This is a genomic window from Holtiella tumoricola (assembly GCF_027857615.1).
Classification (GTDB): Bacteria; Bacillota; Clostridia; order Lachnospirales; family Cellulosilyticaceae; genus Holtiella; species Holtiella tumoricola.
Genome location: NZ_JAQIFT010000033.1, coordinates 1 through 57,671, shown reverse-complemented (window position 1 = coordinate 57,671; position 57,671 = coordinate 1). Strand labels below are relative to the sequence as shown.

Annotated in this window: 54 protein-coding genes and 4 pseudogenes (1 of these 58 running past the window's edge); 45 read left to right on the top strand and 13 right to left on the bottom strand. The window is 37.8% G+C overall.

Annotated elements, in window-relative coordinates; all coding sequences use genetic code 11:
- The 7 genes from PBV87_RS07865 to PBV87_RS07835 all read right to left on the bottom strand — a co-directional run.
- Nucleotides 1–466: the 5' portion of a hypothetical protein gene (locus tag PBV87_RS07865; RefSeq protein WP_271011777.1), read on the bottom strand. The gene continues 404 nt to the left of window position 1, outside the view; only the first 466 of its 870 coding nucleotides appear in the window; its start codon is at nucleotides 464–466; its stop codon lies beyond the left edge, outside the window.
- Between the two features lie 600 nt (nucleotides 467–1,066).
- Nucleotides 1,067–1,552 (bottom strand): hypothetical protein, encoded by a 486-nt coding sequence (locus tag PBV87_RS07860; RefSeq protein ID WP_271011776.1) that lies wholly within the window; start codon nucleotides 1,550–1,552, stop codon nucleotides 1,067–1,069.
- A 341-nt stretch (nucleotides 1,553–1,893) separates the two neighbouring features.
- Nucleotides 1,894–2,040, bottom strand: a complete 147-nt coding sequence (locus PBV87_RS07855; RefSeq protein WP_271011775.1) for a hypothetical protein — start codon at nucleotides 2,038–2,040, stop codon at nucleotides 1,894–1,896.
- Nucleotides 2,041–2,310: 270 nt separating this feature from the next.
- The gene (locus PBV87_RS07850) at nucleotides 2,311–2,874 is read right to left on the bottom strand and encodes a hypothetical protein (RefSeq protein ID WP_271011774.1); all 564 of its coding nucleotides are present in this window, start codon (nucleotides 2,872–2,874) and stop codon (nucleotides 2,311–2,313) included.
- Nucleotides 2,875–3,003: 129 nt separating this feature from the next.
- A complete protein-coding gene (locus PBV87_RS07845; RefSeq protein ID WP_271011773.1) occupies nucleotides 3,004–3,540 on the bottom strand; it encodes a DUF3841 domain-containing protein in 537 nt (178 codons plus the stop codon).
- Nucleotides 3,541–3,795: 255 nt separating this feature from the next.
- Nucleotides 3,796–4,812, bottom strand: a complete 1,017-nt coding sequence (locus PBV87_RS07840; protein ID WP_271011772.1) for a DUF3885 domain-containing protein — start codon at nucleotides 4,810–4,812, stop codon at nucleotides 3,796–3,798.
- 9 nt (nucleotides 4,813–4,821) lie between these two features.
- Entirely contained in the window at nucleotides 4,822–5,292 is a 471-nt protein-coding gene (locus tag PBV87_RS07835; protein ID WP_271011771.1) for a hypothetical protein, read from the bottom strand.
- A gap of 248 nt (nucleotides 5,293–5,540) precedes the next feature.
- Between PBV87_RS07835 and PBV87_RS07830 the strand changes: the two genes are divergently transcribed.
- Both PBV87_RS07830 and rbr read left to right on the top strand, forming a co-directional pair.
- Entirely contained in the window at nucleotides 5,541–5,768 is a 228-nt protein-coding gene (locus tag PBV87_RS07830) for a hypothetical protein (RefSeq protein ID WP_271011770.1), read from the top strand.
- 548 nt (nucleotides 5,769–6,316) lie between these two features.
- On the top strand, nucleotides 6,317–8,356 hold the full coding sequence (rbr, locus tag PBV87_RS07825; protein ID WP_271011769.1) for a rubrerythrin: 2,040 nt from the start codon (nucleotides 6,317–6,319) through the stop codon (nucleotides 8,354–8,356).
- Between the two features lie 614 nt (nucleotides 8,357–8,970).
- Here the strand turns inward: rbr and PBV87_RS07820 are convergent.
- The 4 genes from PBV87_RS07820 to PBV87_RS07805 form a co-directional block, all read right to left on the bottom strand.
- Entirely contained in the window at nucleotides 8,971–9,471 is a 501-nt protein-coding gene (locus PBV87_RS07820) for a CPBP family intramembrane glutamic endopeptidase (protein WP_271011768.1), read from the bottom strand.
- Between the two features lie 350 nt (nucleotides 9,472–9,821).
- The gene (locus PBV87_RS07815) at nucleotides 9,822–10,712 is read right to left on the bottom strand and encodes a TlpA family protein disulfide reductase (RefSeq protein WP_271011767.1); all 891 of its coding nucleotides are present in this window, start codon (nucleotides 10,710–10,712) and stop codon (nucleotides 9,822–9,824) included.
- On the bottom strand, nucleotides 10,699–11,628 hold the full coding sequence (locus tag PBV87_RS07810) for a 4Fe-4S binding protein (protein WP_465221119.1): 930 nt from the start codon (nucleotides 11,626–11,628) through the stop codon (nucleotides 10,699–10,701). The genes PBV87_RS07815 and PBV87_RS07810 overlap by 14 nt, the downstream gene beginning before the upstream one ends.
- A 7-nt stretch (nucleotides 11,629–11,635) precedes the next feature.
- Nucleotides 11,636–11,749: a CD1871A family CXXC motif-containing protein gene (locus tag PBV87_RS07805; RefSeq protein ID WP_465221118.1), complete on the bottom strand. Its 114-nt coding sequence runs from the start codon at nucleotides 11,747–11,749 to the stop codon at nucleotides 11,636–11,638.
- A gap of 297 nt (nucleotides 11,750–12,046) precedes the next feature.
- On the opposite strand from PBV87_RS07805, the gene PBV87_RS07800 reads away from it, so the two are divergent.
- A complete protein-coding gene (locus PBV87_RS07800) occupies nucleotides 12,047–12,724 on the top strand; it encodes a response regulator transcription factor (RefSeq protein ID WP_271011765.1) in 678 nt (225 codons plus the stop codon).
- A complete protein-coding gene (locus tag PBV87_RS07795) occupies nucleotides 12,721–13,938 on the top strand; it encodes a sensor histidine kinase (protein ID WP_271011764.1) in 1,218 nt (405 codons plus the stop codon). The genes PBV87_RS07800 and PBV87_RS07795 overlap by 4 nt, the downstream gene beginning before the upstream one ends.
- A 394-nt stretch (nucleotides 13,939–14,332) precedes the next feature.
- On the opposite strand, the gene PBV87_RS07790 is transcribed toward PBV87_RS07795, so the two are convergent.
- Nucleotides 14,333–15,235 carry an AraC family transcriptional regulator gene (locus PBV87_RS07790; protein ID WP_271011763.1) on the bottom strand — a complete coding sequence of 301 codons (903 nt, stop codon included), beginning with the start codon at nucleotides 15,233–15,235 and terminating at the stop codon, nucleotides 14,333–14,335.
- A gap of 291 nt (nucleotides 15,236–15,526) precedes the next feature.
- Here PBV87_RS07790 and PBV87_RS07785 point away from each other — a divergent pair, with 291 nt between their 5' ends.
- The 21 genes and pseudogenes from PBV87_RS07785 to PBV87_RS07690 all read left to right on the top strand — a co-directional run bounded on the left by PBV87_RS07785 (nucleotide 15,527) and on the right by PBV87_RS07690 (nucleotide 32,530).
- The gene (locus PBV87_RS07785) at nucleotides 15,527–15,838 is read left to right on the top strand and encodes a 4-oxalocrotonate tautomerase (protein WP_271011762.1); all 312 of its coding nucleotides are present in this window, start codon (nucleotides 15,527–15,529) and stop codon (nucleotides 15,836–15,838) included.
- 57 nt (nucleotides 15,839–15,895) lie between these two features.
- Entirely contained in the window at nucleotides 15,896–16,324 is a 429-nt protein-coding gene (locus PBV87_RS07780; protein ID WP_271011761.1) for a hypothetical protein, read from the top strand.
- Between the two features lie 114 nt (nucleotides 16,325–16,438).
- Nucleotides 16,439–16,714 (top strand): annotated as a pseudogene (locus PBV87_RS07775) (DUF6809 family protein); the annotation flags it as partial.
- 89 nt (nucleotides 16,715–16,803) lie between these two features.
- Entirely contained in the window at nucleotides 16,804–17,709 is a 906-nt protein-coding gene (locus tag PBV87_RS07770) for a conjugal transfer protein TrbL family protein (protein ID WP_271011808.1), read from the top strand.
- 20 nt (nucleotides 17,710–17,729) lie between these two features.
- Nucleotides 17,730–18,566 carry a DUF7768 domain-containing protein gene (locus tag PBV87_RS22855; RefSeq protein WP_330680359.1) on the top strand — a complete coding sequence of 279 codons (837 nt, stop codon included), beginning with the start codon at nucleotides 17,730–17,732 and terminating at the stop codon, nucleotides 18,564–18,566.
- 8 nt (nucleotides 18,567–18,574) lie between these two features.
- Nucleotides 18,575–19,409: pseudogene (locus tag PBV87_RS23045) on the top strand (DNA cytosine methyltransferase); the annotation flags it as partial.
- Nucleotides 19,410–19,418: 9 nt separating this feature from the next.
- Complete coding sequence (locus PBV87_RS23040) at nucleotides 19,419–20,648, top strand: DNA cytosine methyltransferase (protein ID WP_416388421.1); 1,230 nt, start codon at nucleotides 19,419–19,421, stop codon at nucleotides 20,646–20,648.
- A complete protein-coding gene (locus tag PBV87_RS07755; RefSeq protein WP_271011759.1) occupies nucleotides 20,649–20,918 on the top strand; it encodes a hypothetical protein in 270 nt (89 codons plus the stop codon). It begins immediately after the preceding gene.
- Nucleotides 20,911–21,489 carry a hypothetical protein gene (locus PBV87_RS07750; RefSeq protein ID WP_271011758.1) on the top strand — a complete coding sequence of 193 codons (579 nt, stop codon included), beginning with the start codon at nucleotides 20,911–20,913 and terminating at the stop codon, nucleotides 21,487–21,489. The genes PBV87_RS07755 and PBV87_RS07750 overlap by 8 nt, the downstream gene beginning before the upstream one ends.
- 140 nt (nucleotides 21,490–21,629) lie before the next feature.
- A complete protein-coding gene (locus tag PBV87_RS07745) occupies nucleotides 21,630–22,043 on the top strand; it encodes a DUF3795 domain-containing protein (protein ID WP_271011757.1) in 414 nt (137 codons plus the stop codon).
- A gap of 105 nt (nucleotides 22,044–22,148) precedes the next feature.
- Nucleotides 22,149–23,981, top strand: a complete 1,833-nt coding sequence (locus tag PBV87_RS07740; protein WP_271011756.1) for a VirB4 family type IV secretion system protein — start codon at nucleotides 22,149–22,151, stop codon at nucleotides 23,979–23,981.
- Between the two features lie 64 nt (nucleotides 23,982–24,045).
- On the top strand, nucleotides 24,046–24,489 hold the full coding sequence (locus PBV87_RS07735) for a helix-turn-helix domain-containing protein (RefSeq protein ID WP_271011755.1): 444 nt from the start codon (nucleotides 24,046–24,048) through the stop codon (nucleotides 24,487–24,489).
- Between the two features lie 4 nt (nucleotides 24,490–24,493).
- Nucleotides 24,494–25,399 carry a HipA domain-containing protein gene (locus tag PBV87_RS07730; RefSeq protein WP_271011754.1) on the top strand — a complete coding sequence of 302 codons (906 nt, stop codon included), beginning with the start codon at nucleotides 24,494–24,496 and terminating at the stop codon, nucleotides 25,397–25,399.
- Between the two features lie 97 nt (nucleotides 25,400–25,496).
- Nucleotides 25,497–26,600 (top strand): M23 family metallopeptidase, encoded by a 1,104-nt coding sequence (locus PBV87_RS07725; RefSeq protein ID WP_271011753.1) that lies wholly within the window; start codon nucleotides 25,497–25,499, stop codon nucleotides 26,598–26,600.
- A 13-nt stretch (nucleotides 26,601–26,613) separates the two neighbouring features.
- Nucleotides 26,614–27,180: a DUF6329 domain-containing protein gene (locus PBV87_RS07720; protein ID WP_271011752.1), complete on the top strand. Its 567-nt coding sequence runs from the start codon at nucleotides 26,614–26,616 to the stop codon at nucleotides 27,178–27,180.
- 14 nt (nucleotides 27,181–27,194) lie between these two features.
- Entirely contained in the window at nucleotides 27,195–27,569 is a 375-nt protein-coding gene (locus PBV87_RS07715; RefSeq protein WP_271011751.1) for a DUF3846 domain-containing protein, read from the top strand.
- A 14-nt stretch (nucleotides 27,570–27,583) separates the two neighbouring features.
- Nucleotides 27,584–27,829: a DUF6103 family protein gene (locus tag PBV87_RS07710; RefSeq protein WP_271011750.1), complete on the top strand. Its 246-nt coding sequence runs from the start codon at nucleotides 27,584–27,586 to the stop codon at nucleotides 27,827–27,829.
- Between the two features lie 445 nt (nucleotides 27,830–28,274).
- Nucleotides 28,275–28,697, top strand: a complete 423-nt coding sequence (locus PBV87_RS07705; protein ID WP_271011749.1) for a hypothetical protein — start codon at nucleotides 28,275–28,277, stop codon at nucleotides 28,695–28,697.
- Nucleotides 28,697–31,429 (top strand): MobP3 family relaxase, encoded by a 2,733-nt coding sequence (mobP3, locus tag PBV87_RS07700; RefSeq protein ID WP_271011748.1) that lies wholly within the window; start codon nucleotides 28,697–28,699, stop codon nucleotides 31,427–31,429. The genes PBV87_RS07705 and mobP3 overlap by 1 nt, the downstream gene beginning before the upstream one ends.
- 17 nt (nucleotides 31,430–31,446) lie before the next feature.
- Complete coding sequence (locus PBV87_RS07695; RefSeq protein ID WP_271011747.1) at nucleotides 31,447–31,572, top strand: hypothetical protein; 126 nt, start codon at nucleotides 31,447–31,449, stop codon at nucleotides 31,570–31,572.
- A gap of 10 nt (nucleotides 31,573–31,582) precedes the next feature.
- Nucleotides 31,583–32,530, top strand: coding sequence for a DUF3991 and toprim domain-containing protein (locus tag PBV87_RS07690; protein WP_271011746.1), 948 nt, complete (start codon nucleotides 31,583–31,585; stop codon nucleotides 32,528–32,530).
- A gap of 109 nt (nucleotides 32,531–32,639) precedes the next feature.
- Here PBV87_RS07690 and PBV87_RS07685 read toward each other — a convergent pair whose 3' ends face one another.
- Nucleotides 32,640–33,485 (bottom strand): metallophosphoesterase, encoded by an 846-nt coding sequence (locus tag PBV87_RS07685; protein ID WP_271011745.1) that lies wholly within the window; start codon nucleotides 33,483–33,485, stop codon nucleotides 32,640–32,642.
- A gap of 207 nt (nucleotides 33,486–33,692) precedes the next feature.
- Here PBV87_RS07685 and PBV87_RS07680 point away from each other — a divergent pair.
- The 20 genes and pseudogenes from PBV87_RS07680 to PBV87_RS07585 form a co-directional block, all read left to right on the top strand.
- Nucleotides 33,693–34,727, top strand: a pseudogene (locus PBV87_RS07680) (type IV secretory system conjugative DNA transfer family protein); the annotation flags it as partial.
- A 751-nt stretch (nucleotides 34,728–35,478) separates the two neighbouring features.
- Nucleotides 35,479–37,359, top strand: a complete 1,881-nt coding sequence (ltrA, locus tag PBV87_RS07675; protein ID WP_271011807.1) for a group II intron reverse transcriptase/maturase — start codon at nucleotides 35,479–35,481, stop codon at nucleotides 37,357–37,359.
- Nucleotides 37,360–37,490: 131 nt separating this feature from the next.
- Nucleotides 37,491–38,240 (top strand): annotated as a pseudogene (locus PBV87_RS07670) (type IV secretory system conjugative DNA transfer family protein); the annotation flags it as partial.
- A gap of 3 nt (nucleotides 38,241–38,243) precedes the next feature.
- Complete coding sequence (locus PBV87_RS07665; protein ID WP_330680354.1) at nucleotides 38,244–38,510, top strand: helix-turn-helix domain-containing protein; 267 nt, start codon at nucleotides 38,244–38,246, stop codon at nucleotides 38,508–38,510.
- Nucleotides 38,511–39,599: 1,089 nt separating this feature from the next.
- Nucleotides 39,600–40,298: a diguanylate cyclase domain-containing protein gene (locus tag PBV87_RS07660; RefSeq protein WP_271011743.1), complete on the top strand. Its 699-nt coding sequence runs from the start codon at nucleotides 39,600–39,602 to the stop codon at nucleotides 40,296–40,298.
- A gap of 220 nt (nucleotides 40,299–40,518) precedes the next feature.
- A complete protein-coding gene (locus PBV87_RS07655; RefSeq protein ID WP_271011742.1) occupies nucleotides 40,519–41,253 on the top strand; it encodes an EAL domain-containing protein in 735 nt (244 codons plus the stop codon).
- Between the two features lie 102 nt (nucleotides 41,254–41,355).
- On the top strand, nucleotides 41,356–42,441 hold the full coding sequence (locus PBV87_RS07650; RefSeq protein WP_271011741.1) for a GGDEF domain-containing protein: 1,086 nt from the start codon (nucleotides 41,356–41,358) through the stop codon (nucleotides 42,439–42,441).
- A gap of 375 nt (nucleotides 42,442–42,816) precedes the next feature.
- A complete protein-coding gene (locus PBV87_RS07645; RefSeq protein WP_271011740.1) occupies nucleotides 42,817–44,139 on the top strand; it encodes a phosphoadenosine phosphosulfate reductase in 1,323 nt (440 codons plus the stop codon).
- On the top strand, nucleotides 44,130–44,663 hold the full coding sequence (locus PBV87_RS07640) for an IbrB-like domain-containing protein (RefSeq protein ID WP_271011739.1): 534 nt from the start codon (nucleotides 44,130–44,132) through the stop codon (nucleotides 44,661–44,663). The genes PBV87_RS07645 and PBV87_RS07640 overlap by 10 nt, the downstream gene beginning before the upstream one ends.
- Nucleotides 44,653–45,345 carry a CPBP family glutamic-type intramembrane protease gene (locus PBV87_RS07635; RefSeq protein ID WP_271011738.1) on the top strand — a complete coding sequence of 231 codons (693 nt, stop codon included), beginning with the start codon at nucleotides 44,653–44,655 and terminating at the stop codon, nucleotides 45,343–45,345. Before PBV87_RS07640 ends, PBV87_RS07635 begins: the two co-directional genes overlap by 11 nt.
- 435 nt (nucleotides 45,346–45,780) lie before the next feature.
- Entirely contained in the window at nucleotides 45,781–47,484 is a 1,704-nt protein-coding gene (locus tag PBV87_RS07630) for a methyl-accepting chemotaxis protein (RefSeq protein ID WP_271011737.1), read from the top strand.
- 596 nt (nucleotides 47,485–48,080) lie between these two features.
- Nucleotides 48,081–49,796, top strand: a complete 1,716-nt coding sequence (locus tag PBV87_RS07625; RefSeq protein WP_271011736.1) for a transcriptional regulator — start codon at nucleotides 48,081–48,083, stop codon at nucleotides 49,794–49,796.
- 219 nt (nucleotides 49,797–50,015) lie between these two features.
- Entirely contained in the window at nucleotides 50,016–50,138 is a 123-nt protein-coding gene (locus tag PBV87_RS07620; RefSeq protein ID WP_271011735.1) for a hypothetical protein, read from the top strand.
- Between the two features lie 158 nt (nucleotides 50,139–50,296).
- Nucleotides 50,297–51,199 (top strand): chemotaxis protein, encoded by a 903-nt coding sequence (locus PBV87_RS07615; protein ID WP_271011734.1) that lies wholly within the window; start codon nucleotides 50,297–50,299, stop codon nucleotides 51,197–51,199.
- A 24-nt stretch (nucleotides 51,200–51,223) separates the two neighbouring features.
- Nucleotides 51,224–51,631 carry a bacteriohemerythrin gene (locus PBV87_RS07610; protein WP_271011733.1) on the top strand — a complete coding sequence of 136 codons (408 nt, stop codon included), beginning with the start codon at nucleotides 51,224–51,226 and terminating at the stop codon, nucleotides 51,629–51,631.
- 372 nt (nucleotides 51,632–52,003) lie between these two features.
- Nucleotides 52,004–52,513 carry an RNA polymerase sigma factor gene (locus PBV87_RS07605; RefSeq protein ID WP_271011732.1) on the top strand — a complete coding sequence of 170 codons (510 nt, stop codon included), beginning with the start codon at nucleotides 52,004–52,006 and terminating at the stop codon, nucleotides 52,511–52,513.
- Between the two features lie 693 nt (nucleotides 52,514–53,206).
- The gene (locus tag PBV87_RS07600) at nucleotides 53,207–53,404 is read left to right on the top strand and encodes an SHOCT domain-containing protein (RefSeq protein ID WP_271011731.1); all 198 of its coding nucleotides are present in this window, start codon (nucleotides 53,207–53,209) and stop codon (nucleotides 53,402–53,404) included.
- A 79-nt stretch (nucleotides 53,405–53,483) separates the two neighbouring features.
- Nucleotides 53,484–55,076, top strand: a complete 1,593-nt coding sequence (locus PBV87_RS07595) for a recombinase family protein (RefSeq protein ID WP_271011730.1) — start codon at nucleotides 53,484–53,486, stop codon at nucleotides 55,074–55,076.
- A gap of 5 nt (nucleotides 55,077–55,081) precedes the next feature.
- Complete coding sequence (locus tag PBV87_RS07590) at nucleotides 55,082–55,969, top strand: recombinase family protein (RefSeq protein ID WP_271011729.1); 888 nt, start codon at nucleotides 55,082–55,084, stop codon at nucleotides 55,967–55,969.
- 30 nt (nucleotides 55,970–55,999) lie between these two features.
- A complete protein-coding gene (locus tag PBV87_RS07585) occupies nucleotides 56,000–57,652 on the top strand; it encodes a recombinase family protein (RefSeq protein WP_271011728.1) in 1,653 nt (550 codons plus the stop codon).
- The last annotated feature ends 19 nt before the right edge of the window (nucleotides 57,653–57,671 follow it).

The following is a 57,671-nucleotide window of genomic DNA, read 5'->3' as shown; positions in this document are numbered from 1 at the left end:
AAAGATCTGTTAGTTTTTTAAAAAGAAGATTTAAGATATTATCCTCTTTAATAGATGTGCTTTCAACTTCATTTGAAACAAGATACTCCCTCAATGCCTGTTCACAAGTTGCATATAGCATTGAAAATTCAATTGTTTTTTGATACCACTCTAATGGGTCAATATTATCTGAGCTTAAACTTTTGAAAAGTTCTACAGAGATGCCCCTGTTTTCTTGGACTCTTCTCATCAAAGACGGATTCATCGTCATAGCGCCAATGGAGTAAACAGCAGCAGTTCGTTGATCTTCATTAAAATTATTTAAAGTTTCAACCAAGCTGGACTTACCATCCTGTGTAAGATTATCTTTTATAAATGATAGAAATATATCATTTATTTGAATAAAACAGTACTGGTTATAGAATTCATTGTAAAAATCTAAACTACTTTCAGTTGGAATTAAAGGGCTAAAAGTTGCTTCTAACATATAAGTATCCTCCTTTTAAAAGTATGAGATTATTAATTATACTACAAAAATCACCTTTTTTCAAAATGCTATCATAATGAAAGCGTTTGCCTTAACTATCCTAATGCAAGTATCTTTTGGCAGATACTCGGGGTATAGCAAGTAAAGGCACTGTACTAAATCAACATAGTACAGTGCCTTAATTTCATAATTAGTTAGATTTTGCCCAGTAGGTTTAAATAAGTGGTACAGAGGGGGTGCTCACAGCACTAAATCGCCTATAGCGGTGGTACTGACACAATTGAGATTATACTACTATCTAAACCACGTGATCTTTCAAAGAAAAATGGCTAGAACGATGTCGGTGAGGGATAGCTTTGCTGTACCCAAAATTAAAAATCTGCTTTTTCTTTTCTTTAAAAGCCCTTTATTCATATGGGTTTTACAAAAACATAATTCTCATATCTGAGGAAAGTGAAACTATGACTGTCCCTACACTTGGAGGTTAAGAGCAATGGTAGTTATCCAACGTCAGGCAGTCTGTACAGTGCGTGTAGGCTAGCTGTTTGCACGATTGGCCTCGGATAACCCTCTATTCATTTTATGAGTTTAACCATGCAATTATTTTGCAACTTTTCTTATAATCGGTTGCTTATCAGAGATGACTTCCAATATATGGTTTTGACTTATTATACGAAAATGTCTAGGTTTGTATGGATAGTATTCACCATCTTCATCAGCGGTGCAAACAGGAGCAAAAATTTCTAATTGATCAAGAAGATGAGAACGCTGTATTTCCACAAAATATTTCCCTTGTCCAATTTCGTACTCATCATGTAAACAATAGGACTCATTCAATGTCTGATATATTATGTACTTTTCAAAGATTATTTCAAAAATATTGTTATTATCAATTTCTATTGGGGAGCTTTCTTTCAGCATATCCAATAGAACCTTATTTTCTACTACATCGCTAAGGTTACTGTCTTTTTCTCCAAGAGTAGAAAGTGAAACTATAATGTAAAGTTCATTGTCAATATTATCATGAATGTCTAAAATAAATGGGGCGTGTGTATCAAGACCACTGTCATTACCAAACATTATCATAATCTATCTCCTAAAACTAATATAAATTCGTTCCATAAGCGTTTAATTTTTTTGTTACTGTTTCGTAAAAGCTTTCTTCGGTATTTATATAAAATAAGTTTACAATATTAAAGTGAGAGCTTCAACTCTTAAATTATTAATAGTGGAAAGGATCAACGTTATGAGTCCTTAAGTTAGACCACCATCCTTTGCAAGATTACTTTGGACTATACTTGGATATAACGAGATAAAGCACTGTACAAAAAAATAGTACAGTACTTTGATTTTATAATTAGTGAAATTTTATGTAGTAGTGGTTTTGAAAATGTCTCGAAATATTCATGTTGTGATATTAAGTCTACTTAAACAATAGTATGGCTGTTGTTGTTTAATAAAACCTCTATAGTTCTTAGCTTATTAAGCAATTTATTCACAAATTCTTCCTGTGAGCTTTTTTCAAATTCAAAAAAATAATTATCTTCTGTATACTTAGTAAAATCTCTTGCCATATCATTTAAAAACATATCTGCAAGTTTTTTATGTGTAATATTACATTTATATAGTTTGGTTTCTTCGGTATCATAAGAAATAATTGAAACTCTATCATAAATATCTAAAAGTAATGTAAACTCTGTACCTTCTGCATCAAACCCAATAGAAATAGGTAGTTTATAACTTAGAGCGCTGATAAATCCATCAGCTATATCTAATGGAAAATTTGTGATACCACTAACATCACTAGAAAAATCACCAAGCTTAAATTCAGACCACCCCGAAGTTTAATAAGTTAAAAAACCATCTAAATGCGGTTTTAGAAAATATGGTTTACCTTCTTCAAATTCTTTTTTACATCGAATAACAGCCTCGTCTTTTGATTCAACTTGTCCCATTTGAAAATCAAATTGCTCACCAAATAAGGTTATGGATAATTTTTGAAGCCATTTTATTATATTTTCCGGAGTAAGCGGTTCTGTTTCGTTTAAGCATATATGAGTATAGTGGGGAGTTGTTGGATTTTTTTGCTGAAAAATTGTTTTTGAACAAAAATCTTTCGGTTCATAAAATACCTCTGGCGTAGGAAAGTATGCACTACGAATAAAAAAATCTATTTCACCAGAATTTAGCTTTTCGCTCAAATGCTGAGGATTGGCTTCTTCTTTTAAATCCCCCTCATTTAATGCTCTTAAATTGAAAAAATCCATCCAAAAGTATTGTTCTTCACCCTTTTTGTCATCAGTAATAGAGAATTCTACGCCCATTAAGTCGCTGATACTATTACCCATAAGTTCGTATAATCCATCAAAATAATTAAGATTTTGTATTTGTATATACTTTGTTTTCATAGAACACTCCTGTCAATTATATAAATTCGCTCTCTGAGCGTTAAAAGTCCTTGCTACCGTTTAGCAAAAGCTTTCTTAGGCGGTTATATTGAACAAGTTTACCATAATTTCCTCCGCCAAATGGGGAATTCATCGAGATGTAAAATGCTCGGCTTTGATTACCCATTCCTTTTTGATTTCCCAGAGGGTTGCTTGTGTAGAGAGTTGGCTATGTTCCTCGCTATCAAAGGAACACGTAATATCAAATATATTTTTCCAACTGTTTCTTTTCTTCTCTTTGGAATAACAAGCTGTTTCGGAATAAGGGAAAATCAAATCCCCGTCACTTAAAACAATATGCCAGTAATCAAAGTCCGACAGCAGAACAAGATTCTCAGGAACATCGATTGTTAAAAGTACAATTGGTGTTCCTTTTTCGCCCCAACCACGACTATGAAATCTCATATCCGGTCTTTTTCGTTGTCCCTCCCATTGGTACCATGCCCACACAGGAAAAACAATGCCATTTGGTGCAGTTCCAATACGTTCTGTCATTTGCTCAGCCATCCAACGATAGGCTTCCGTGAATTCGCCATTAAAGATAAGATGCTTTGCATCTGCTCTAAGGGTTCCTGTTTCGCACAGCTTCTCATAGGCTTTCAGATGTTGAATTGTCCACAAAATCATGATATACCACCACCAAATATAGTATTCTATTTATACAATTTAAATGAGTTGTACCCAACCATTTTGACGTTACTACTTTTTCTTAAAACTGTTATATAGTAGTTTTATTAACTGAATTATACCATAATCCATTAAACAGTCGCAAGGAAGTATTTCGCCGTCCTTTTGCAAGGATACTCTGGACTATTTTGGGTCTATAGGTAAAGCAAGAGCCACTGCAAATGCAAAGTGCAGTGGCTCTAAAATTAAATATGATTAACTTAATTCGTAAAAGATATCCATACCTCTATCGTCGTATAAGAAAAATACAGTTCCGGTTTCAAGATCTACGATATAAACAGAACAATCAAGTTCTGTATTATCACCTAAATCAGAGATAATTATTTTACGAAAAAGTGTTTCAATATCAATTCGGTTGGCTTTCCATATATGTCTTGTGCCGTAATAGGTTTCTTCTTCATCCACCCAATGAAAGGGGTAGCTTTGGCTTTCGATTGATGTAAGGCAGGACTCAATAAATTCTTTTTCGTTTTTTACTGCACAATTGTATTTATCGTCATAAATGACAGCTAAATTGTTAGTAAAATGTTGCTGTATGTAGAGATTTACAGCAATCTGTAAGCAAGCACCGATATATTCTTTTCTTACATTTTGAGAAGCATCATATGGCCTACCACCATCTAACTCCCACTCATTACGGTAGTGGGTAGACAGTAGCGCTCGGTTTAGCAGCTGGTTTTCGTACAAATGCATAGCCCGAAACATATGCTGCGTCCATTCGTTCCAAAAAGCAAGATATCCGTCCTTTTCATAAGGTTCAGTTGGCAAAATCTTAGGTGAGCATTGGAGATAAAATTTCTCAACAGCTCTTGCAAATTTCAAAACTTTAGCTCGGTATTTCGGCAATGAAACCGTGTAGAGGATTCCGTCTTCTGTTTCAATAACCACTGTATTTTCCTTATGGATCACTAAATAATCAATACCATTATCACAGCCACTAACTGTTACTTTACTCAAATCGTCAGATGCAAATAAACTGTGACCACAACAAGGAAGCATTTGCTCATAAGGAGTGATTTTATGATCCTGCGTTAGAGTTCTAAGCATCTGAAGTGCTGCAGCACTTGTACAGCATGAGTAACTTAATTGAGTATCCTCAATGGTAACTGTAACATTGCCGTGTAGGCATAAATCTTCCTGATTATCTGCAGAAGAATCAATCCAGCAAAAATTTGACCAAGAAATCTCAAACGTTGTTTCTGTTATTATCATAGCAACCTCCTAAAAAAGAGTTTCTAATGTAGTAGCATGGAATATATGAACAAGAGGTTGATTGCATATCATCGCATTTTCAATTAGGTCTTCGATATTGTCATATGCCTGCTCATCCTCGGATATCCACAGAGAAACTGTCTTGGTAGATCCGCTTTTTGAAATAAAGCATTTTACATCATTGTAGGAAAATTCAAGTTCACGTCCTGCATTTATCAAATATATCAATGAGGCTAAAGAATGTAACTCAAACAACTCATTTGTTAGGTTATCATGTATGTTATCGAACATATCCTCAAGCACATATTTCCCCTTTGTACCATCAGCATTTATATAAAATCCATCAATAATTTCATTTATACCCCCGCCAAATGTCCAGTTTTTAGATTCAATAAAGCCAATAAATTCTTTGAAAAATTCATCTTCAGATAGACTTATCGGCACCTCTATGCACCCTTGTATTTCAAACTCTTTACTCAAAATAATCACCACCAGTTATGTAATTTAATTTATAAGTATTAAACTCATGAATTATCATTTTTAAGTAATTTGTAAGGTTGTATTCTTATTATTTTAACATTAGAAGATAAAGGCTTCAACTCTCAAATTGTGAACAATGGAAAGGGTAAGCAATATGAAAACAAAACTCTCGTTCACCGTCCTTTTGCAAGGATACTCTGGACTATACTTGGATTATAGGTAAATCAGGAGCTAATGCACCGATAAGAGTGCATTGGCTCAATTTAGAATGCAATAATTTTTTAGTTCGAAGTACAACATATGGAAGTTATGATACAACTAAGATTACTGAGAAAGATAATGATGAGTTGACTGTAAGAGTAAAAGGTTTAAAAAATGGAAATACATATAAATATATAATTTCAGGTGTAACGAATAACGACACGGGTAGTAATAAAACGCTTACTGGAACACTTATAGCAGTTGATGAAGATTAATTAGATAATTATGAAAATATATGCTATTTATTCAATTATCGCTGTTATAAAGGAGAAGAGAGCTAAAAAAGTTTTTTTCAATTTTTGATTTGTTGGTTTAAAGTGTGGCATATTGATAATTGGTTAATTACTGTCAGTGTGAAGAAAGGTGTGGATATATGGAATGTCTATTGAACTTTGAAAATTTTGAATTAATCATAAAGCCGAAAGTTTTTGAATAAGATATTTGTTTGTCCAGCTTCCATTGGTAGGTACGTTTTACCTACATGGTAAAATACAGCTAATAACGCAATAAGGAATTATACTATTCATACAGTATAGTTCCTTTGCTTGTTATAGACCCCAAATAGGAAGAGTAACCTTGTATAAAAATGGTGATAGGATTTTCATTCTCATAGGAATGTCCTTTCTTCTGTTCGTATTTTTTGTTGAAAAATCTGTTTTGCCGTAGTAAAATTATTCTATATACATACTGAGGAATATTTTTCAAAACGGTAGCAAGAAATTGGTAAAACAAATGAAAATACTATTTATAGGAGGTTAATTTTATGAATCATTTACCACTTAATGTAAGAGTTCCCATTGAGGAAGACAATCCCAGTATTGTTCGTCTAGAAGAGAAATGTATCAAATGTGGAATGTGCAAAGAGATATGTACCAATCAAATAGGTGTACATGGCACATATACTTTTGAACAGACCGATGGACAAGTAGTGTGCATAAATTGTGGGCAGTGTGCAAATGTATGTCCGGTAGATAGCATTACTGAAAAGTATGAATATCACTACGTAAAGGAAGCCATAAATAATCCGGAAAAAGTCGTCATTGTTAGCACATCCCCATCCGTAAGAGTTGCACTTGGCGAAGAGTTTGGCATGTCAGCTGGCAGCTTTGTTCAGGAAAAGATGGTGGCACTACTTAGAAAACTTGGTGTTGATTTTGTCCTTGACACCAACTTTGCAGCCGATTTAACAATTGTTGAAGAAGCCAGTGAACTAGTTGAAAGAGTTACGCAAAATACTGCACCACTTCCGCAATTTACCAGTTGTTGCCCTGCATGGGTTAAATATGTTGAAACATATTATCCGGAGATGATGTCAAACCTTTCTACAGCCAAAAGTCCAATCGGTATGCAAGGACCAACCATTAAAACCTATTTTGCAAATAAGAAAGGTCTTAATCCGCAAAGCATTGTTAATGTTGCACTTACACCATGCACTGCTAAGAAGTATGAAATCCGAAGAGAAGAAATGAATGCAGCTTCGAGATATCTTGGTATCGAAGGCCTTCGTGATATGGATTATGTTATTACCACAAGAGAACTTGCAAGGTGGGCAAAAGAAGAAGGTATCGATTTAGGTGATCTTGCCGATAGTAATTATGATGATTTTATGGGAGAAGCATCAGGAGCAGCCGTTATCTTTGGTAATACCGGTGGTGTTATGGAGGCAGCACTTCGAAGTGCATATGAATTTATTACAAAAGAAAAATCTCCAGAGCAGCTTTTTAATTTAGTGCCAGTAAGAGGTTATGAAGGTGTTAAAGAGGCTAGCCTAAAAATTGGTGATTTGGATGTAAATATTGCTGTAATATATGGAACTGCCAATGCTGGCAAAGTAATTGATCAGATTAAAAAAGGTGAAAAGCATTACCACTTTATAGAGGTAATGACATGTCCTGGTGGATGTATAGGTGGAGGAGGTCAGCCAAAGGACCTTTTGAAGGATAAGGATGAGGTTAGAAAGGCAAGAATTCAAAGTCTTTATACCAAAGATGAAGCAATGACTATCAGAAAAAGTCATGAAAATCCGGATATCAAAAGAATCTATGAAGAGTTTTATGGAGAGCCACTTAGTGAATTAGCTGAAGAAATGTTACACACCTCATATGAGGATAAAAGTAAAATATTAAAACAAAAAGGAGAGAACAAAATGAACAAATGGATATGTAGTGTATGCGGATATGTTTATGAGGGAGAGCAAACACCGGAACAATGTCCGATCTGTAAGCAACCGGCTTCTGTTTTAAAGAAAGATGAGTCTTCCCTTGCCAAAAGTAAATATGCAGGAACAAAGACAGAGAAAAATCTTTGGGAAGCTTTTGCAGGTGAATCGCAGGCTAGAAATAAATATACATACTTTGCAGCTGTAGCAAAGAAAGCTGGATATGAGCAGATTGCAGCCTTATTTTTACAGACTGCAGAAAATGAAAAAGAACATGCAAAGCTTTGGTTTAAAGCTCTTGGTGAGTTGGGAGATACTCCTGAAAATCTTCTACATGCAGCAGAAGGTGAAAATGCAGAATGGACAGATATGTATGATAGAATGGCTAAAGAAGCCGAGGAAGAAGGCTTCACAGAATTAGCAGCTCAATTCAGGGCAGTAGGTGCCATTGAAAAACATCATGAAGAAAGATACCGTGCATTACTTCATAACATTGAGGTAATGGAAGTATTTAAAAAGAGTGGTGTTACAATGTGGGAGTGTCGCAACTGTGGACATATTGTTGTTGGACTTGAGGCACCAGAAGTTTGCCCCGTATGTAAACATCCAAAAGCTTTCTTTGAAGTGAGAAAAGAAAACTATTAATTCCAGTTTATCTGTGAGATTATGAGCCAGACCTTAGTAAGACTAAATTAGTATTTGCTTAAATTACTCTTAATTTCAAAAAATATGGAAAACTTGTTATTATGAAATAGCGAGGTTGCCATATTTTCATAGTTTTCGAAAGTAGCTTTGGCAGCTCTACTTAGGGACTCTATGAGAAATACTTATTTTGTAATGATACTCTAGCAGATAGATGTGGTGTAATAAGCAAAGGCACTGTCCTAAATAAAATAGTACAGTGCCTTATTTATGTAATTTAGGTATATTTTACTGTGTAGGTGGAGTAACTACCTCCGTAATAGTAAGTAGTTCTATTGAATAGGCATAATATTTTGGGACTTATTATAATAAATTGTTTAAATATTGTCCACTATCCTTTTGTAAGTATACTCTAGACCAGTTTGAGGACGTAGGAAAAGTAGGAGCCGTTGCATCAAGGTTGCAACGGCTTAATTTCATGATAAGTTTCAGTTTGATCATTATTTAGATTAGCTTTAGTAGAACTGGTTTCAGCTCGATAAAGGGTTTGCTTATAATCTCCCAAATAAATAATAATTTGTATGCTCAGACAAATTTCTCTTTACTGTCAACCTATTTCAAATGTCGATAGGTGTTTTAGCGTATGCTTGTTCTGGAAGGTTGCATCTAAGTAAACGATAGATTGCATAAAACATAGGAATAATCATGGAAAGAGAAAACATATTAACGATAAAAACTCCTGTCTCCGAAGGGATAAAGCTTTGTATCGCACCGATAAGGTTGTTTGTTACATGTACGAGAATCGGATACATAAGGTTATTCGTCTTCTCGTAAATTATTGCAGCGACTATTCCCATAAAGGTAGCGTAAACAGCCTGAACTATATTCATGTGATAGGCTCCGAATATTGCTGCGGACAATATTAGCGGATACCATCTAGGGATAACCTTGCGCATGGAGCGAAATACTATTCCACGAAAAAGAATCTCTTCTATGAGAGGTGCGGCAACAACGACAATTAGAATGAGTCCCAAACTACTTCCACCTTCGATTTCCTTGTTTGTTGCGTCCATTGCGGCAAGACTTCTCTGAAGTGCGGGTATTTTTTCAGCCAGCATAATCCAGAGATAAGAAACTCCTGAAACTCCTGCACCTGCGATGAGACTTATTGCCGAGTCCTTAAGATTCGGCAATAAGTCTCATTTGATCCTTGTCCTTTCTAAACGCCAGCTTGAAGATGATGAAGAAGATAAGTATCAGCACGACATATACAAGCATTTCAGCCAAATAAGAAAACTTCATAAACTTCTCGTCAGGTATGCCCATAACGTTTAGAAATAAGTCATAAATACCATAGAGGAAGATGTTTGAGGAAAAAAGTGTATTCCTATCGCAAATATCGGGAGTAGGGTAAACCAGATTTTTTGTCTAACATCTATATTGTTTTTAGTCATGCCTTACCTCTCGATTACTTATTACTGTCTTTATTGCTGTCTAATTCCTGAATTTGCTTATCAATTTCGTCTATCCTTTTAATGTCGTTGTCAAGAGTCCTCAGCTCATCCTCGGTAAAGGAATCCTTTACAGTTTCTATCTGAGCTTTTAAGTATTCAGCATAGGTGGTATCATCTGCCTGCTCAACATTGTTTTTCTGGCTGCTGTCGAAGTTCTTCTTGATGCTGTCGAATACCTTGTCCCAAACATCCTTGTGTTCTAAGAAGATATTATCTACCTCTGTCATAAGTGCTGTCATTTTATCGTCATCGTCAGAAGCATATGAAACTGTTTTTCCAGCTTTCACATCGTCGACCATCTTAAGGATATCATCTATTTTCTTCTCATCTTCAATGCTTCCTACAATAGGTTTTCCGATGATATTACCGTTCTTGTCTACCATAACTGTCGTGGGGAAAGCGAAGATTTTTTCGATATATTCATTTGCTTCTTCTCCAGCGCTGATAAACAAATTCCTATATGTAGCGCCCTGTTTTGAAAGGATTTCCTTTGCCTCTGCAAGTGCTTTGTCGCTTCCACCAGCTTCGACGTTTATGCCTACAAGTTCAGCACCTTTTTCACGGAGCCTAGCGTTCAATTCTTCGAGCGCAGGCATTTCATTGACGCACGCAGAGCAGCCGTTGAACCAGAAATTAAGAAGAGTTACCTCATTTTTGCTGAACAGAGATTCATCGACACTGTTGCCGTCAAAATCTGTTCCCTGAAATTTCGGGAAGGTTTTAGCTTGCTCTGTTTCGTCTGTTGAGGATTGGGAGCTGACTGTACTACTGTTGCCACATGCCACCAACGAAATTGTCATCATTATTACTATAAATAGGGGTACGATTTTTTTAATTACTTTCATTTTTTATCTCTCCAATCTGATTTATTATTTTATCTTTCTTTATTTCCAGGGGATTTTCAATTCCCCAGTGGACGCTGATTGCCTTTGTTGGGCACACCTTTATGCACTCTCCACAGCGGATACACTCTGTGTGGGATGTGTTTTTGGTGATGTCGACATCCATTTTGCATGTTCTGCTACACTTTCCACAGGAAACGCATTTGTGCTTGTCAATATTGTAGCTAAGAAGAGAAATCTTATTAAACAGTGCGTAGAATGCACCGAGTGGGCACAGCCATTTGCAGAATGGACGGTAGAACAGCACGCTGAGCATTATAATCGCGACCAGTATTCCGAATTTCCAAGTAAAGAGAGCCCCTAGTGTCCCCCTAATGCTGCTGTCGACAAGCGAAAGCGGTATGCCGCCTTCCAATATCCCCTGAGGGCAGATGTATTTACAGAAGTACGGTGAGCCGATTCCGGCGCTGTTTGCAATCAGGATTGGTAATGCAACTACCGCAATAGTGAGAACACCGTACTTAATGTAGCGCAGAGCCTTAAGCTTTTTGGTGCTGAACTTCTTCGTTGGAATCTTATGAAGCAGATCCTGAAACCATCCGAATGGGCAAAGGAAGCCACAAATAAACCTTCCGAGCATTATGCCGAAAAAAATTAATATGCCAGTTATATAATAGGAAAAACTGAATTTGGAGGAACCCACCACGGCCTGAAAAGATCCGATGGGGCATGCTCCCGTTGCAGCCGGACATGAGTAGCAGTTAAGTCCAGGCACGCACACCTGCTTGACCTTTCCGTTGTATAAGCTTCCCTTGAGAAAATTTGGCAGATGGATGTTTGTCAGAAGCATGGCAAACATCTGAATGGTATTCCTTTTTTTAAAAAAAATTTTAAATGAAACTTTCTTTTTTCTCTTCACTTTAGCCTTATCCAATTCCGACACACTCCAAACATAGACGAATTGCTTTCGTAAACACAGTTTCGACTTCTCCACGATATGCACCTAAACACACAAAGGCAGTTGCCGTAACAATCATCATCAGTTGCGATGCAAATTTTACCTGAGTTGAATATTTGCCAATAAACTTCATTTGTTATCCCTCCTCTATTTTTTTGATTTGATTTTTGCTGACAATGGAAGTATAGCAGACCGAGTATAAAATTTTTGTTAAGAGAAAAAACAATTCTACAATCTATTTAACAGAAATTTTATTTCCTATATGTTATAATATTTTTGAAAACTTGGTTTTAGATACAAGAAGTTTTTCTGCAATTTGCCGAGTGCTTTTCCGGCGGTAAGGAAAAATAGAGTACAACGAAAGGAGTGTATATTGAATATGAGAATATTGGTAGTCGAGGACGAAAAGACCCTTTGCGAGACAATTGCAAAGGGCCTGCGGCTTGATGGGTATGAGGTGGATACCTGCTTCGACGGGGAAGATGCTTGGGACATGATACTGTCGGAGAGTTATGATCTTGTAATATTGGATTTGAATCTTCCGGGAATGGATGGAATGAAGGTACTTCAAAATATCCGCATGAAGGACACAGAAACTAGCATACTTATACTTTCTGCAAGAGGCCAGCTTCAGGACAAAATAGACGGACTCGATGGAGGAGCGAACGATTACCTCTGTAAGCCCTTTCATTTTGAAGAGCTCGAGGCTCGCGTGCGAAGCCTCACGCGAAGGCGTGTCGTTCAGAATAATCTTATCCTCGAGTGCGGAGAACTTTCACTTGATACAAAGGCACGCACCATGTTTGCAAGGGGGATAGAGCTGTCACTTACGCGAAAAGAGCTCGGGCTTTTGGAGTATCTTATGCTTCATCAGGAGCGTCCGGTAAGCCAAGAAGAGCTTATACAGCATGTATGGGACGGAAGCGTCGACAGTTTCAGCAATTCGATTCGTGTGCATATTTCATCGCTTCGCAAGAAGTTGAGGGCGACCTTGGGATATGATCCGATTACTAATCGCAGCGGACAGGGATACCTGATAGGGGGAGTGTCTGAATGAAGGAAAGGCTCTCGCTTCAGTGGAAGCTAACATTAATGACTGCACTTCTGATAATTGTGTCCTGTCTTTCCCTTAGCTACTTCATAAGTAAATCCACCATACTGTATATGGATGAAATCGAGGATTCGGTAATAACAATATTCCCAAAGGAACTATTTTCGGAGGACTCCTCAGGAGATATTGAATTATATCTTGATACGACGGCCAACCTTTCTGATAAGGTTAAGAACACACAGGTAGAATTTTTGGGGAAGAGTCTACTCATAACGTCAATTATTACCCTGATAAGTAGCGCCCTGATATACTTTATCGTAGGATACGCGCTATGCCCGTTGCAGAAGCTTGGCAGACAGATCGAGGATATTCAGGCGAAAAATATGCAACAGCCCATTGATTTAAAGAGCGGTTCTATCGAAATTATACGTCTTACCGATGCCTTTAACGGAATGCTTAAAAGGCTCAACGATGCCTTCTCTGCACAGAGGCAGTTTTCTGCTAATGCTGCGCACGAACTGCGCACCCCGCTTGCGGTTATGCAGACCAAAGTTGAGGTGTTTGAAAAAAACAAGAACCCCGTAAATGATGACTATCAAGAGGTAATAAGTATGGTTAGGACGCAGACTGACCGCTTATCCCATGTAATAGACATCCTTTTGGAAATGACCGAGCTTCAGTCAGCAAAAAGAAGCGATCATATCTCACTTGCAGAGCTGACCGAAGAAGTTATCTGCGATTTAGTGGCTGTCGGAGATAAAAAGGGCGTGAGAATTACGCAGAAGCCGGGCGACGCTCAGATTACGGGCAGTGATACGCTGATATACAGAGCAATCTATAATCTGATCGAAAACGCAATTAAATATAACCATCAAGGTGGCGAGGTCTTGGTTGAAATTAAAGAGAATGATGAATATGCGAGGGTAATTGTCTCTGATACGGGGGCAGGAATTGATAAAAATGACTGGGAGCAGATATTCGAACCGTTTTTCAGAGTAGATAAGTCAAGAAGCCGCGCTATGGGAGGTGCGGGCCTTGGCTTGGCGCTTGTACGAGAAATCGCCCGGCAGCATGGTGGCGATGTTTATATCCTTCAAAGCTCATCACAGGGAACACAAATTGAGCTGAGCTTTCTGTTGGGTCTCCATTGTAAAGATATCTGTGCCCGTTGCATGTCAGGAGAAACGCAACATGGGCAAAATCATATATATGGCAGATGATGAACAGAATATCCGGGAACTGCTCAAAGACTTTTTGAAGGATGATGATGTGAAGATTTTTGAGACAGGTGATGCGCTTCAATCGTCATAAATATTTATAACATATACACTTTCGATGAATTTTGCATAAATGACTGGATCGCCTTCCAGAATTCGGATGAAAGTTCGATGCGAAACCCATTATCATCAGTACAGATTATGCCAATTTGCTTTATTGTAAAATTTTTATCCATAAGAATCTCTTTTAAAATTAGATTTTTGCTATACCCTTAATTTAATTATAGCAATGTGTTTTTATACTACATACCTTAAAAAATAGAGGGACTATCTTTATTCAAGTTGGGGTGTAGAACACAAAAAATGTTGGGTGATGAAACATATCACCCAACATTTTTTACAATATCTTTAACCAAATTTCCATGCTGGTGGTCTGAGGTGTATGACTGGCATAACGCTCTGCACAGAATGGCTCTGTTTGCAGCTTATGACTTGGGAGCCACGTTCCAAAGAGATATTGCTGTGCTTTATATAGAGCATCCATCACAAGAGCTTCGAAATTCTCTGCCTCGAAGGTGCAGACAACATAATCACCCAGCGGTAGTACCCAGCTCGCATAACCGTCCTGAGTTCCCAACTCATTTACCTCTGCTCCCGCAAAATAGATAAAATGTCCAGCATCTGTTGAAGGATATGAAACGCCAATCTCTTGGTCATCATCCCCGAGCAAAAGCTCAGATGCCTTTTTGGTGTGGAAATTTCTCCAAAGTGTGTCTAAAGGATCGATGCCGGATTCTGTACCAAGACCTTCAACAAACTGAACTGGCATCTTTTTCTCAAGGCCAATAAAATGGATGGGTTGTGTGAGTTGTCGCCTGTTCACCTCAAGTACAATGCCATTAGTAATAAGAGGCACACCCTCATCTATCAAGGTGTAATGTAACAAAAGCTCTGGTTTTGTCATACGGTTAAGGGGTTGGGGATTGCTTCGGTATTCAGCGGGGGTCATTCCAAAGGTATCCTTAAAGGTGCGGGTAAAGTGTTCGTGAGAGGAAAAACCAAGCTCTAAGGCTATATCTAAAATACGCTGATTCTCTTGCAATAGTGCCTCGGTTGCCTTTGCCATACGGCGCAGTTTGATATACTCTGCCACAGGTTTTTTCACCAAGCGGCTAAAGAGTCTCTGGTAATAAAATGGTGACAACATCGCTGTTTTTGCTAGGTTGTCAATGTTGATATCTTCGTTTAAATGATCTTCAATAAATTCTATGGTTTCTTGTATTTGTTCCCATGCGTGCATAATAAGCACCTCCTTTGACCATAGGATACCATAGTTACGCAAAACTTCGCTTGACTGTGTATGCTCTGTTAAGTAGATGAAAGATATAATTTATACTTTTGTAAGTTTAACATAAAAACCAAGTCAATGTCACCGACTTTATACAAGCATTGGCTAAACGATTTTGAGGATGAAGTCCAAGTTGTCATTACTGCAAATTAACTTCATTTCTTGTTGGTATTTGGTATAGCTATTCCTTGTACTTTAGGGTATGCTTTGCTTGCAAAAAATAAAGAATGGGAGGAAAAGAATATGGCAGAAACCAAAAATCTATGCGCTCAGATTCCACTTGCCTTGCACCAAAAAATATGTGCAGAAAAAGAGAAAAGCACACTTACCCTAAGTCAATATGTAGAGCAGCTGATAACCGAATACTATGAAATAAAGGAGATGAAACCGATGGCACAGACAAGAACACTGGCACTGCAAATCAGCGAGGAACTCTTCGCAAGAATTAAAAAGCATGTGGACAGTACACCCCAGCTTACACAAAAGGCATTTATTACAGACCTTATTACCAAGGCACTGGATGTAATTGAAGCACAAGAACAAATTAATGAATAGTAGGTAATGGAGAGAGTGAAGCGTGTCACCCTCTCCATTTTTATGGAGGTAGAAACTATGAGTTTTTTTATAAATGAACTAATGAAATGCACGGAGAGCTTTGACCATAGAAAGTGTATCGGCAATGCCATGTATATCCCTCTTGGAGAGAACAATCGCTTGAAGCTTTTCTTTACCACACTTGGCTATGCCGACCATTACGAAGCACTCAGTATTAGTGCCATCGACAAGAATAACGGAGTGCTCGACAGGATTACAATCAAGTTTGAAGATATTTGGGGTAAAAAGCAAGTGAGCAACCCAAACTTCAAAGATGGTATCACCCCATATATTTGGAAGGACGGTAATGCTGCAGAGTGGTATGTGTACAAGCCTACCCCAAGAGATATGGAACTGCTTTCCGAGCAGATTAGCGATTATGCTGAACTGTTTATGGAGCAGAGTATGGAACTAAAAGAATCAGATTACCCCACAATGTCGATGTAAAACAACATACAGTAGTTTTCGTTGATATTTGGTATAGATAAATTCTGTATCTTGTGGTAATGTGTTGTGCTTGAAAGAGAGGTGAAAAAAATGTAGAAAAAGAAAAAAGTACTTAGTGAGCTGTACAATGGTAATATAACACCGCAATCAAGACCCATTGAAAATGGCAGTAAATATCAAGAGTTGCAAATCAAGATGGCTGAATTAGCAGATACTCTTGAGAAAAAGCTGTCTGATGAGGAAAAGAAGCTCCTTGATGAGATTATATCTACTTGGGGTAGCATCAGTAAAGCAAATGGCGAAGAACATTTTACCCTTGGCTTCCGATTGGGTGCAAAAATGATACTGGAAATCTTTGAAACAGATGACGAGCTGTTAGACCTAAAATAGGTTTAACAACTCGTCATTTTTTATGCCAATCCAAAAGGTGTATCGTGAAAACGGTACGCCTTAATCTTTTCACAGGGGGTGATTATCAATTGTTTATATGGGATTTTATTCTTGGCGATGTCATGGATCAGCTCATCGATTGGCTATATGGCCAAGTAGTTGGCTTTTTGGGTGCATTCTTTGCTCAAATGGGAAATATGGGTGTGGAGCTGTTTGAGATGACATGGGTGCAAAGCATTGTACTGTTTTTCTCCTACCTTGCATGGTCGCTCTATGTCATTGGTCTGGTGGTTTCCTGTTTTGAAACAGGAATTGAATACCAAAGTGGCAAGGGCAGTGTTAAAGAATCCATGCTGAATGCCCTAAAAGGGTTTATGGCAGTATCTCTTTTTACCATTGTTCCTATTCGGCTGTTTGAATTATCCGTCAATCTGCAAAGGAGCTTAACCGCAGGCATCACAGGATACGGTACCAGTTTTGGAGAAGTGGCAAAAGACATTATCTCGGGACTGTCTGTTACAGATGGTATTGAAAATGCCATGGGTTCAGGTATCTTCGGTGGACTAAGTGCTATCACAAGCCCTATCCTTTTGCTGTTTATCATCATTATGATGGGATACGCAGTCATTAAAGTGTTTTTTGCCAACCTCAAGCGTGGTGGTATTCTACTGATACAAATTGCTGTTGGCAGCCTATATATGTTCTCTGTCCCACGAGGATACTATGACGGTTTCATTCAGTGGTGCAAGCAAATTGTAGGACTTTGTCTTACTACCTTTTTGCAGGCCACGATTTTAACTGCAGGACTGATGGTACTCAAAGACCATTGCTTATTGGGGCTTGGACTTATGCTTGCAGCAGGAGAAGTACCGAGAATTGCCGGAGCCTTTGGACTGGACACCAGCACCAGAGCCAACATGATGAGTGCTGTCTACACGGCACAAGCAGCTGTAAATACAACAAGAACCGTGGTGCAGGCAGTAGCACCAAAGTAAATATGGAAAGGAATTAGCCTATGAAAATCATATATGTAGCATCCCCTTATGCCGGGGATATCCAAAAGAATACTGAATTTGCAAAGACTGCGTGTCACCATGTTATGGAACAGGGACACGCATTTTTTTGTCCACATTTGCTCTATCCAAATATTTTAGATGAGCATAATCCAAAGGAACGACAGCTTGGTTTAGATATGGGACTTGCTATACTAAAGGCCTGTGATGAGCTGTGGGTATTTGGCAAGCGTATCTCTCAAGGTATGTCAATGGAAATCGAGAGAGCCAAGGAATTTAAAATGCCCATTGTGTATCAAGAACTGGATGTTGTTCAAAATGTAATTCCCGCTTTTAATCCTAAAAATTTTGAAGTAAAGAGTAAGGACTATGGAAACACAGGCGGCAACTGTATGGTTGGCACTATACAGTTTTATCTACCGGATTTAGACAGAATCCTATGGGTTAACTGCAACGATGAATCGGCTTCAATCACAACGGCTGATTATATGTGGAACACCGATAGGAGTGAAAGTTGGGATTGCTATGAAGATGTCCTAGTAGCAAGTTTTTCCTTTGATGAATCGCCGGAACAGTGGAGTCAGTGGCTTCCGATGGTGCATGAAACATTGCTGTATACCATTGAGCAGGAAACGGCATATTTTAAGAAACCGTTCTCACTGCCTGTGGCATGGTTACCTGACACGATTCGAAAGAATGCAGAACCGGGATATCTTGACTGGCTACAGTCAGAGGGCAAGAATGCCGAAATCGAGGCACAAGGCCGTATCGTTATAGATGAGGCATATCCATGCAGTGAGCATACCCTATCCGGCATCGGAACAATGGGGTACCAGTAATGATAACTATGGGGAGCCTCTTCGATGGGATCGGTGGCTTTCCGCTAGCAGCCATTCATAATGGAATTGTCCCCGTGTGGGCAAGTGAAATTGAAACCTTTCCCATTGAAGTGACGAAAGTGCGATTTCCCGATATGATTCATGTCGGGGATATCACAAAACTAAATGGAGCAACACTTCCTCCTGTGGATATCATCTGCGGTGGCTCACCTTGCCAGGACTTATCTGTTGCAGGCAAACGAGCAGGACTGGAGGGAGAACGCTCGGGACTTTTTATGGAGCAAACACGCATAGCAAAGGAGATGAGAAAAGCCGATGAACAAAGAGGTATGCCAGCTCACCTTATTCGACCTCGATACCTCGTTTGGGAGAATGTCCCCGGAGCTTTCAGCTCCGCCGAGGGCGAAGATTTCAGGGCGGTCATCGAAGAAATTATCCGAATTAAGTACAGCATCTGTGATGTGCCTCGACCTGACACCGGGAAATGGCAATCTGCTGGGATTGCCATTTTGGGAAACGAATTCAGCTTGGCTTGGCGTGTCCTCGATGCTCAATACTGGGGAGTCGCCCAAAGACGCCGTCGTATCTTCCTTGTCGCAGATTTTGCAGGAGGCACCGCCCCAGAAATACTATTTAAGCAAGACAGCCTGTTTGGGGATTCTACGGAGAGCCAAAGCGAGGGATAAAGGACTTCCACTACAGTTGAAAACAGCACTTGAAATACAGGCAGGGTTAAGAGAAACTGTTGAAACAGAAGCGGATATGTCTGAACTAAAATCCTATCATATCAATCAGCGGAACGAAGGGATTGACCTTGACAATGTTTCGGGAACTTTGCTTGCCACACAAAATATGCAGATGCAAACCTTTGTGAAAGAACCCTTAAATCAGAAAGAAAAAATCGGATACGATGGATATGCCGGTGACATCACAGGACAAGTTGCTGCTACTCTCGGTACAAATTGTGGAGGTAGCACCGGCAGAAATGGAGTCATAGAACCCACTATCTGCCTCAACGACCAAGGCGGTGAAAGAATGGATGTGACAGAGGATATTACTGCAACCCTCCGTGCAGGAATGGGTGGTAATCTGCCTATTGTGATGGGAAGTCAGCAAGGTGGTGCTGAAGTTTGTGAGAACCTCTCTCCAACCATTACCTCAGCAGCAGGAACCAGTGGGAACAATCAGCCTGTGTTATTTGATAATCATGGCAAGGACTGTCGCTATAACGGACCACTAAAGGTTGCGCCCACTGTGGCAGCTACTTATGGAACAGGCGGAAATAATATTCCGCTATTATCCCAGCCCATTGCTTTTAGTTTTGACAGCAAGGACAGCAATTCCATGAAATCGTCAAACCCACATTCGGGTTGCAGAGAAACAGATAAGTCACGAACCCTTGACACCTCTAACCCCGATCCAAGCAAAAACCAAGGCGGTGTGGCGATTTTACAGCCACAGGAAAGCTATTGCATTGCAGCCAATACCATCGACCGACAACCCCAAAACGGTGGGAACGGACAAGGTGTGCAGAAAGACATCAGCTACACCCTTACCACCAGCGACATTCATGCAATCTATACGCCCGAACCCTATCAAGAAGTGGTGGGAGCTTTGATGGCTCGTGACTATAAGGGTGTGAACACGGTCTATGTCAATCAGGACAAATGCATTGCGGACAGAACCTACCAAGAAACAGTGGGTGCATTGTGCAACGGTGACCACAAGGGCATTGGCAATCAATATGTGTCACAGGATAAGTGTATCATAGATGATGCCTCGGCAGTGTTCGGAGGCATCGGTTATGCCGATTTTGCTGAGGGTATCAGCACCCTCAGAGCCAGTGGAGGCACCAATGGCGGGGGCAGTGAAAATCTTGCTGTCAAACGAAACCTTGTTCGCAGGCTGACACCCTTGGAGTGTGAAAGGCTTCAAGGGTTCCCCGATGGGTGGACAGCTATTGAAAAAGCCGCCGATAGCCCAAGATACAAGGCTCTTGGAAACAGTGTAGCAATTCCATGTGTTGACTTTGTCATGCGTGGGATTGCTTTCTTTTTGAAACAACAAAAGGAGGAAACCTAATTGGAATATCTATATCCCGACAATTTAAAATCCAAGGCAACACTATGGCTATGGGAATTGCGTGACATTGGTATCATCAGCATTGGATTGCTTATCTCTGTTTTTGCGTTATCGCAGACAGGTCTGTTATTGCCCATCGTCATCACCGCAGTGTATGCCTTTTTGTCAATTCGATTTGAGGATGTGAGCATCCTTGATTTTATCAAATACGCTGTTGCTTTCTTTTTCTTAAAGCCACAGCAATACGAATGGAGGTCAACAGATGAGTAAAAAAGAAAAGGGCTCTGTATCCACACAGAGCCTCATGAACATTGAAACCATCACCGATTACAGCCTTGTCACTCCTTATGGGGAGCTTGTATATTTTATTATTCACCCCACCAACATCTCTGTCTTGTCCGAAAGCAGTGTCAGCAGCAGAATCTATGCTCTCATGACTGTGCTAAAAGGCATCGCAGAAATCGAAATGCTCTGTCTGAATTCCAAAGAGAATTTTGATGATAACAAGAGCTTTTTACAAAGGCGTTTGGAGGAAGAACCGAATCCAATCATCCGCAGTCTGCTCCAAAAGGATAGTCAAAATCTTGACCGAATGCAGGTGCAGATGGCAACAGCAAGAGAGTTTTTAATCATCATTCGTCTTAGAAATGAAAAAGAAAGCGATGTGTTTCCCTATCTCTCACGAATTGAAAAGAGCCTAAAAGACCAAGGGTTCACCACAAGACGAGCCGAAAATGCCGACATCAAAAGAATCCTCGGGGTATATTTCGAGCAAAATGTCACGACCGATAAGTACGAGGACTTTGATGGTGAGCGTTGGGTGGTGCTTGGGGAGCAGTAGGTATTACGATTGAAAATCTTTTCTAAAAGTAATATAATGAATAAAACATAGCTTGATAAAGATAATTTTTTTGTAAAGGAAGTTGTCTTAAAATAGAAAATGTTTATTATTTATATAATCTTGTAGGGAGGATACTTACCGTGAAAATGCCGTCGGAACCAATTGAAACCATCATGTTTGCTCCTTGCGGAATGAACTGTAAAGTTTGCTATAAGCACTGCTATATGAAAAAACCTTGTGACGGTTGTTTGAAAAGTGACGAGGGAAAGCCAGAGCATTGTCGCAAGTGCAAGATTAAAGATTGTGTCAAACTGAAAGGTGTTTCTTATTGCTATGAATGCAGTGAATACCCTTGTAAGCTAATTAAAAATCTTGAGAAAAGTTATAATACCAGATATGGAGCAAGTCTTGTAGAAAACAGCCAGTTTGTTAAAGCAAATGGTTTGACTGCCTTCATGGAACAGCAAAAAGAGAGATATACCTGCCCTAATTGTGGTGGAATAATTTCCATTCATGATGCGGAATGTAGCGAATGTCAATGGCGGGTGAAATGAGTAAAACCTACATAATCAAAAAATCACAACCCAATAAAATCTGAATTACCCTAAAGCAACTTCATTCGTGAGGTTGCTTTTTTCATTTTTAAAACAGAGAAAGGAATGATGAAATCAATGAAAAAACAGAAATCAGAACCCTCTACTGACAGCAAAATCAAAACCTACTTGGATATGATTGCACCTGCGGTAGTGAAGTTTAACACCGACCACTATACCTGCGGCAACACTTTTCGATGCGTTTATGCCCTTAGAGAATATCCCACAAGCACGCAGGAGCAAGCAATCCTCCGCCACCTCGGAGAGAAAGATGGTGTAACACTACGGATTTATACAAGGCAAGTGACACCCACAGAAGAAAAAAGAATTATTCACAATGCCACCAATAAGAATCGTATGAAAACGGCAAATACCAATGACCTAAAGGAAACGGTTACGGCCGAAAGCAATCTACAGGATGTGGTGACACTGGTGTCCACTATGCACCGTAACCGAGAACCTCTCCTCCACTGTGCTGTTTACATCGAATTGACAGCCAGCGACTACGACAGCCTAAAGCTATTGCAGACAGATGTGCTGACAGAGCTTGTACGCTCAAAGCTTAATGTGGATAGGTTGTTGCTCCGTCAACAGCAAGGCTTTTTATGTGTCGGACCCAGTGGGCGAAATGTGTTTGGCAATCAGTATGAACGAGTATTGCCCGCCTCATCCGTTGCCAACCTTTACCCTTTTAACTATTCAGGCAAAACCGATAGTCATGGCTTTTATCTTGGGAGAGATAAGTTTGGTTCAAATATCCTTGTGGATTTTGATAAAAGAGATGATGATAAAACCAATCCTTGTATCCTAATTCTTGGCAACTCAGGGCAAGGCAAAAGCTATCTTTTAAAGCTAATTTTGTGCAATATCTTAGAGAGTGGCAAGAAAGTTATTGTCCTTGATCCTGAGCATGAGTTCGCAGAGCTTGCTGAAAATTTAGGTGGTTGTTTCATCGACCTGATGAGTGGACAATATATGATTAACCCACTTGAACCTAAAAGTTGGGATGATGGTGGTTCTCCCCAGGATAAGGATGCACCCATTGCATTTAGACAAGCCACAAAATTAAGTCAGCATATCTCATTCCTAAAGGACTTCTTCCGTTGCTACAAGGACTTCACCGACAAGCATATTGATGTCATTGAAATCATGCTCTCGAAGCTCTATATCAAATGGGGCATCAGCGACAGCACTGATTTTACTACATTACAGGCAGAAGAATATCCAATCCTATCCGACCTCTACACATTGATTGAGGAAGAATACAAGGGATACGACAGCAACAAGTATCAGATTTACACAGCAGAGCTTTTACAGGAAATTCTCTTAGGATTACACTCCATGTGCATGGGTGCGGAAAGTAAGTTTTTTAATGGGTATACCAACATCACCTCAGACCACTTTATTGTGTTTGGTGTGAAAGGGCTTTTACAAGCAAGTAAGAATGTAAAGAACGCTCTGCTTTTCAATGTGCTGTCCTTCATGTCGGATAAGCTGCTCACCGAGGGGAACACCGCCGCCGCCATTGATGAATTGTATTTGTTCCTCACCAATTTAACAGCAATCGAATATATTCGCAACTTTATGAAGCGAGTGCGAAAGAAAGAGTCCTCCGTTATTCTGTCCAGTCAGAATTTGGAGGACTTTAATATTGAGGGCATCCGTGAGATGACAAAGCCCTTGTTCTCTATCCCTACCCATCAATTCTTGTTTAACGCAGGAGCAGTGGATGCCAAGTTCTATATGGATACCTTGCAGCTAGAGGAAAGCGAATACAAGCTCATTCGTTTCCCACAGCGTGGAGTGTGTCTGTACAAATGCGGTAACGAGCGATACAACCTTGCTGTCCATGCACCAAGTTACAAGGAAAAGTTATTCGGAAAGGCAGGTGGCAGATGATAAGCTAAAACAAATCCACTTGACGATATATCGGAAGTCCGATACAATGATGGTGGTGATGAAAATGACAATCAATGAAATTATAAAAGAAAAAGGAATGTCCAAGTACAGTTTATCAAAGATAAGTGGTATCCCCTGGGCAACACTCTCCGATATTTGCTCTGGCAAAACAAGTCTTGCAAGGTGCAATGCGCAGACTCTTCAAAAGTTATCAAGTGCCTTTGAAATGACCATTGAAGAAGTTTTAAAGCTTCTGCCTGAGCCTTCTGAAAATACGAATAACGGTAAACCACAGGATCGTTCCTATTTGGAAACAAATCTTTCTGCCCATCTTCAAAAAGCAATCAGTGACTATATACAGGGAGAAAAAGATAGGGTAACCTATATGGATTGTCTGTGGGGAGAACTGTATGGGTCTATCAATGCCGACCTTTGGGCAGGCGTAATATCGGAAGAACAGGCAAATTATTTGAGAACAAAATACCTCTATGGAGAAGAAGAGGAGTGAGAAAATGATTGATTTTACAAACTGTCCTGTCAATAAATTTAAGGGCTATGGCGGTGCCAATGGAAACAAAATCAATATTATATATGAAGGCACAAGCTATATGTTGAAGTTTCCACCGGTACCAAATAAAAGTAAAGTGATGAGCTATACCAATAGCTGCATCAGTGAATATCTTGCCTGCCACATCATCGAAACCCTTGGCTTCGATGTGCAGCAGACATTGCTTGGCACATACACTGATAAACGTGGAAAAGAAAAAGTCGTAGTTGCCTGTAAGGATTTCACTGCCGATGGCAAAAAGCTGATGGAGTTTGCCCATCTGAAGAATACCTGTGTAGATAGTGAGCAAAGTGGATATGGTACAGACATCACCTCAATTTTAAAAGCAATTGAGGAACAGTCACTCGTTGATCCACAAAAACTAAAAGATTTCTTTTGGGATATGTTTATTGTAGATGCCTTTTTAGGCAACTTCGATCGGCACAATGGAAACTGGGGTATTCTGATTGATGAGCAAAAACAATATGCGCAGATTGCTCCAGTCTATGACTGTGGTTCTTGCCTTTATCCGCAAATGGATAGTACGATGATGGAAACTGTTTTGAATAATGAAGAAGAGATTAACCAGCGAATTTATCTCTTTCCTACCTCGGCTATTTTAGAGAATGGTAAAAAAATATCCTACTTTGACTACATCTCTTCCCTTCAAAACGAGGATTGCAACAGAGCATTAAAAAGAATGGGAGAACGTATTAATATGGAGAGCATCTGTTGTCTGATTGATGAAACACCTGCAATTACAGAGATGCAGAAGGATTTTTACAAAGTCATGGTCTTCGAGAGAAAGGCAAAAATCCTGGACCACAGCATGGAGTTACTTTTAAAGCAGGAACTTTCACAGCAAGAGTAATGAGGGGCATTGGAACTGATACAAGAATTTGAGCTATAAATATTTAGATGAAATCACTCACCGCCATGGTGGGTGATTTTTTTATGGAGGTGATTATTTGGCAGAAGCAATATCTACAACGCTCCTTGTAGCAAAGGCAGCGGCCACCACTCTGAGCGATGAGCGAATATGTAAAGGCATCGCTTGGACAATTGGTCTTATCCTCTCGCCTATTATTTTAATCGTTGTGTTAATCTGTGGACTGCTCTCCGGCACAGCAGATCATAACAACACTGCTGTGGGATTGTGCTTTGATGGGGGTGTGATTTCGGGTAATGTCCCCGAAGATTATAGAGGATACATTGAAGATATGCGTAGCAGCTTTACATTGTTGGAAGGCACAATTGCATCGGTAAACAGTGAAATGGAAGATGGAGATAGCCTCGACTCGACAAGAGTTAAGGCTATTTTTTATGCTCTGTTTTTCGGCGCTGAAAGTCCATCACGAGTGGAACACAAGCGGTTTGTAGATGCGTTTGTCACCTATGAAGAACGTACACGAACCGTCACCACCACCGATGCAGAGGGCAATGAAACTACAGAAGAAGAAACCTATATCGTGGCAGTTCCGATAAAAGAACTGCCCGTGGTATACGCAAACATCTCCTCTGTGATGGGGGTAACCGTCACCACAGAGCATCAAATTAACGCCACAGAAATTTATTATCGGGTATTGTATGGCAGACCAGCTCCCACCTATGGACAAGAGTTTGATGATTGGTCTAACGGATTGCCAACTTCAGATGCACCGTTTATCGGTGCAGATGGTTTCTGTTCACCGTTAGGTGAAAATTGGCGGAGCATGGTCACCTCGGAATTTGGGTACCGAAAAGACCCATTCACCGGGCAGACAAAAGGTCATGGTGGCCTGGATATGGGCGCACCTAAAGGTACACCCATTCGCTCTGCACTGGACGGAACCGTCTATGTGGTTCGGTACTCTACCTCAGGATATGGCTATCATGTCATGGTGGATCATGGCGGTGGCTTCGTCACATTGTATGCCCACTGCTCTAAAATTCTTGTCAGCGAAGGACAGCAAGTGAAAGCCGGTGACAAGATTGGAGAGGTAGGAACGACAGGCAGAAGCACAGGCAACCACCTCCACTTTGAAGTTCGTATTGGTGGAGAGAAGCAAAACCCAAGAAGTTATTTACCGTAAAAAGGAGGATTTTATGCTATCAACAAATACAATTTTTGAAAGAAAAGTATCGGTAATCGAACCGAAGCCCTGTACCATTGAGGCGATTTATGAAATGGATAACGAAGCCTTTGAATATTTCTGTGATAGCCTCATGGAAAATCACAGCTTCATTTCAGATTTAAACAAGTATATGTATGTAGACTCTGCAGGTGTTATCCATGGACTTCTTGCCCTCAATACAGAAAGCGGTGACGGCATTTTAGACAGCCAAGGCTATGACTACGCTCGCTATACAGCGTTTATGCCTAATGCAAAAGAATATGTAGATAAGCAAATTTCACTGGTAGCCGAGCAGATTGTAAAGGATGCCATCCAAATGTCAGACGAATGTGAGTATGCCTTTGACTGTGAGAGTGCAGAAAAACATTATGAATTACTCGTCACCGATGACAACGGTATTGGTATAATTCTCCTCCACAAGCTTCAAGAATGTGAGGAATTTTCTGATATTGAAATTGAAGATGATGTCTTTTATCTCAAGCTCAAGGAGGAATTTAAAATAGAGCAAACCATATCCGAACCCACAATGCAGATGTAAAGGAGCGTTTTAAAATGAAAGGATCTATGATGAAAGTGGTAAAGGTTGAGGTCGGTGAGCCTCCTCAGGTAAAAGAAATTCAAAATGAACTTGCAGCCTTGCAAGCAGAAGTAGGCGGTCTGATTGAATGTGTTTATCTTGAAGATGGTTGCCTCGCTATCATCAATGAGGAAGGTAAAATCAACGGTATGGAACCCAACCGTAGGATTGAAAACGATATTATTTGCGGTCCGTTTTTCCTTTGTGGTGATACACCCGATGGCGAGTTCACCTCTTTGAACGAGGAACAAATCCAAAAATACACCCAGCAATTTTCTGATGTTCCAACCTTTACAGGTGAAGAACTTGAGCTTGAACCTCGCATGACCTTCATCGGATTTGATTATTAATAGGAGGATTGAATATGAAAAAAGAAACTGTTTCGGTACAAATGGAGAGTGAAAAGCTCCGAGCCACTAAGCGATATATGAAGAAAAAAGAGGTGTCCTTGGAACAGGAGCTTATTGATGCACTGGGAAAGCTCTATGAAAAATATGTTCCAGCACCTGTCCGCGAGTACATTGACGAAGCCTCTGAGGACAGCAAATACACAGCAAAAGCGAAGAAACCTAAAGTAGCAGAACCGTCCGTCAGTGGTAACACCATGTGATAAAACAGCAGACTCCATCGTGTTGCCATCTGTCTGCCCCTGTGTGCGATTTTATCGCCATAGGTAGGATAACAACACCCATAGGCACGGATGGGGGCGTTTTGAGGGCAATTTGGCGAAATGAAAAAGTAAGCCAAAAAATCGATGAGAAATACGGTGGTAAATAGAGCTGATTTAGGTGGAAATTTACCGTTCGATTTTGGTGCAGGATAAAGAGAGGTGGTCGCAAACGACCTCCTCTTGATTACGGCGGACGGCAATGCCGACCGCAAAAGCCACACCGTTCAAGGCTTTAACCTCTTACAGCTTCATTCATTGTGCATGTTTTTAGGTGGTCAGTTTTAGCGTTTTGAGTCACTTAGGTGGTCGGAACAACATAAAATCTAGTGTTTAAGCCTTTTTTGGGTGGTCGGCAAGGTGTACAAACGAGTAAAGGAGTGCAATTATGAAAAAAACAAATTATGAAAACAAGAAAAGAAGTGCTATGTGGTTATATCCTGAAACATATCTGAAGATAGATAGAAATTTGGAACTTACCGATTGTAAAAATCGCAGTGATTTTATTGAGAAAGCCGTGGAATTTTATATTGGCTATCTCAGCAGTCAAAGTTCCACAACCTACCTTTCCAAAATCCTGTTGGAATCTATCAGTGGTACACTTAAGGAAACAGAGAATCGACAGTCTGCAAATCTCTTTCGCCTGTCGGTTGAGATGAGCATGATGATGAATATTCTTGCCGCAGGTCTTGAAATCAGTGATGAAGATTTGCATAAGCTTCGTGGTAGATGTGTGCAGGAGGTCAAACGCAACAAAGGCAGAATCAATATGGAGGATGCCGTAAAATATCAGCAGGGATTGATTGACTAATGCCAAGAGTCATATTCAAGTGTCCATATCTGAAAAGCGGTGACACAGCACATAAAGAAAATCTCGTCAGCTACATTGCTACCAGAGATGGTGTGCAGAAAATGGTCATCCGAAATAAAAATCTTCCCGCTACGAAAAAGCAGGAGCAGCTCATTACCCAAATTCTAAATGAATTTCCCGATACCAAAAATCTATTTGAGTACGAGGACTATCTAGAAAATAAAACCCTTGAAAATGCCTCGGAGTTTATTACAAATGCCTTGGAACATAACCTTGATGTGGTTGTGAAGAAAGAAAACTATGTTGACTACATTGCAAACCGTCCAAGAGTAGAAAAGATATCCTCTCACGGTTTATTCAATGGTGGCAGTGATAAAATCATATTGTCCAAAGTAGCAAAAGAGGTTTCCGAACATGAAGGCAATGTGTGGCTACCGATTATCTCTCTTAGGCGGGAGGAGGCAATTAGAACCGAATTTGATAATGCCGAGCGATGGAAAGATTACCTCTCATCCTATGCGCCAACTATTGCAGAAAGCTTAAAAATTCCCTTGGAGGAGTTTCGTTGGTACGCTGCCTTCCACGATGAAAACCACCATCCCCATATCCACATGATTTGTTATTGTGAAAATGCAAGGCATGGCTTTCTTGACAAAAAAGGGATTGCCAAAATAAAGTCAGGGCTTGTGTCAGGAATTTTCAAACAAGAAATGATTGCTATTTATGCCGAACAGACGAAACGAAGAGATACATTAAAAGCAGAGAGTAAAAAAGTGATAGAGCAGCTCTTCATGAAGATCTCTGCCGGTGAAATGCAGACCGCAGCTATTGAAAAAATGCTTGCAGAGCTTTCCGAAAATCTGGAATGCACCCAAGGCAAAAGGGTGTATGGTTATCTTCCCCCTCGCACAAAAAAGTTGGTGGACGACATCACCGATGAGCTTGCAAAGGAGCCGTCCATAGCTCACGCTTATAAGTTGTGGTGCGAAATGAGAAGTGAAATTACTGCAAGCTACCGTGATACTCCCGAACCAATCTTTCCTTTGTCACAGCAGAAAGAGTTTAAGTCTATTAAAAACCACATTATCTATGAGGCGGATAGACTTGCAAAGGGTGAAATAATTCTTACAGAGATTGATGAGATGGAGCAACTTGACGAATCATCTGTGCAGGAGGAAACAATTGCTGATAGCAGTTTCCTCGAACCTATAGATACAGAGGAAGAAATAGGAATGGAAGAAAATAATTCACCCTATGTCAAATGGACGGAGGAATACAAACAGGCTCGTGTTTTTCTCTTTGGCGATGCTGACCACGAGCCTGACTTTGAATGTGCCTTGGAGCTGCTGCAAGCAGAATCCCAAAATGGGAATATGCTTGCAGTTTTTGATTTAGGGCGAATGTATGCTGACGGACTTGGTATGGAAATTGATACTGAGAAAGCACAGAGATATTACAAGCAGGCTCTTGATGGGTTACTATTTCTAGAAAACAAAAAGCCTTGTAAATACCTAGAATATCGTATCGGCAAAATGTATGCACAGGGTCATGGTACAGAACAAGACTATGAATTAGCCGCCGAATGGTTTCAAAAATCGGCAAAAGAGAACTACAAGTATGCAGAATACTCCCTCGGCGGTCTTTTCTATCGAGGACAAGGTGTAGAGCAAAGCTATGAGAAAGCCTTTGAATTATATCTCCGTAGTGCAAAGCAAGGTTTTCCTTATGCCTATTTTGAAGTGGCAAAAATGTTTCGTGATGGCATTGGTACTGAAAAAGATAAAGAACAAAGCACTCATCACTTTGAAAAAGCCTATCTAGGTTTTGTTGCCTTAGAAAAACAAAATCACGATGACAAAATCCAATATCGCCTTGGGTGGATACTCCAAAATGGAATAGGCACTGAAAAAGATGTCCCTAAAGCAAAAGAATACTTTGAAAAGTCGGCAAAGCTGGGCAATCCCTTTGCCTGTTATTCTTTGGCGAAACTCATTCTTACTGAAGATAATTTGACCACCGAAGAATTGCAAACAGCCTTAAAGTATCTGCAAACTGCTTCAGACAGTGGAAATGAGTTGGCACAGTATTCTCTTGCCAAACTTTATTATAAAGGTGAACATTTAGAGCATAACCTCACTAAGGCTGTGGAGCTGTTTTCCTTGTCGGCAGAACAAGGCAACGAGTGGGCAGCATACTCACTGGGTAAAATTTATCTCAATGAGGAAAGCTGCAGAGATATTCAAAAGGCAGTAAACTGGCTGTCACAATCGGCTGAAAAGCAAAATCAGTTTTCACAATATCAGCTCGGTAAACTTTATCTCGCAGGTGAGCAGATACCTAAGGATACTCAGAAAGCTGTGTTCTATCTCTCAGCATCAGTCGAACAAGGAAATCAATTTGCGGGGTATATTCTCGGTAAGCTGTATCTTATGGGTAAGGACGTGCCAAAGGATAAGGAAACTGCTATCAAATGGTTTACGCTGTCGGCAGAGCAAGGCAATGAGTACGCTCAATTTTTTCTTGATAATATTGACAGGTGGAAAGAACTCTCGGTGTCTTTTGCGGTGACAAGACTCATGCACCACATGAGTCAAATATTTGAAAATAATCAGCCATCGCAAAAATCTGTTGTCAGTCTGAAGATTGACAGCAAGCGCATGAGAAAACTCAGAGAAAAGAAACTGGCACAAGGTCATAAGCAGGACGATCACGAACAGCGTTTGGAATATTAAAAAAGGAGGTGCATTTTATGAAGAAAAGCAAGAAAGAACCCTATCAAATATTCCCTTCTAATAAATTCAATATCCCTCAGAATGCGAAAGGCTACCCAATCAAACGGATAGCCTTTCATCGTAAAGTGGGAAAAAACAATTGAGGAGGTGTCTATGGCAAAATACATTCATTTTACCGATGAGGAAAAAGAACGAGCCAATAGTGTTGACCTTGAACATTTTTTATTGCAACAAGGTGAAAAGCTGATGCCGTCCGGCAGAGAAAAAAGACTCTCCAGTGATCACAGCATTACCGTCCGTGGCAATGAGTGGTACGATCATGCTGCTGAGCAAGGTGGTTATGCCATTGATTTTGTAAAGAGTTTTTATAATCTTTCGTTTCCCGATGCAGTCACCATGCTGTTAGGCGGTAGCTGTGGAACGGTCTACCATCAGGCATCGGAGCGTGTAGAAGAACCGAAAAAGCCCTTTGAATTGCCGCCGCAGAATAAGGATATGCGAAGAACCTTTGCCTATCTCATCAAGCACCGCTGTTTAGACAGTGAGGTGCTATCGACATTTGCAAGGGAACAGCTAATTTATGAGAGCCTTGAAAAATCCAAGAACGGAAAGAACGAGTTTCACAATGCAATTTTTGTTGGCTACGATGAAAATGGCGTAGCTCGTCATGCACACAAGCGTGGGATCTATTCCAAAGGTAAAAGCTACAAGGGTAATATTGACAGTAGTAATCCTAGTTACAGCTTCAATCGAAAAGGTATAAGTGACAGACTCTATGTTTTTGAGGCACCCATAGATATGCTGTCATTTATCAGTATGTATAAAAACAGCGATTGGAAAAAGCATAGCTATGTGGCACTCTGTGGTCTGTCGGAACAGGCAATGCTGAAACAGCTTGATAATAACCAAAGCTTAACCACCGTTGTTCTTTGTCTTGACAATGACTCTGCCGGGCAAAAAGCTGTGGATAAGTTTGCAAAGCTACTTGTGGAAAGAGAAATTACAGTCAAAAGGTTACTGCCTAATCTTAAAGATTTCAATGAGGACTTACAGGAACAACAGAGAGAGCCAAAGCGAGAAATAAGTTTAAAGATGGATTAAAAATCATATAACCGAGGGCAGTAATGCTCTCGGTTATAAAGAAAATATTTATTTGCCTATGTCTTAGAATTTTTTTATCCATACACAGTGCAATGCTCATAATGGGTAATTAATAGAGGTCTATTAGCACAACTTCAGGTCGATTATAAAAGCGGGGGATTCGGGTGCTTTCTTTGGCAAGCCCTCTGCTTACAATCATAGTTGTATTATCCACTATGTACTTTCCACCGGCATACTTCGGAAACCATCCTTGATTTGGAGCATACACTCCGTTGACTAATCCCGGTATTCTCCATTGACCGCCATGTGCATGACCGCTTAACACAAGGTCAAAACCTTCTGTAACGTATCGATCCAGATATTCCGGCCTATGCGAAAGAAGAATTGTATAGTTTGCATTATCTGATAGTTTTTTTACTTTCTCGATTTGTTCCTCAAAACTCAGCGTACTGTAATTTCTGTCCCTAGAAGCAATCATTGCAGCATCAGGATCATCTACCCCACAAATATTTATTGTTTCATTGTTTATAGTGAGTATTTCCATTTCAGCGCTTAAATGGATCACTCCGAAATTTTTGAGAATTTGCATTTTTTCTTCAAACGCACTTCTTCCGCTCCAATATTCGTGATTCCCGGTTACATAATAGCATGGATATTTTTTTGTTATATTCTCAAGAAAGAATACCGTATTATCATTGGAAATCACATCATCAAAAATATCCCCTGCAAGCATAACTAGGTCAGGACTTTCCTTGTCCAACAAGTCTATTAGTGCTGATTCATCTTCGCCGTAACTACATGAATGTAAATCTGTAATGAGTGCAATCTTGATATGGTTTTCTATATTTTCAGCATCAACCTCGTATTCCTGTATGCGTAGTCCATTATATAAACCAAGCGAAATAAATGCGATGAATAAGCATAGCAGGATTGCTATGAAATATTTTACTTTCATTATTTTTCTCCTAATGATACTCATGTTATATAAATACACCCCACTCAACTACTCAAAGTTATAACTTCGAGAGAATGGAGATTATGTTCACGACTAGCATCTGTGATGTGCAGTCGGTTAAATTAATTTTATCATAAAAATTTTCTAAAAGAAAGGAGTCATCTCGTGAACGAACCACTGATCATTTTAATATCCTCTGCCGCCTTGATGTTTCTCGTCATAGGCGGCCTTTCTATGTTGGCACACTTTTACACCCTTAACGGTATCAAAAGCAAAACAGTAGGTGACGGTCAACATGGTGTGGCAAGGTTTCTAACAAAGAAAGAAGTTAAGCAAGTATATAATCAAGTTCTATTTGATGTTCCCAACTGGCGTAAGGGTGAAAATCTTCCCCAAGAGCAAGGTTTGGTTGTTGGCTCTCTTGGAAACAAAGATGCTGTCACAGGTTTAGTGGATATAGGCGATGTTCACTGCCTTATGATTGGTGCTGCCGGTGTTGGTAAAACCGCATTCTTCCTCTATCCTAATTTGGAATATGCCTGTGCCAGTGGCATGAGCTTCATCACCACCGATACTAAGGGAGATTTGGCTCGAAATTATGGTAGCATCGCCAAAGAAAACTATGGCTACAATATTGCAGTCATTGATTTGCGTAACCCCACCAAGAGTGACGGCAACAATCTGCTTCATCTCGTTAACAAATATATAGATATCTACCGTGCTGACAACAATAATCTGATGGCGAAAGCAAAGGCGGAAAAGTATGCCAAGATTATTGCCAAGACCATTATTGCTCCCAACGGCGATAATTCCTCAATGGGGCAAAATGCGTTTTTCTATGATTCGGCAGAGGGGTTGCTCTCAGCGGTGATTTTACTCCTTGCAGAGTTTTTGCCGCCTACAAAAATTGATGGGCAGATGGTAGAGAGACGCCATATCGTGTCAGTGTTCAAAATGGTACAAGATCTCACAGTCCCCTCAAAGGTGAAAGGAAAAAGTCAATTTCAAGTGATGATGGAGATGCTACCGTCTACCCATAAGGCAAGATGGCTTGCTGGTGCAGCGCTCAACTCAAGCGAAGCAGCAATGGCATCTGTTCTGTCTACCGTACTCTCAAAGCTCAATGCCTTTCTTGATACTGAGCTTGAACAGATTTTGTGTTTTCATACCGCTATTGATGCAGAAAAGTTTTGTAAGGAGAAGTCTGCAATCTTCTTAATCTTGCCGGAGGAGGACAACAGTGCGACACGTTCCTAACTGAAAAGGTTAGGCACAAGTCATTCAATGAAAATTGAAAAAATTTCATAAATAACTTGTAGAACTGATATTTCGAGAGGTGGAATGACGGAGTAACGCCCCGAAACGCCCCCTTGATACTGCGACAGGCAATGCGAAAATGTAACGTTCGGTTGTCTGAAGCTCGCTGAAGTCGGCAGAGAGTAACCCAAACAGATAATGCTGTGGAAAGCTGTATAGAGGTATACGGTGTTGCCTATATGTCGGAGGTCTAAAATATACCTATGGTGAGTATGTGGTGTAAAAGACTACAGACAAACCTCAGATTGTACGGGTCTAAACTTCCGAATAGCAGAAATGTTATTGTCCGAATATGGACGTAAACCGAGGAAAAGTAAGATTTTGTTGTTATGAAATTCCTTATTGTGTTACAGGCACAAGAGTAGCTTACAGGCTTAGATGAGGCACCTAAGGGTATGAATAAAAAGATAGAAATATCGGAACGTGGTAAGGTCAGAACGTGGAGCAAGTTACATTGCAACGAAACGTTATTAAGGAAAATCAATATTGATATAACTTGATTTTATCTGGCTGAAAGTGATGCCATAGTACCTATGAAACCGTGATAATAAGCGGTGGAGGGATAGGCATTAGTCACAGTAAAACTAAATAAAAGAATTACACAATTTTTATGGGTTCGAGTATGACTAAAAAAGGTAAATCTAAATGTGATTTTCACATAAGAAGGTAACCGACCATAGCAAACTCAAAAGCACCAAAACGTCGTAAGCTGCGAAACAGTGAATATTACGATTTACAAACTACCCTTGACAGATTGTATGCAGACAGTAAAAACAATAAAGTTTTCAAAAATCTAATGACACTTATTATGTCGGAGGAAAATATTAAACTTGCATACAGAAATCTGAAAATCAATAAAGGTAGTAAAACCGCAGGTGTAGACGGAAAAACAATCGAAAATTTGAAAAGGTGGAAGGACCAACAACTAATCGCTAATATTGTAAAATCGCTTGAATGGTATACTCCAAACAAAATATGCAGAGTAGAAATACCTAAGGCAAATGGAAAAACTCGTCCTTTAGGTATCCCCACAATCAAAGACAGGCTTATACAGCAATGTATATTGCAAGTCTTAGAGCCAATCTGCGAAGCAAAATTCCATGAACGTTCTAACGGTTTCAGACCGAATAGAAGTGCAGAACATGCTATTGTTCAAGCAATAGCAATGATACAACAAAGGAATATGCACTATGTCATAGATATTGATATTAAAGGCTTTTTCGATAATATATCACATGGGAAATTACTAAAACAGATGTGGCATTTGGGAATAAGAGATAAGAAGTTAATCAGTATTATCAGCACAATGCTAAAGGCAGAAGTTGCGGGAATAGGCTTTCCCGAAAAGGGTACTCCGCAAGGCTCGCTTATCAGTCCGTTATTATCGAATGTGGTATTAAATGAACTTGATTGGTGGATAGCAAGTCAGTGGGAAGAATTTCCGACTGACTACAACTATAAATGTAGTATTCACGAAAACGGAGTAGCAAATAAAAGTCCTATATATTTTGCACTTAGAAAAACAAATCTGAAAGAATGTTACATTGTCAGATGTGCAGATGACTTCAAAATATTCTGTCGTACAAGAGATGACGCTGAAAAACTATTTATAGTAACACAGAAATGGTTGAAAGAAAGATTAAATCTTGAAATCAGTCCCGAAAACACGAAGATAGTAAATCTCAAAAGACACTATTCAGAGTTTTTGGGATTTAGATTAAAGGCTAAAATCAAAGGTAAAAAGTCAAACGGACAACCCAGATATATTGTTACATCTCACATAACAGAAAAAGCACATAAAAATATATTAAAGCGAGCGAATGAAACAATAAGCGAAATAGCAAAACATGATGATAAAGAAACCGCATATAAATATATCGGTATATATAATTCTTTTGTCATGGGTATTCACAATTACTATAATTTAGCAACGGAAGTCAATAAAGACTTTCACAAAATATCTTTTCATGTCAATCGAACCCTAAAACGAAAACTCAAAAACAGATTAAAACGTCCCGATACATTAAAATTAAGATGTAAAGCAATATTTAATCGTTACGGAAAAAGCAAGGAACTTAGAAGTGTATATGACCTGCCGATAATACCGATAGCTTATGTACAGCATAAAAATCCTATGTGGAAACGGACAAGCATAAATAAGTATACTGCTACAGGCAGAGCCGAAATTCATAAAAATTTAAAAGGTATAAACATGGATATTTTACTTTACCTAATGCGAAATCCTAGCCAAAACCGAAGTATAGAGTATAACGATAATCGAATATCACTCTATTCGGGACAAATAGGAAAATGTGTGATCACAAGCAGACAACTTGAATTAAACGAGATACATTGTCATCACAATAAGCCGAGAAGTTTGGGCGGTGACGACAGTTACTCAAATCTCAAAATAATTCATGTTGAGGTACACAGGTTAATCCATGCGATAACCGAGGAAACGATAAGAAGATTGCTTGAAAGTCTGAAATTGACTGATTATCAAATAGGGCGAATAAATAATCTGCGAGAACTATGCGAACTTAATCCGATAGGATAAATTTGAGTTTGAAAATGTGTAAATTTAATTGAAGTTTAACTGTGATGGAACGCCGTATGACGGGAAACTGTCATGTACGGTGTGAAGTGGGGGAAAAGCTGGAGATGATATCAAAGGCTTACCTATCACTATCAAAGTATTTTATGGTATCACTGTTCCTCCAACAGTTCTATCGTGAACTTCTTGCTGTAGCCGATGAGCATGGTGGAAAGCTCCCCAACAGGGTGGTTATCTACGCTGATGAGATTGGTACAATCCCCAAGATTGATGGCTTTGAAATGATGCTCTCCGCAGGACGTTCCCGAAGAATTTCCGTTGTACCTATCATTCAGTCCTTTGCACAACTTGATAAAAACTATGGCAAAGAAGGCTCTGAGATCATTACCGATAACTGTCAGCTTACCATCTTCGGTGGATTTGCACCTAACTCCGAAACAGCAGAAACCTTGTCCAAGGCACTTGGAACGCGCACAGTTATGAGTGGTAGCATTAGCCGTGGAAAAAATGATGCCTCACAGTCTTTGCAGATGATGGAGCGTCCTCTGCTTACTGCCAATGAATTAAAGTCGCTAAAGAAAGGCAATTTTGTTGTGATGAAAACAGGTGCACATCCTATGCAGACCAAGCTAAGGCTGTTTCTTGATTGGGGTATCACCTTTAACAAAACCTACGAAGCCAAGGAACGCTCCCATCGCAAGGTTTATTATGCCGACAAAGAAGAATTGGAGAAAAATATTCTAAAGGCAATCAGTGATATAAAAGCGCCAGCACCTTTATCCGAATCAAAGGAAAACAGCAATGCCTACGGAAGAATGTCACATACACAGATTAGTGAACGGGAAATGATAGAGCAAAAATCAAAGAGAAAGTTTAGAATATAGGAGATGATACAATATATGAGCTTTTTTGAAAGAATTTACAAAGAAGATTTGCCTCCAAGGGCAAAGACTGTCTATATGTATTTAAAGGATAGGGGTAACAAAGATGGCGAATGTTGGCCGGCCGTTAAGATGATTGCAAAGGACACTTCCCTATCTGTCAGCACTGTAAAAAGAGCCATAGCGGACTTAATCCATTATGGTTTGGTTGATAAAGAATGTCGCTATCGTGAGAATGGTAGTTATACTTCAAACCGATATTTCATTAAGTGAAGTAGCTTCAATTAACTATATTTTCCGCCAAGGGATGAGCACGCATTTATATAGTGGATATGATTTGTATATAAATGTGCATTATTTTTTGCTTAAAAAAGCTCTTGATAATTTTTAGTGGACGGAGCCTTAGTTCATAGTGAACCATCCAGAAGGTATCACTTTAAGAAACATTTATAACAGAGAAGAAAAATAGAAGACTGAGTCAAAGGTGATTACATACAAAAAGTTACTTTTCTAGAAAATATGGAATAACCAAGATGATTATTGGCAACTTTTGTTAATTTGAAAGATTCTAGGTTAATTGTTAACACTTCAGAATTACGAAAATACAGATGAGAATAGAGTTTTAACTAAAAGACTGATTTTCTAAGAGCAATACCATCCCCAAATACGAAATTTTGTATTGCAATATATTTTTCTTTTTGGTAAAATAAATTTATGTAGAGTGCTATAATGCATCGCAACTGTTACCCTAATGATATTTTTAAGGTAAATAAAAACAGCCGCTATGTGCAGTATGAAACATTAGGTATGACTTTGCGTAAATTTCCTTAGATAGGAGTTGACAATGGTGTATCTAATGCAATATACTTTGACAGACAGACAGACAGACAGACAGACAGACAGACAGACAGACAGACAGACAGACAGAGTCGTTCTGTCTTTTTGTGGTGCAATCAATTATTTTGTGATAATATTATTTAGGAGCGCATTTAGTCTACGGGTTTTCCGTAGGCGAGATGCGCCTTTTTGCGTTCTGATATGCAGAATAAGGCAGAAAAAAAGTCATACTTTTTATGCGCAGTAGCCAATATAAAGATTCGCAAAGCAATCTTTACATTCTACGAAATTTATTTGTCCTGAGCCTTTGGTGGTATAAAAAAGATATTCTTAAGTTGTTAGTTTCTTTGATATGGCCTGAGTATCTCTATACTCAGATAATGTTGCCACATAGTGATACTATGTAGTAATGAATAATTAATAAAAAGCGATTGTTTGTACAGAAATCCATTCAAAGAAGTTCCTATACAGACACAGACGAAGTAACAATCAAAATAATAATAGCTAAGGAGAAGTGAAATTCCAATGAAGGAAGATGAAAAAATACATACAAATGAGTTAGAACTGAAATCCTATCTACGATTTTTACGGGATTTCAGTCGTTGCACGGATGATTATTTGTATGTGATACAAATGGAAGAAAATAAGTGCTGGTTCTTTGGTGAGTTTGAGAAGAACTATAATCTAACCAGCGACGGAAAGCCGTGGTATTCTATAGAGGATTATCACAACATTGTATATTCAAGAGATTTAATGTGGTTGCAGAAGGACTTCGAGAGACTAAACAGTGGGTTAAGTACAGATCATAATATGGATTATCGTCTCGTGGATCGCGATGGTGAGATTCTATGGATCAACTGTCGCGGCAGGGTTATGCGAGATGCAGAAACTGGTGAGATGTGCCTGCTTGGCCGTGTTTCCGATATTGTTTTGAAGCATAAAGTTGATATGTTGACGGGTATGTTTAATAGGGCAAAAATGTTGGAGGACGTGAAGCAGAGCCTTCACTATCATACACAAGGATATTTTGTGCTGCTGGGGATAGATAACTTGAAAGACATTAACATTAAACATGGGCGAATGGCAGGTGATCGAGAACTTAAGTTCTTTGCAGCTTGTCTGGAGGAAGAGAATTCTTCTCAAAAGGTCTATCGCTTAGAAGGAGATGTTTTTTGCTGTCTATCTAGTGAGTACGAACAAACGGAGGGGAGAGCAGTTTTTTGAATGTATCAAAGTAAAGACCATAGGACACTTCACTATTTCAGCAGGTGCTGTGTGTTGTAAGACCCTGACAGAGGTGGAGCTGGCAAGCGTGTATCAGCATGCAGAATATGCGTTGAAGATGGCAAAAGAGGAAGGAAAGGATCGTCTTTGGTTTTTCTGAGAAAAGGATTATCAGCGTGAGATTACATCTATTCAATTGAGGGAGGAACTGAAAACAAGTGTGATTCATGGCTGTGAGGGTTTCCGTTTGGTATATCAGCCTCAGATTAGAGAGGGTGATTACGCTCTCTTTGGTGCAGAGGTATTGCTGCGCTATACTTCTCCTACCAAAGGACATGTATTTCCTGATGTGTTTATTCCGATTTTGGAGCAGGCAGGACTAATTTGTCTAGTTGGACTATGGGCTTTAGAAACTGCATTGGCTCAGTGTGCTAAATGGCGTAAGAAGATGCCAGAGTTCCATATAAGTGTGAACCTTTCCTGCGAACAGCTTAGCCAGCCAGATATCAAAGAGAGCGTGCTAGATATTTTGGAGCGTAGCGGTTTGCCCGGCAACGCTTTAACCCTGGAAATTACAGAAAATATACAGATGAAGGAAATTGAATACTTCAATGGAATTTTTGCAGAATGGAAAAAAGCAGGTATTGAAATTTCGTTGGATGATTTTGGAACTGGCTATTCTGGCTTAGGATATTTAACGCAGTTTCAGATTGACGAAATCAAGATTGATCGTTGTTTTATCAGTGGAATTCAGAAAAACAACTATAACTATAAAATTGTACATAGCATCATGGAATTGGCGGCGACGAATAATATGAGAGTATGCTGTGAAGGTGTGGAGGAGGAAGAAGAAGTGCAGGTGCTGGCAGGATTGAAACCCGATTTACTGCAGGGATATTACTTCGCCCGACCTTGCGTTCCAGAAGAATTTGAGCAGATGTATTTCGATAGTTAATTACAAAAATAAATTGGGATAAAAAATCCAGGAGGATAAGTGAATGAATAAGGTAAATTTGGTCCTCTTTAGTTACATAATGAATTATAAAGGAAAATGCTAATGAAAAAAATAATTGACAAAAACTTTTACAAAAATCAGATTAATGAGTATAACTTTAGTGCACAAAAGCATTTACTACTTAACTTAACAGTTTTTCTTTTTCTATACTGTTTGCTATTGAATATATTAGAGTTTTTTTTTACAGGAGAATATCATAAGAAAACTATAAGTCTTTTAATATGCCTAAGTATTTTGTTGATATTATGGCTTGTTCATAAAATATATTCTGAAATAGTTTTAAAATATATAAATGTAATAGCGTACTTAAATATTTTAATTATTTTATCAGGTATACAGATTTATTATCATCAACAAAATTACCAAGCTTCCTATATTGTTTATACCTGTATTATGTTAAGTACTGGGATATCGGTAATAGGAAATACATTTAAATATGCCAGTATAATTGCACCTATTTTAATAATTGATGTAATCGTAAATGTTGTAGAATTTGATGGAGGTATGACTTATGATTTGCTAATATATGTTCTAGAAAATCTAATTATTCTATTGTTTTGCATAATAATCAATCGTTATTTTACATTGCTGAAATATAAAGTTTTTAAAAAAGAAACTGAAATCATTGAATTATGTAACACAGATCCATTAACAGGATTATTAAATAGAAGAGCGGCAGAAAGATATGTTCAAGAATATTCTAAAGTAGATGGTTTACATTGCATGATTATATTAGACCTAGATAATTTTAAATTGCTTAATGACATATTGGGGCATCAGAAAGGTGATGAATGTTTAATTACAGTAAGTAAAAAAATCAAAGAAACATTTCGAAGTACAGATTGTATTTCACGGTTAGGTGGCGACGAATTTATGATTTTTATGCCACAAATATTAAATGAAGAATGTGCTATAGATAAATGTGAAGATTTATTAAAAAAGTTACAAATTAAATACAACTACAACAATCAAGAAATTTTAATAAGTGCTAGCATAGGAATTACCTTTTGTAAGAAAAGTTGTATGAATTTATACGATAAACTTTACAGTGAAGCTGATTCAGCCATGTATATGTCAAAGAAAAATGGAAAAAATTGTTTTCTACGCTATGTATCAAGTGGAAGCTGAGAGCTACTTAGGTATAAATCTTATAAAATTTGTGAACTCACTTTAAAAGGTAGATGTCATTACTTTTATTATAATTAATTGTATTTGGTATTTTGCAGGACATATTGTTTGGGGTTACTTATTCTGTAGAGTCGGGATTAATTCTGTGTCTTATTTCAGTAAGCTGTAATTTAATGTTGGCAGTATGTTTCTTACGTATTTTAATTAATACTATTGGAAGTTTTTCTTTTATTAATGATATTCTTGGAAATCACAGTTAGTCAATGTGATAGTAGTAGTAGCAGTAGTAGTAGGTTTGGTTAGGTACTAGCAATAGTAATTTATGAAAATGAGGAAATACTCCAGAATAACTATTGTCTAAAGGAAGTGAAAATAATGCAGAGAAAATATGAAGATATTGATGTGTATGAGGCTTTTTTAAGGCGCTTGGATTTTATATTTCAAGAGTTTGATAATATATATGTATCCTTCAGTGGAGGTAAGGATAGTGGATTGCTGCTTCATATGTTGATGAAATATAAAAAAGATAAAGGGTTATCAAAAATAATAGGTGTATTTCACCAAGATTTTGAAGCTCAATATAAAGTAACAACAGAGTATGTTGAAAATACTTTTGATCAATATATAACTGAAATAGAGCCTTACTGGGTATGCTTACCAATGGCTGTTCGAACAGCTTTAAGTAGTTATCAAATACACTGGTATCCTTGGGATGATAAACAAAAGGATTTATGGATTAGAGAATTACCAGATAAATCTTATGTAATACATTTAGATAATAACCCAGTATATACCTATCGGTATCGAATGCTTCAAGAAGACCTAGCAAAACAATTTGGTCGATGGTATAAAGAAATACATGGAAATAAAAAAACTGTCTGCCTGTTAGGAATTCGTGCAGATGAATCATTGCAACGATACAGCGGATTTTTGAATAAAAAATATGGTTATAAGGATCAATGTTGGATTTCAAAGCAGTTCAAAGATGTGTGGACAGCTTCTCCTATATATGACTGGTCAACATCAGATATTTGGACTGCATATTATAAATTTGGATATCCGTACAATAAATTGTATGATATGTATTATAAAGCAGGATTAAAACCAAGTCAGATGAGAGTGGCATCCCCTTTCAATGATTATGCAAAAGATTCTTTAAATTTGTATCGCGTATTAGAACCAGAAACTTGGACGAAGCTTTTGGGACGCGTAGAAGGGGCTAATTTTACAGCTATTTATGGTAGAAGCAAGGCGAAGGGGTATCGTCATATTACCCTCCCCCTTGGACATACCTGGGAATCCTATACAAAATTTTTGTTAGATACCTTGCCAACTAGAGTGCGAAATAATTACGTGAAAAAGTTTAGAACTTCTATAGCGTTTTGGCATAATACTGGAGGTGGGTTGTCAGAAGAGTCTATTCAAGAATTACTTGATAAAGGTTATAAAATTAGTCGAAATGGTGTGTCAAATTATACCCTAGATAGAAAATCAAGAGTAATCTTTTTGCAGAAAATACCAGACCATACAGATGATATAAAAAGCACTAAGGATATTCCTTCATGGAAAAGAATGTGTTATTGCATTTTAAAAAATGATCATTTATGTAGAACTATGGGATTCGGATTAACGCGTAAACAGCAGAAGCGAATTGATTTAATTAGAAAAAAATATAAAGGAGTGCAGGAATGGACGTAACTAGTAAAAGCCCTGTTTATGAAGTAAAAGCAGTACCGATAGAAAAAATTGTTGCTAATACCTATAATCCAAACGCTGTTGCACCTCCTGAAATGGCATTGCTATACGATAGTGTTAAGGAAGATGGATATACGCAACCGATTGTATGTTACTATGCAAAATCACAAGATAAATATGTTATTGTAGATGGATTTCATAGGTATCGTATTATGTTAGAGCATAAGGATATTTACCAAAGAGAAAATGGATTATTGCCAGTTGTAACAATTAATAAGCCATTGGATCAAAGAATGGCAAGTACCATTCGTCATAATAGAGCTAGAGGGTCTCATAATGTAGATTTGATGAGTAACATAGTAAAAGAACTTCATGAAATAGGAAGAAGTGATCGATGGATGTCAAAACACTTAGGGATGGATCGTGATGAGATTTTAAGGTTAAAGCAGATCACAGGTTTAACTGCGTTATTTAAGGATACAAATTTTGGTAAGGCGTGGATTCCGGAGGAAACTAATGATGATTAAAAAGAGGCGTGTATTATCTTATATTGATGTTGTAATTTTGACATTCATATTGTTTGGACAGGCAATATATAATTCAACTATTACATATGTAGGATTGATGGACGAAACTACATCGGTCTTTGAAACTACAAGTTTTAGTACTAAGGATAATTATTATGCATTTATCACACAGTTTGTTTTTTTATTTGTTGCATTTTTATATTTAAGGGCAAGAAAATTTGATTTCAGTGTATGGAATATAAATATTAATCTTAGCAGCTTTGGAAAAGGTGTACTACTTTTTTTATTATTAGCTTTGTGTATGGATGGTTTTAATAGTGCGTGTTTTAGTATTACACAGTTACTTTTTCCTTCGAGTGTTGGCAAAATTTTAGGCTGTTTTAATTTTTCCGTAGTCATTTATGCCATCTTAAATGGATTCTATGAAGAAATATACTTTTTAGGTATTTGCACCTGTGTCGATCAAAAAAGGTTGAAATATTTAATACCTTTTTCTATGATAGTGAGATTTAGTTTTCACACCTATCAAGGAATAATCTCAGCATTAGGGCTTGGATTTGTCTTAGGAGGATTGATTTATTTTTTATACTCGAGATCCAAAACCAAAAACTTGTTTCCTTTTTTTGTTGCACACACCTTTGCAGATATTTTAGGACTTGGAATAGTTTACTATTTATTCTAACTATCTTCTACAATTTCTTTTTACTCTGTTTAAGAAGTGGGCTCGAAAGGTGTTTTACAATTATATTTATACGAAAGAGTTGATCATATGAGTGATACAAATTATATGCGAAAAAAGTCTTAAAAACATTGCATATAAACAATCAACTTATTATAGACAATGTGATTCAGTATCATACAGATAAAAAATATATAAATTTATAAAGCGATTTTGTAGTATTGCTCAACCTAGTTTTAGGGGTATTGGTAATACCAATAAGCAAAAAATAAGCGAGATATGAATATAAAAAAGGGAGATGAGACTAATATTTATAGGATGTTTTTATTGAGAAAGAAGAGATATTTCTGGTGACATTACATTAAAACCGTAAATTTGAGAAAGATGTATATTGTAAATTTTAAACTTATAAATATTGAATAGTGAGGAGATTAATAAATGAAAAGATTAGCAGATTTAAAAATAAGGACAAGATTAATTTTAAATAGCGTTGTAATAATAGTTTTTGCAAGTATAGCAATATTTTTAGCTATTTTTTTTATTGGAAGATTAAATAATGGAATTGATACATTGCAGGAAACATCATTGCCAATCAACATTGCAACACAAGATATTCGCAGAAATATTATACTTATTGAAAGAAATATGTTAGATATGGTACTAACGGATGATTTAGAGTTAGTAAATGAGTTGGTAGATAAAAATAAGGAACGAAATGAAAACATTGATGAATCATTTGTAACTTTTTCAGACATTGTATCAAGTTCTTATAGTGAAATGGTTGAAAAGTTAAGAATGGGTATTATGAAATTAAAAGAGGTACAACATTCGATAGAAAACATTTTAGAACAATCAAGTGGAGAAGAGTGGAAAGAGGCAGAGAAAATTTTAAGAGAATCATATATTCCTTTTTCAAAAGAAATTCGAGAAGATTTTATAGAAATATCTGATGCAATTGAAAACATGTTAAATACGTCTACTAATAGAATTCAAAAGTTTAGTAACTTGGCACAGATTATTATTGTGTTGATCATAATCTCTTTTATTATAGTGGCTATTGTTCTAGTGGGTAAATTAATTAAAGATATTATGAAGCCTCTTGAAGAAATAGATGTTGCAGCTAAAGCGTTATTACAAGGTGATTTTACTTCAGAGATAACATATGATAAAAATAATGAATTCGGACAAGTTTGTGGTAGTATTCGTGAAAGCTTTGCTGAATTAAAAAGAGTTATTGGAGAGATTTCAGTAAGCTTTAGTGAATTATCAAGCGGTAATTTTACAATCCAGCCATCCATGACTTTTCCAGGAGAATTAAGAGAAATTGAAATTTCTGGAAGCAATTTAATACATAGTTTGAATACTATGTTTAGTGAAATGAAAACTTCTATAGAGCAAATTAACTCTGGTGCAGAGCAGGTTTCGGAGGCTTCACAAGAGTTAGCTCAAGGGGCAACTGATCAGGCTAGTAGTATACAAGAGCTTTCAGCAACCTTTGCAGAGGTAGCTGAACAAGTCAAAACTACGGCAGTTAATTCTAATAAAGCGGATGAGCTAGCTAAAATTGCAGTAGATACTGTTCAAAAAGGACTAAAAGAGATGCAGCAAATGTTAATTGCCATGGATGAGATAAGTAAAATGTCAGATGACATAAGTAAAATAATAAATTTAATAGATGATCTTGCAGCACAGACTAATCTACTAGCTCTAAATGCGGCAATAGAAGCCGCTCGTGCAGGTACTGCTGGAAAGGGATTTGCAGTTGTTGCTGAGGAGGTTAAAAAATTAGCACAGCAATCGGCAGATGCGGTTAAAGAAACAACTGTATTGATCGAGAATTCCAACAATGTAGTTGTGAGAGGAAGTGGTATTGCAAAAAATACTAATGATATGTTTAGTGAAATCGCAAGCAGTGTAGCAAAAGTTTTAGATGTTCTTACTAATATTTCTGAAACAGCGCAGTGTCAAGCATTATCTATTGAAGAAATGCAAATTGGTGTTGATCAAATTTCAGCTGTTGTACAAGCGAACGCTGCAATTAGTGAAGAAACTTCAGCAGCAAGCGAAGAACTTTCTGGACAAGCTAATATGCTTCATTCTCTTAGTGCACAATTTAAGCTGCTCGAAGATCAAAGTGTATGAGGTTGCAGTAATACTAAGAAGGAAGAGAAAATCACTGAATATTTTACTGCGTAAGAAAACATTATAATATTGTGACAATATAAAATAAAAAAGAACACAAACTGATTTTGGAACATAAGAATTTTTAATTTGCTCTCATACATTTGCATAAGTATAAACAGCATATATTGAAGAAGCTCAGCTTGATAATAATATATCAAAATGGAGTTGAGATTGTTGTTTTGGTATAAAACTAGAGAAATACTACGAGAGCATAAAAAATCAAAGTTAGTTAGACTAGATGTTTAAACAGAAGAGAGAAAAGGAGAATATTGAATGTCAAAAAAAGAAAGAACGATAACGAATATTTTAATTATGATATTACTAGTAACAGCAATTCCGTCAACAACATTACCGATGGTTGTAAGTGCTACATCTACTAGCATAAAATCAGAACTAATCCTGTAAGTCAAAAAACAACGGTTGTAAGAAGTCAGAAAGAATTAGATAAAGCATTAAAAGATGAAAATGTATCAGCTATTAAACTATATGGAGCAAAAGATGGGAAGAAGGTTACATATAAGTTATCTAAGGATTGTGATAAAAAACTAATAATAATGTCAGCGTCAACAGTTAGGTTTACCATTCCAAAGAAAGTAAAGCTTAAGTCATTGATTGTATATGTTGCAAATCAAAAAGAACTGAATGCTTGGAAGAATAGCAGTAGAATGACGACATTGGTAATAAAGACAGAAAAGGCTGCAGAGATTACGATTGGTGCTAAAGATTTTTCAAAGGTTCACTTGATAATAAATGCACCAAAAGCAACAATAATAAACTATGCTTCTTTTAAGACGATTAATGCAAAAAATGCTGGGAAATGGATAAATAAGATAGAGCCCCCTGTAGTTGATAATGATTCAGCGGATAATGAAGGAGATTCAAATAGTGAAGGAACAAAAGAAACGACAGATGATACTTCAAATGGTGGAACATGGGGAGGATATATACCAGGACCAATAGATTCAGTTCCACCAACACCAATAGGGCCATCGAAACCAACTACATCTGAGGAACCAGTAGCACCAGATGTTGCATATATAATTAATTATTATGTTGATAACGAATTACAAAAGACAATTAAAGGTAGTGATTTGAAACAAAGAGAAATTTTAAAGGCTGATTTAACAGAGTATATGTATAACAATTTGATTGAAATTGATGATGAACGTACAGATAGAACACAACTCATCATTTCAGATAATATAGCAAATAATACATTGGATATATACTATAAGACCAAAATATTATCATCAGATGTAGAGAATAAAGAGGATATGTCTGACGATGAAACAAATAAAATAAAGAAAGAAATCGAGTCTTTACTTGAACAATCTATAAATAACCGAGATTATAGAGTAAAACTTAGAAGTGCAGAGGCAAAAATAAAGTTATTAAAGGGTGAAGAAGTAAAAATATTTTATCAGAAAAAAATAGCTGGTATACGTTCTTATAGAGATATTATAGAAGAGTATAATAAGCTTCTTATGGAAGCAACATCAGATGTAGAACTTATCTACAATGACGGACGTTTAGATAACATTCAAGCTAGAATAAAAAAGATAAAAGATACCATACAAGAAAATGATGAGTTAAATATAATCATTGAAGAGAAAGTACAAGAGATTGAAGAGATTAAAATCCTTTGTAAGAATATACGAGAAGCTTTAGCAGAGTTACAATTAAAAGATATAGAAAATGATAATAAAATAACTACAACTGGACATGCATATATTGAAATTTTACCTGATGATAAAAGTGATATCTATCGACTACTTACAGAATTAGAAAGAAAAAATACTAATCTAAGAAAGGTAGTAGATGGGCTTGGAGCTATATTAGAGGAGGTGAAGATAGTTAAATTTGAAGAAGAACATAATGCCTTAGAATATCAAAAAGATAGAGCAAAAAATTTTATTAATAAAAATAGCACTTGCAAGGTAGAATCTCTCGCGGAATTCGGAAAAGCCTTAAATCTTGCTGAAAACGAACCAAATCAAAATCAAAGAAGTGTTTTGATACACCATACAGAAAATCTAGAAAAATGGTATCAAAAAACCTCAGTTGAGTGTATGGCAGAAAAAGTTATTGTAAAAAATAAAGGTATTTCTATAGAGACTTTAAAGAATTTAGAACAAGTCTTAAAAGAGTCTGAAAAAAACAAAGATCTAAGCAAAGAAAAATTAGAATATTTTACTAATAAATTAGAAGACTTAATTTATGAAGTAGAAAAGGAAATTTATGTTTTAGAAAAAGAAAATCCTCAAGGGTGACTATAGTGAGAGAAAACCAAAGGCAGAAGAGCTATAGTAGACGAAAAGTTTAAACCTGTGCGCAATAGCTGATAAAATACAGCCAGTTAAAGAAAAAGTAGATCCAAATGCAGAACAGGTTAATCCAGTAGTTAAGCAACCTTAAGTTGTTTCTAGAGGAGGAGATGGTGGAAGCACCCTATCTAAAAAGTTGAAAAAGAAAAAACAAAGCAAGTTGAAGTGAAGACAGATTTACCAAAAACAAATCTAGTACTTAAACGTATCGCAGTAAAAAATATTGTTGATACAAAAGGGGTTAAAAAAATCATGGAACATTTTGCAGATCTTTCTACAGTAGAATAGTGAAGAACTTAGTGGATTAGCAAATGTTATGATATCTTTAATTGATCAATTTGAGTTAGTGCATACACAAAATCTAGTTGCGATACAGATACAAAAGGTATTTGTCAAGATGAAGTCCTTGCATGTAAATATTAATGGAAATGAGTTGGGAGAATGAAATGAGTAATATTTTATTAGATACTGGAACTGGTGAATTAGAGATTATGGAGTTTGTTGTTGAAAATAGATTATATGCAATAAATGTATTAAAACTGAAAGGAATTATACAAATAAAGGATATTGTACCAATGCCTCAAAGTTCATCTGAAATCAGAGGAATCTCTAACATTAGGGGGCAAATGGTTCCAATTATTGATTTGAAAGTTGTATTACATAAGAAGCCAATAGAGGAACTAAATAGAGCAATTGCCTTGTTGTGTGAATTCAATGGTACTGTAGTAGCTTTTTTGGTTGACCAAGTAAAAGGGATTAAGAGAATTGAGTGGAAAGATATTAAGCGAAACAGTTTGACAGAGGATCCAATAACCATTGGAACTTTGTTGTCGGAAGAAAACATTGTTCTACTTTTGGACTTTGAAAGTATTACAACTATTGCACATATTGGAACGGCTTATTCAGAGAATCATGATAGAGATGGTGCTATAGATAAGTATGCACAAACTCCTATTATTTTGGCAGAGGATTCCAATGTTATAGCAGAAATGTTGATTCATACATTGCAAGATGCTGGACTGAAAAATATTAAAAGATTTATAAATGGGCAAGATGCAAAAGACTTTTTGTTTGAAATAAAGGAACGCTACGGAGAAAATTTTAAACAATATGTAGGACTTGTAATAACTGATATTGAAATGCCAATTTTAGATGGTTATACATTAACTAAAAATATTAAAGAAGATAATATTTTAAGTAGCTTACCAGTTATTATATTTTCCTCACTAATTACAGAGGAGCTTATGCATAAAGGAAAATCAGTTGGAGCTGATGTTCAGATAAATAAGCCATCTACAAAAGAATTGATTAATAGCATTTATATGTTATTGGAAGGAAAAAATAGTTAGTAGATTTAAGGAGGATAAGGTAAGATGGCCTTTACATGGACAAGGGAATTAGAAACAGGTAATGCACAAATTGATAAAGAACATAAAGAATTGATACATGCAATTAATAATCTTCTTGAGGCTTGTACTGTAGGAAAAGGAAGAAATGAGATAAGTCAGACAATAGACTTTTTAAATCAATATACAAAGACTCATTTTGGACATGAACAGATTTTACAGGTACAGAGTGGGTATCCAGACTATGCAAATCATAAAAAGTATCATGAATGGTTTGCTAATATGGTGGAGGATATTTCGGCTCGTTTAAAAGCTGAAGGCCCTTCCCTTCAACTTGTTGGTGAAATCAATAAACAACTGGTTGGCTGGTTAATTAAACATATTAAAACAGAAGATGTAAAAGTGGCCAAGCACATATTATCTCAGAAAAAATAGCATTACTTAGCAAAGAAGAAGCAGTAAGGTGCTTGAATTAGCAAATACCTTACTGCTTCTTTTATCCTTATTCGATTTTGGGCGATGAGGAATTATGACGGCCACCTGCTAGATGACCGCCAGAGGCAGGAATAGCTCCTCACAAGGAGGTATTCCTATGCTATTCAATAATAGACCGCCAACAAATGCTTGTATACAATTTTATAGAAAATTTCATAGAAAAAATCAAGACGTCTTAACTCCAGCAGGAAGAGTTGAGGCGTCTTTTTGCCTATACAAAGTAACTATATATAAATGTGTATATCACTGTCGTTCTCCTCCGCTTCTGACATTTTGACAATCAATCAAAATTCAGAAATGGAGGAAAATAAAATGCAAAACAAAGATAAACAAGAAAATTTTAAATTCCCAAAGAGAAGAAAATCGAAAGATAATGACTATATAATTGGATACGATGAACAAGAAAAAAGCTACTTTTTAACCTTTCCAAACGAAAGTGGAATTATCCAACAAATTTATATTGGACAAGCCATGTATGAGGCCTTTAATGAATTTGAACTTGATGACTTATCTCAAATAAATGAACAGCAACGTCACATGGATGCATCAGAATTGACAGAGGAATATCTCTATAAAAATTTATCTCAATTTCCTAATGTTGTAGAGGAAGAGGTTGAAAGAAAGATTATGAATGACTTTCTTCTAAAGGCAATCAAAAACCTTATTCCAACACAGCGTAGACGGTTGATTTTATACTATTTTGAGGATTTTACTTACGAACAAATTGCCCAAATTGAGGGCTGTTCTGCAAGAGCAATTAAGTATAGTGTAGATTGTGCAAAAAACAATCTGAAAAAAAGTTTAAAAAAATTTTGGATATAGACTTCAAAAAAAGTTTAGAAGTGAGGTAGTAAGTGAAGGGATATTTTTTTCTTCCTGTTTTCTTATGAAAGCAGAACAGTACCTTGAAAATTGAATATCCGATTTTATAAATACATTAGCTGATGTGCTAGAGATGGACAAGCAACATTGGTGGGAACGCCAAGACCACCTGTAGGAAAAAAGATGAAATGCGAAGCCACACATTTTGTGTAAAAGTTCGTTCAGACTTTCTTCTTCCCTATCAAAATGGACAATATAAGGTGCGAGCGGAATCTCCTGACCAAAAAACAATTTGTGGTGAATTGTTTTGCCATGACCTCATCAGCCTATAATGATACTTCTGTCTCGTCCTAAAGTCGAGCGTGATAAAACCGTCGTAACAAAGGAGGGCAGCCCGGAGAGATCCTCGGGGAGGTGAAATTCCTATGACGAGAGTTAACCACTCTCGGTTTATAAAATCGCCATTCGCACTTGGGAAGTAGTGTCGAATTAAGTGCAGAAAAAGAAAATGACTTAATGTCAGAAGCCATGAGAACCTCACGCTTAAATTAGAGAGTAATTCCGTATTGCAAAGCAACAGGTTCTCTCAGCCGCCATAATTTTCGATTGTAGTAGTGCGTGAGGTTCTTATTTTTGTGACATTAAGAAAAATTAAATATGATGGGAGGAAATATACATATGTGTTTTGATATTATGAAAATTGGTGCAGAGATGGCTAAAGAACATCAAATGGATACAGTTCAGTCAACAAAAGAAGTAGAATACAAAATGTCAATAAAATTGCTTGAAATACTGAAACGCAGAGGAATTATCACCGAAGTTGAATATGCCCAAATTGATGCGCTAAATCGTCAATCCTTCTCTCCAGCCCTTAGCAAAGTATATGTGTAAAAACACTAGCTATATATCAAAGCTTGTGGTATTGTATGTTGCTAACAGGAGGTAAACTTCTGGGAAAGGAGGAAAGCAAATGTCAAAAAAGGTGAAAACCATAGAGCCAGTCAGACAAAAAGTACTCAAAGAGCTACGGCCAAAGAAAAAGGTTTGTGCCTACTGCCGAGTAAGCACAGATTCAACAAAACAACATACTTCCTATGTAGCGCAGACAGAATACTATCAGCAGTATATCCAAAGTCGAGAGGATTGGGAGTATGCCGGAATTTTTGCTGATGAAGCAAAAACTGCAACGAAAGTGAAAAGTCGTGATGAATTTTTGCGGATGATTAAGGAATGTGAAAAAGGCAATATCGATATGATTATAACAAAATCCGTTACAAGGTTTGCAAGAAACACGGTAGATAGCATAGAAACCATCAGAAAACTAAAAGCACTTGGCGTAGCCGTATACTTTGAAAAAGAGAATATCAACACGATGTCAGAACAGAGTGAGCAAATGCTGACCATTCTAAGCTCTATCGCACAGGGAGAATCTGAGAGCATTTCTACCAATAGCCGATGGGGAATTCAAAAGCGATTTCAAGATGGAAGTTACAATATTGGTTGCGTAGCATATGGATACACCAAGGATGAAAATGGCGAGCTTATCATCAAAGAAGATGAGGCCGAAATTGTCCGTAGGATTTTTAATGAGTACCTAAATGGAAAAGGAAGTTATCTAATAGCCAAGGGGTTGAACAGTGATAACATACCCACCATTCGAAACGGAGAAAAGTGGAATGACACCGTAATCAAGGAGATTTTACAAAACCCCATTTACGAGGGTGAACTGCTCCTGCAGAAAACATATACCACAGAAGGGGTACCCTTTACCAAAAAGCGAAATAAGGGAGAACTTCCCATGTATTCTATCAAAGAAAACCATCCACCCATTATTACACAACAGCAGGCAGAGAGAGTACGAGAAATCTATGCCTACCGCAGAATACAGATGGGTGTTGACGATAGTGGCAAGTATCAAAACCGCTATGAGTTCAGCAGTAAGATTATTTGCAAAGAATGCGGAGGCACGTTTCGTAGACAAAAAATATATATCGGCAAGCCTTACGAGAAAATACAATGGTGCTGTATTACCCATATTGAAAACAGCAAGCAGTGCCAAATGAAAGCAGTAAGAGAGGATATCATCAAAAATGCTTACCTCACCATGTGGAATAAGCTAGTCAGCAACTACAGCGAAATCCTCTATCCCCTCTTGGAATCGCTAAGAAATCTCAGAATGAGCAAAGAACAAGAAGAACAAATTTTTGAGCTAAACAATAAAATAACAGAATTAACAGAGCAGAGTCATATCCTAAGCAGAGTGGTGCAAAAGGGATATATTGACTCTGCTATTTTTATGGAAAAGCAGACTGCCCTAAATATCCAAATTGAAGAATATAAGAAACGGCGAAATGCCCTGTTAGACGGAAACGGATTTGAAAAAGAAATCGAGGGCACTAACAAATTGTTACAACTCATCAGATATAATCCTGTCATCATGGAGGAGTATCAAGAAGAATTATTTATCCATACGGTAGACAAGGTGATCGTTGGGAAAGACGGAGATATCACATTCCAACTCATTAATAACCTTGAACTGACGGAAGCCATTACAAAGGGGTGAAAAAAATGCAAACACACTTACCGATTGGTTATAAGATGGTTGAGGGTAAAATTCACATCGATCAAGAAAAAGCAGATACGGTTAAGAAAATCTATAATGAATATGTGAATGGAAAATCCATGCTTGCCATCGCAAAGAGACTCAAAGAAAATGAGATACCTAATGCCAATCATAAAACGAACTGGACCCATGGTGCTGTGGGAAAAATCCTGCAAAACACCAAATATATGGGCGATGACCTGCATCCTCCACTGGTTAGTAAGGAGCTGTTTGATCAAGCTCAGAAAAAGAGAAAGGAAAAAACAACACAGTTAGGAAGAACAGCACAGCTTAATAGTATGAACAATCACCATGCCTTTACAAATAGGATATTTTGTGGAGAGTGTGGAGAGCCATATCGCAAGTATGTGGAACACTGTGGCAAGCCACATGAAAAGGTGCGGTGGAAATGTAAGCGGTACATTTTTAACAACAAAGTTGTATGTAAGAATCTTTTTTATAGCGAGGATGAAATAAAGACGATTGTAACATCATCCATCAATAAACTACTACAGAAACAGAATTTACTAGACAAGCCTTATCGAAAAGAGCCATTGAAAAAGGATATGGAGCTAAAAGCAGTAGAAAGTCAAATCAAAGAATTGGAAGAACAAGAACAGTTCTCTTCCCCACTACTTGCCCAACTTAGCTTCAAACGTGCAGAGCTTATGTATAGAGTATCAAGAGTAGACGACTATCAGTTCAACACTCAGAAGATGAAAGATTGCTTAAAAGATGTGAGTGAACCAACCGATTTTAATGAAGAATTGATAGTGCAAATCGTAAAGAAAATTATCATCTATAAAGATGGGAAAATAGAAGCAGAATTTATTAACGGACTGAAATTCTGTTAACCTTAGAAAACAAACGAAAGGATGAGTATAATGGCAGTACAGAAAAAGAATGTGGCAATTATACCACCACAGATGAAATATGATAAACAGCTTCGAGTAGAACAAAAAATCTTGCGTGTAGCCGCCTACTGTCGAGTAAGCACCTTACTTGAGCAACAGGAAGGGAGTTTCGAAGCTCAGGTAGATTACTATACCAGTAAAATAAACAGCAATCCCAACTGGAAGTGTGCAGGCATATTCGCTGACGATGGTAAGTCGGCAACACAAACCAACAAACGAGATGACTTCAATGCAATGATAGATGCGTGCCTTTCAGGAAAAATAGACTTAGTCCTAACCAAGTCAGTAAGCAGATTTGCAAGAAATACGGTAGATGCCTTACAGAATATCCGAAAGCTCAAAGAAAAAGGCATTCCTGTCATCTTCGAAAAAGAAGGCGTTAATACCATGGAAAGTGGTGGTGAACTGCTCATCACCATTTTAAGTAGCCAAGCTCAAGAGGAAAGTCGCAATATTAGCGAAAATACAAGATGGGGCGTTACACGAAGATTTGAGAATGGAATTGTCCAAGTTAACCACAAGAAATTTTTAGGATACACCAAGGATGAGGATGGAAACCTTGTGGTAGTGCCTGAAGAAGCCGTTATCGTAAAGAGAATTTTTAGGGAGTATCTTGAAGGGAAAAGTATCATTAAGATTGCTCGAGGATTGGAACAAGATGGCATCAAAACAGTAACAGGACTTGACCACTGGCATCCGGGGACAATAGACAAAATGCTCTCAAATGAAAAATTCTGCGGAGATGCTTGTATGCAGAAAACCTATACGATAGATTTTCTCACCAAGAAAAAGGTCAAAAACGATGGCTATGTCAGACAATATTATATAGAGGATAATCATGAAGCTATCATACCTAAAGAGCTGTTTCATCAAGTGCAGGAAGAAAAACTTCGCAGAGCCTCCTTGAACAAAGCCGCCGTAACCCGAAAGAACAATAAAGGAGAAAAAGAAAAAAGTAAGTATAGTTCTAAGTATATACTGACTGAACTAATGGTCTGCGCTGAATGCGGTCACGCCTACCGTAGACAGATATGGTCCAAGTACGGGGACAAATCTGCAGTATGGAGATGTGAGGATAGACTCAAACAAGGCAAAAAGTCAAAATGCCAAAACTCTCCTACATTAAAGGAAAAACAGCTTCACGAAGCCGTTATGACTGCCATAAACAGTATGGTGGAAAACACAGGCGAATTTATAGGCACCTTTCGACAAAATGTCATCAGAGTCATCGGTAACTACAGTACCCAAGGTGTCCCAACGGAATATGATGAGCAGATAGAAAAGCTACAACAGCAAATGCTTACACTCATCGAGAATAATGCAAAGCAAGGTGCTATAAGCGAGGATTTTGACACAGAATATAAGCACCTATCTGAGCAGATAAATGAGCTGAAAACAGCAAGAATCCAAATGGTGCAGGCTCAGAAAAAAGCGGATAGCTATAAAGAGCGAGTAGAACAGCTTGATAAGGCTATCACCATGGTAAACCCTCAGATGAGAGAGTTTGACCAGGAACTTGTAAAACGGCTCATATCCTCAATAAGAGTACATAAGGGTATGAAACTAGAGATACAGTTATACTCTGGGATCATAGTCAAGCAAGAAGTTGATTACTATAAGTAGACATAGGAAAAGAGGTAAT

Coding starts and splice junctions, on each gene's coding strand:
- PBV87_RS07635 (WP_271011738.1), top strand. CDS start 44,653: ATGATGATTAAAAAGAGGCGTGTATTATCTTATATTGATGTTGTAATT.
- PBV87_RS07805 (WP_465221118.1), bottom strand. CDS start 11,749: ATGATGATTGTTACGGCAACTGCCTTTGTGTGTTTAGGTGCATATCGT.
- PBV87_RS07720 (WP_271011752.1), top strand. CDS start 26,614: ATGCTATCAACAAATACAATTTTTGAAAGAAAAGTATCGGTAATCGAA.
- PBV87_RS07705 (WP_271011749.1), top strand. CDS start 28,275: ATGAAAAAAACAAATTATGAAAACAAGAAAAGAAGTGCTATGTGGTTA.
- PBV87_RS07740 (WP_271011756.1), top strand. CDS start 22,149: ATGATGAAATCAATGAAAAAACAGAAATCAGAACCCTCTACTGACAGC.
- PBV87_RS07590 (WP_271011729.1), top strand. CDS start 55,082: ATGCAAACACACTTACCGATTGGTTATAAGATGGTTGAGGGTAAAATT.
- PBV87_RS07730 (WP_271011754.1), top strand. CDS start 24,494: ATGATTGATTTTACAAACTGTCCTGTCAATAAATTTAAGGGCTATGGC.
- PBV87_RS07795 (WP_271011764.1), top strand. CDS start 12,721: ATGAAGGAAAGGCTCTCGCTTCAGTGGAAGCTAACATTAATGACTGCA.
- PBV87_RS07685 (WP_271011745.1), bottom strand. CDS start 33,485: ATGAAAGTAAAATATTTCATAGCAATCCTGCTATGCTTATTCATCGCA.
- PBV87_RS07750 (WP_271011758.1), top strand. CDS start 20,911: ATGAGTAAAAAAGAAAAGGGCTCTGTATCCACACAGAGCCTCATGAAC.
- PBV87_RS07595 (WP_271011730.1), top strand. CDS start 53,484: ATGTCAAAAAAGGTGAAAACCATAGAGCCAGTCAGACAAAAAGTACTC.
- PBV87_RS07610 (WP_271011733.1), top strand. CDS start 51,224: ATGGCCTTTACATGGACAAGGGAATTAGAAACAGGTAATGCACAAATT.
- PBV87_RS07665 (WP_330680354.1), top strand. CDS start 38,244: ATGATACAATATATGAGCTTTTTTGAAAGAATTTACAAAGAAGATTTG.
- PBV87_RS07650 (WP_271011741.1), top strand. CDS start 41,356: ATGAAAAAAATAATTGACAAAAACTTTTACAAAAATCAGATTAATGAG.
- PBV87_RS07780 (WP_271011761.1), top strand. CDS start 15,896: ATGAGTTTTTTTATAAATGAACTAATGAAATGCACGGAGAGCTTTGAC.
- mobP3 (WP_271011748.1), top strand. CDS start 28,697: ATGCCAAGAGTCATATTCAAGTGTCCATATCTGAAAAGCGGTGACACA.
- PBV87_RS07690 (WP_271011746.1), top strand. CDS start 31,583: ATGGCAAAATACATTCATTTTACCGATGAGGAAAAAGAACGAGCCAAT.
- PBV87_RS07695 (WP_271011747.1), top strand. CDS start 31,447: ATGAAGAAAAGCAAGAAAGAACCCTATCAAATATTCCCTTCTAATAAA.
- PBV87_RS07710 (WP_271011750.1), top strand. CDS start 27,584: ATGAAAAAAGAAACTGTTTCGGTACAAATGGAGAGTGAAAAGCTCCGA.
- PBV87_RS07660 (WP_271011743.1), top strand. CDS start 39,600: ATGAAGGAAGATGAAAAAATACATACAAATGAGTTAGAACTGAAATCC.
- PBV87_RS07800 (WP_271011765.1), top strand. CDS start 12,047: ATGAGAATATTGGTAGTCGAGGACGAAAAGACCCTTTGCGAGACAATT.
- PBV87_RS07850 (WP_271011774.1), bottom strand. CDS start 2,874: ATGAAAACAAAGTATATACAAATACAAAATCTTAATTATTTTGATGGA.
- PBV87_RS07630 (WP_271011737.1), top strand. CDS start 45,781: ATGAAAAGATTAGCAGATTTAAAAATAAGGACAAGATTAATTTTAAAT.
- PBV87_RS07845 (WP_271011773.1), bottom strand. CDS start 3,540: ATGATTTTGTGGACAATTCAACATCTGAAAGCCTATGAGAAGCTGTGC.
- PBV87_RS07640 (WP_271011739.1), top strand. CDS start 44,130: ATGGACGTAACTAGTAAAAGCCCTGTTTATGAAGTAAAAGCAGTACCG.
- PBV87_RS22855 (WP_330680359.1), top strand. CDS start 17,730: ATGAAAATCATATATGTAGCATCCCCTTATGCCGGGGATATCCAAAAG.
- PBV87_RS07715 (WP_271011751.1), top strand. CDS start 27,195: ATGAAAGGATCTATGATGAAAGTGGTAAAGGTTGAGGTCGGTGAGCCT.
- PBV87_RS07815 (WP_271011767.1), bottom strand. CDS start 10,712: ATGAAAGTAATTAAAAAAATCGTACCCCTATTTATAGTAATAATGATG.
- PBV87_RS07605 (WP_271011732.1), top strand. CDS start 52,004: ATGCAAAACAAAGATAAACAAGAAAATTTTAAATTCCCAAAGAGAAGA.
- PBV87_RS07625 (WP_271011736.1), top strand. CDS start 48,081: ATGTCAGCGTCAACAGTTAGGTTTACCATTCCAAAGAAAGTAAAGCTT.
- PBV87_RS07600 (WP_271011731.1), top strand. CDS start 53,207: ATGAAAATTGGTGCAGAGATGGCTAAAGAACATCAAATGGATACAGTT.
- PBV87_RS07860 (WP_271011776.1), bottom strand. CDS start 1,552: ATGATAATGTTTGGTAATGACAGTGGTCTTGATACACACGCCCCATTT.
- PBV87_RS07840 (WP_271011772.1), bottom strand. CDS start 4,812: ATGATAATAACAGAAACAACGTTTGAGATTTCTTGGTCAAATTTTTGC.
- PBV87_RS07585 (WP_271011728.1), top strand. CDS start 56,000: ATGGCAGTACAGAAAAAGAATGTGGCAATTATACCACCACAGATGAAA.
- PBV87_RS07785 (WP_271011762.1), top strand. CDS start 15,527: ATGGCAGAAACCAAAAATCTATGCGCTCAGATTCCACTTGCCTTGCAC.
- PBV87_RS07855 (WP_271011775.1), bottom strand. CDS start 2,040: ATGGCAAGAGATTTTACTAAGTATACAGAAGATAATTATTTTTTTGAA.
- PBV87_RS07820 (WP_271011768.1), bottom strand. CDS start 9,471: ATGCTGGCTGAAAAAATACCCGCACTTCAGAGAAGTCTTGCCGCAATG.
- PBV87_RS23040 (WP_416388421.1), top strand. CDS start 19,419: ATGCAGATGCAAACCTTTGTGAAAGAACCCTTAAATCAGAAAGAAAAA.
- rbr (WP_271011769.1), top strand. CDS start 6,317: ATGAATCATTTACCACTTAATGTAAGAGTTCCCATTGAGGAAGACAAT.
- PBV87_RS07790 (WP_271011763.1), bottom strand. CDS start 15,235: ATGCACGCATGGGAACAAATACAAGAAACCATAGAATTTATTGAAGAT.
- PBV87_RS07615 (WP_271011734.1), top strand. CDS start 50,297: ATGAGTAATATTTTATTAGATACTGGAACTGGTGAATTAGAGATTATG.
- PBV87_RS07735 (WP_271011755.1), top strand. CDS start 24,046: ATGACAATCAATGAAATTATAAAAGAAAAAGGAATGTCCAAGTACAGT.
- PBV87_RS07645 (WP_271011740.1), top strand. CDS start 42,817: ATGCAGAGAAAATATGAAGATATTGATGTGTATGAGGCTTTTTTAAGG.